42 protein-coding genes and 2 riboswitches (2 of these 44 only partly in view) are annotated in these 57,671 nt (G+C 60.9%); of the genes, 20 read left to right on the forward strand and 22 right to left on the reverse strand.

What is annotated here, in order from left to right; all coding sequences use genetic code 11:
- Positions 1 to 1,547, forward strand: partial view of a dermonecrotic toxin domain-containing protein gene (locus BSF44_RS01035; RefSeq protein ID WP_095941878.1) — the 3' portion only. Its footprint begins 2,341 nt before the window's first position; only the last 1,547 of its 3,888 coding nucleotides appear in the window; its start codon lies off the left edge, out of view; the stop codon is at positions 1,545 to 1,547.
- A gap of 51 nt (positions 1,548 to 1,598) precedes the next feature.
- Here the strand turns inward: BSF44_RS01035 and BSF44_RS01040 are convergent, their stop codons facing one another.
- Together BSF44_RS01040 and BSF44_RS01045 are read right to left on the reverse strand one after the other, a co-directional pair.
- On the reverse strand, positions 1,599 to 2,093 hold the full coding sequence (locus tag BSF44_RS01040; RefSeq protein WP_095941879.1) for a DUF934 domain-containing protein: 495 nt from the start codon (positions 2,091 to 2,093) through the stop codon (positions 1,599 to 1,601).
- Positions 2,077 to 3,735 (reverse strand): nitrite/sulfite reductase, encoded by a 1,659-nt coding sequence (locus BSF44_RS01045; RefSeq protein WP_095941880.1) that lies wholly within the window; start codon positions 3,733 to 3,735, stop codon positions 2,077 to 2,079. Before BSF44_RS01045 ends, BSF44_RS01040 begins: the two co-directional genes overlap by 17 nt.
- Before the next feature lie 522 nt (positions 3,736 to 4,257).
- On the opposite strand from BSF44_RS01045, the gene BSF44_RS01050 reads away from it, so the two are divergent.
- Positions 4,258 to 5,343, forward strand: coding sequence for an ABC transporter substrate-binding protein (locus BSF44_RS01050; RefSeq protein ID WP_095941881.1), 1,086 nt, complete (start codon positions 4,258 to 4,260; stop codon positions 5,341 to 5,343).
- Between the two features lie 6 nt (positions 5,344 to 5,349).
- Here BSF44_RS01050 and BSF44_RS01055 read toward each other — a convergent pair whose 3' ends face one another.
- On the reverse strand, positions 5,350 to 5,568 hold the full coding sequence (locus tag BSF44_RS01055) for a DUF2970 domain-containing protein (protein WP_095941882.1): 219 nt from the start codon (positions 5,566 to 5,568) through the stop codon (positions 5,350 to 5,352).
- Positions 5,569 to 5,735: 167 nt separating this feature from the next.
- Here BSF44_RS01055 and BSF44_RS01060 point away from each other — a divergent pair, with 167 nt between their 5' ends.
- The gene (locus BSF44_RS01060) at positions 5,736 to 12,398 is read left to right on the forward strand and encodes an NEL-type E3 ubiquitin ligase domain-containing protein (RefSeq protein ID WP_095941883.1); all 6,663 of its coding nucleotides are present in this window, start codon (positions 5,736 to 5,738) and stop codon (positions 12,396 to 12,398) included.
- 148 nt (positions 12,399 to 12,546) lie between these two features.
- On the opposite strand, the gene metH is transcribed toward BSF44_RS01060, so the two are convergent.
- Positions 12,547 to 16,257: a methionine synthase gene (metH, locus tag BSF44_RS01065; RefSeq protein WP_095941884.1), complete on the reverse strand. Its 3,711-nt coding sequence runs from the start codon at positions 16,255 to 16,257 to the stop codon at positions 12,547 to 12,549.
- Between the two features lie 156 nt (positions 16,258 to 16,413).
- On the opposite strand from metH, the gene BSF44_RS01070 reads away from it, so the two are divergent.
- On the forward strand, positions 16,414 to 18,711 hold the full coding sequence (locus BSF44_RS01070; RefSeq protein ID WP_095941885.1) for a fatty acid cis/trans isomerase: 2,298 nt from the start codon (positions 16,414 to 16,416) through the stop codon (positions 18,709 to 18,711).
- Positions 18,712 to 18,929: 218 nt separating this feature from the next.
- Positions 18,930 to 19,514: a Fe-S biogenesis protein NfuA gene (nfuA, locus tag BSF44_RS01075; protein WP_007912592.1), complete on the forward strand. Its 585-nt coding sequence runs from the start codon at positions 18,930 to 18,932 to the stop codon at positions 19,512 to 19,514.
- 169 nt (positions 19,515 to 19,683) lie between these two features.
- Here the strand turns inward: nfuA and cobM are convergent, their stop codons facing one another.
- The 4 genes from cobM to BSF44_RS01095 all read right to left on the reverse strand — a co-directional run bounded on the left by cobM (position 19,684) and on the right by BSF44_RS01095 (position 21,834).
- Entirely contained in the window at positions 19,684 to 20,430 is a 747-nt protein-coding gene (gene cobM / locus BSF44_RS01080; protein WP_095941886.1) for a precorrin-4 C(11)-methyltransferase, read from the reverse strand.
- 83 nt (positions 20,431 to 20,513) lie between these two features.
- Positions 20,514 to 20,927 carry a cobalamin biosynthesis protein gene (locus BSF44_RS01085; protein WP_095941887.1) on the reverse strand — a complete coding sequence of 138 codons (414 nt, stop codon included), beginning with the start codon at positions 20,925 to 20,927 and terminating at the stop codon, positions 20,514 to 20,516.
- Positions 20,924 to 21,631 (reverse strand): CbtA family protein, encoded by a 708-nt coding sequence (locus tag BSF44_RS01090; RefSeq protein ID WP_095941888.1) that lies wholly within the window; start codon positions 21,629 to 21,631, stop codon positions 20,924 to 20,926. The genes BSF44_RS01085 and BSF44_RS01090 overlap by 4 nt, the downstream gene beginning before the upstream one ends.
- A gap of 11 nt (positions 21,632 to 21,642) precedes the next feature.
- Positions 21,643 to 21,834, reverse strand: coding sequence for a CbtB-domain containing protein (locus tag BSF44_RS01095; protein ID WP_095941889.1), 192 nt, complete (start codon positions 21,832 to 21,834; stop codon positions 21,643 to 21,645).
- Between the two features lie 120 nt (positions 21,835 to 21,954).
- Positions 21,955 to 22,181: riboswitch (cobalamin riboswitch) on the reverse strand.
- A 177-nt stretch (positions 22,182 to 22,358) separates the two neighbouring features.
- Positions 22,359 to 22,572: riboswitch (cobalamin riboswitch) on the forward strand.
- Positions 22,573 to 22,674: 102 nt separating this feature from the next.
- On the opposite strand from BSF44_RS01095, the gene cobW reads away from it, so the two are divergent.
- From cobW to BSF44_RS01120, 5 genes are all read left to right on the forward strand, one after another.
- A complete protein-coding gene (gene cobW / locus BSF44_RS01100) occupies positions 22,675 to 23,745 on the forward strand; it encodes a cobalamin biosynthesis protein CobW (RefSeq protein WP_095941890.1) in 1,071 nt (356 codons plus the stop codon).
- A 3-nt stretch (positions 23,746 to 23,748) separates the two neighbouring features.
- Positions 23,749 to 27,576: a cobaltochelatase subunit CobN gene (gene cobN / locus BSF44_RS01105; RefSeq protein ID WP_095941891.1), complete on the forward strand. Its 3,828-nt coding sequence runs from the start codon at positions 23,749 to 23,751 to the stop codon at positions 27,574 to 27,576.
- A 160-nt stretch (positions 27,577 to 27,736) separates the two neighbouring features.
- Positions 27,737 to 28,744: an ATP-binding protein gene (locus BSF44_RS01110; protein WP_095941892.1), complete on the forward strand. Its 1,008-nt coding sequence runs from the start codon at positions 27,737 to 27,739 to the stop codon at positions 28,742 to 28,744.
- A 119-nt stretch (positions 28,745 to 28,863) separates the two neighbouring features.
- A complete protein-coding gene (locus tag BSF44_RS01115) occupies positions 28,864 to 29,409 on the forward strand; it encodes a VWA domain-containing protein (protein ID WP_371918205.1) in 546 nt (181 codons plus the stop codon).
- Positions 29,410 to 29,582: 173 nt separating this feature from the next.
- Positions 29,583 to 31,229 (forward strand): phospholipase D-like domain-containing protein, encoded by a 1,647-nt coding sequence (locus tag BSF44_RS01120; protein ID WP_095941894.1) that lies wholly within the window; start codon positions 29,583 to 29,585, stop codon positions 31,227 to 31,229.
- Between the two features lie 7 nt (positions 31,230 to 31,236).
- Here the strand turns inward: BSF44_RS01120 and BSF44_RS01125 are convergent, their stop codons facing one another.
- Positions 31,237 to 32,463: an NADH:flavin oxidoreductase/NADH oxidase family protein gene (locus BSF44_RS01125; protein WP_095941895.1), complete on the reverse strand. Its 1,227-nt coding sequence runs from the start codon at positions 32,461 to 32,463 to the stop codon at positions 31,237 to 31,239.
- A gap of 77 nt (positions 32,464 to 32,540) precedes the next feature.
- On the opposite strand from BSF44_RS01125, the gene BSF44_RS01130 reads away from it, so the two are divergent.
- Positions 32,541 to 32,945, forward strand: a complete 405-nt coding sequence (locus BSF44_RS01130) for a MerR family transcriptional regulator (protein ID WP_095941896.1) — start codon at positions 32,541 to 32,543, stop codon at positions 32,943 to 32,945.
- An 86-nt stretch (positions 32,946 to 33,031) separates the two neighbouring features.
- Here the strand turns inward: BSF44_RS01130 and BSF44_RS01135 are convergent, their stop codons facing one another.
- Positions 33,032 to 33,760, reverse strand: a complete 729-nt coding sequence (locus BSF44_RS01135; RefSeq protein WP_095941897.1) for a hypothetical protein — start codon at positions 33,758 to 33,760, stop codon at positions 33,032 to 33,034.
- A gap of 444 nt (positions 33,761 to 34,204) precedes the next feature.
- On the opposite strand from BSF44_RS01135, the gene BSF44_RS01140 reads away from it, so the two are divergent.
- The 8 genes from BSF44_RS01140 to BSF44_RS01175 all read left to right on the forward strand — a co-directional run bounded on the left by BSF44_RS01140 (position 34,205) and on the right by BSF44_RS01175 (position 40,879).
- The gene (locus tag BSF44_RS01140; protein WP_095941898.1) at positions 34,205 to 35,053 is read left to right on the forward strand and encodes a transporter substrate-binding domain-containing protein; all 849 of its coding nucleotides are present in this window, start codon (positions 34,205 to 34,207) and stop codon (positions 35,051 to 35,053) included.
- Positions 35,054 to 35,104: 51 nt separating this feature from the next.
- Entirely contained in the window at positions 35,105 to 35,767 is a 663-nt protein-coding gene (locus tag BSF44_RS01145) for an amino acid ABC transporter permease (protein WP_032829783.1), read from the forward strand.
- Between the two features lie 9 nt (positions 35,768 to 35,776).
- On the forward strand, positions 35,777 to 36,439 hold the full coding sequence (locus tag BSF44_RS01150; protein ID WP_046038470.1) for an amino acid ABC transporter permease: 663 nt from the start codon (positions 35,777 to 35,779) through the stop codon (positions 36,437 to 36,439).
- Entirely contained in the window at positions 36,436 to 37,230 is a 795-nt protein-coding gene (locus BSF44_RS01155) for an amino acid ABC transporter ATP-binding protein (protein ID WP_095941899.1), read from the forward strand. Before BSF44_RS01150 ends, BSF44_RS01155 begins: the two co-directional genes overlap by 4 nt.
- Positions 37,231 to 37,258: 28 nt before the next feature.
- The gene (locus tag BSF44_RS01160; RefSeq protein WP_095941900.1) at positions 37,259 to 37,648 is read left to right on the forward strand and encodes a RidA family protein; all 390 of its coding nucleotides are present in this window, start codon (positions 37,259 to 37,261) and stop codon (positions 37,646 to 37,648) included.
- Positions 37,649 to 37,792: 144 nt separating this feature from the next.
- Complete coding sequence (locus tag BSF44_RS01165) at positions 37,793 to 38,557, forward strand: IclR family transcriptional regulator (protein WP_095941901.1); 765 nt, start codon at positions 37,793 to 37,795, stop codon at positions 38,555 to 38,557.
- 39 nt (positions 38,558 to 38,596) lie between these two features.
- Complete coding sequence (locus BSF44_RS01170; RefSeq protein WP_095941902.1) at positions 38,597 to 39,814, forward strand: amino acid deaminase; 1,218 nt, start codon at positions 38,597 to 38,599, stop codon at positions 39,812 to 39,814.
- 132 nt (positions 39,815 to 39,946) lie between these two features.
- Complete coding sequence (locus tag BSF44_RS01175) at positions 39,947 to 40,879, forward strand: sugar kinase (RefSeq protein WP_095941903.1); 933 nt, start codon at positions 39,947 to 39,949, stop codon at positions 40,877 to 40,879.
- Positions 40,880 to 41,004: 125 nt separating this feature from the next.
- Here BSF44_RS01175 and BSF44_RS01180 read toward each other — a convergent pair whose 3' ends face one another.
- The 12 genes from BSF44_RS01180 to BSF44_RS01235 form a co-directional block, all read right to left on the reverse strand.
- The gene (locus BSF44_RS01180) at positions 41,005 to 41,280 is read right to left on the reverse strand and encodes a peptidylprolyl isomerase (protein WP_007898282.1); all 276 of its coding nucleotides are present in this window, start codon (positions 41,278 to 41,280) and stop codon (positions 41,005 to 41,007) included.
- A gap of 77 nt (positions 41,281 to 41,357) precedes the next feature.
- Positions 41,358 to 43,895 (reverse strand): PAS domain-containing sensor histidine kinase, encoded by a 2,538-nt coding sequence (locus BSF44_RS01185; RefSeq protein WP_095941904.1) that lies wholly within the window; start codon positions 43,893 to 43,895, stop codon positions 41,358 to 41,360.
- A gap of 191 nt (positions 43,896 to 44,086) precedes the next feature.
- On the reverse strand, positions 44,087 to 46,042 hold the full coding sequence (locus BSF44_RS01190; RefSeq protein ID WP_095941905.1) for an acetoacetate--CoA ligase: 1,956 nt from the start codon (positions 46,040 to 46,042) through the stop codon (positions 44,087 to 44,089).
- Between the two features lie 123 nt (positions 46,043 to 46,165).
- On the reverse strand, positions 46,166 to 46,939 hold the full coding sequence (locus BSF44_RS01195) for a 3-hydroxybutyrate dehydrogenase (protein WP_095941906.1): 774 nt from the start codon (positions 46,937 to 46,939) through the stop codon (positions 46,166 to 46,168).
- A 7-nt stretch (positions 46,940 to 46,946) separates the two neighbouring features.
- On the reverse strand, positions 46,947 to 48,338 hold the full coding sequence (locus BSF44_RS01200; protein ID WP_095941907.1) for a GntP family permease: 1,392 nt from the start codon (positions 48,336 to 48,338) through the stop codon (positions 46,947 to 46,949).
- A 285-nt stretch (positions 48,339 to 48,623) separates the two neighbouring features.
- Positions 48,624 to 50,039 carry a sigma-54-dependent Fis family transcriptional regulator gene (locus tag BSF44_RS01205; RefSeq protein ID WP_095941908.1) on the reverse strand — a complete coding sequence of 472 codons (1,416 nt, stop codon included), beginning with the start codon at positions 50,037 to 50,039 and terminating at the stop codon, positions 48,624 to 48,626.
- A 141-nt stretch (positions 50,040 to 50,180) separates the two neighbouring features.
- A complete protein-coding gene (locus BSF44_RS01210) occupies positions 50,181 to 51,758 on the reverse strand; it encodes an ABC transporter ATP-binding protein (protein ID WP_095941909.1) in 1,578 nt (525 codons plus the stop codon).
- Positions 51,759 to 51,785: 27 nt separating this feature from the next.
- Positions 51,786 to 52,808, reverse strand: a complete 1,023-nt coding sequence (locus BSF44_RS01215) for an ABC transporter permease (RefSeq protein WP_172435287.1) — start codon at positions 52,806 to 52,808, stop codon at positions 51,786 to 51,788.
- Complete coding sequence (locus BSF44_RS01220) at positions 52,808 to 53,869, reverse strand: microcin C ABC transporter permease YejB (RefSeq protein ID WP_095941911.1); 1,062 nt, start codon at positions 53,867 to 53,869, stop codon at positions 52,808 to 52,810. Before BSF44_RS01220 ends, BSF44_RS01215 begins: the two co-directional genes overlap by 1 nt.
- The gene (locus tag BSF44_RS01225) at positions 53,869 to 55,737 is read right to left on the reverse strand and encodes an extracellular solute-binding protein (protein ID WP_095941912.1); all 1,869 of its coding nucleotides are present in this window, start codon (positions 55,735 to 55,737) and stop codon (positions 53,869 to 53,871) included. Before BSF44_RS01225 ends, BSF44_RS01220 begins: the two co-directional genes overlap by 1 nt.
- 135 nt (positions 55,738 to 55,872) lie before the next feature.
- The gene (locus BSF44_RS01230; protein WP_008051985.1) at positions 55,873 to 56,154 is read right to left on the reverse strand and encodes a peptidylprolyl isomerase; all 282 of its coding nucleotides are present in this window, start codon (positions 56,152 to 56,154) and stop codon (positions 55,873 to 55,875) included.
- A 107-nt stretch (positions 56,155 to 56,261) separates the two neighbouring features.
- A complete protein-coding gene (locus BSF44_RS01235) occupies positions 56,262 to 57,143 on the reverse strand; it encodes a triacylglycerol lipase (RefSeq protein ID WP_095941924.1) in 882 nt (293 codons plus the stop codon).
- A gap of 335 nt (positions 57,144 to 57,478) precedes the next feature.
- On the opposite strand from BSF44_RS01235, the gene BSF44_RS01240 reads away from it, so the two are divergent.
- Positions 57,479 to 57,671, forward strand: the beginning of a protein-coding gene (locus tag BSF44_RS01240) for a hypothetical protein (RefSeq protein ID WP_095941913.1). It continues 872 nt past the right edge of the window; only the first 193 of its 1,065 coding nucleotides appear in the window; its start codon is at positions 57,479 to 57,481; its stop codon lies beyond the right edge, outside the window.

Below are 57,671 nucleotides of genomic sequence, written 5' to 3' on the forward strand. Positions count from 1 at the left end.
GTTTGCGTATTGGCGCGCATGCCTTGTCCCGCGCCGAACTGTTGCTCGGCCTGGATCGAATGGATTCGCGGCTGTCGTTCGAAGCCGGGGGATTGCGCGGCGGCGGGTTTCCAAACACGCCACCGGGCGCTGTGCTGGCTCACGAAATCATGCGCATGCAGGTCAGGGATCTGTATCCGGAATTCTCCAATGCCCAGGCGGACGAGTTACTCCTGACGGCGGGTGCCGGGGCCCTGGCGCTGTTGGATCGCCTGACGCTCGAGGTGCGGCAGTTGCATGCCGATCTGCGTCACTGGGTTGACCAGGCCGTGCTGGATGTCAATGACATGGACGTGGATTTTCTCGCGGTGGGCGATGATGACGCGGCGGGGATGAGTCCTCAGCAGGTGGCGGCGCACAATGCCGAACTGCTGCAAAACGTGATCGACTACGAGCGTGAAATGCGAACCGAACTGGGCGACGAACTGATGAGCATCTGGCAAAAGTGCCCGCCCCAGATCAATCGAGTCTTGTCCGGCGAGGTGTTGCTCGGTTACAGACTGGACCTGGGGTATCTGGACTACCACCGCTTGCCGACAATGAACGTTCGCTTCAATGAAGTCGTAGAGCTTTCGATGCCGCGCCTGCATATCGTCGAGCGGGAGAGCCTGAACGCTTTTCTCGATAGTTTCCCCAATCTGCACACACTTAACCTGAAAAGCGTCGATCTGCGTCGGTTCAATGCAGATGATGTGCTGGAGGCGGTATTGCCTCCACCTGTTCGGCAAATGACTCGACTCACAACGCTCAACCTGAGTTCCACCTTTCTTCGGCTTCAGGAGAACACGGCTTCGCAGTTTCGTGATCTGGTGAATTTGCAAACGCTGGATCTGAGTGAAAACCCGTTGACTGTCCCGCCCGTGGTATTGGGGATGAATGAGTTGCGTGTGTTGAACCTGAGAAACACCGGGATCAGCCATTGCCCGATTGGTGTCGCCGATCAGCCTTGTTTCACTTCCCTGGACTTGCAAGGCAACCGGATCAGCCGGATTCCCTACGCGATACTCAATCAGGCGGTCTCCCGGGACCGGGTGAAACTGTGGGGTAATCCACTGACGGATGAAGAGACGTTGCTGCGTCTGGTCGATCATCGTGAACGCACCGGCATCAATCTGTGGCTGAGCGAGCCGGGTGCCGATTATGGCAGTGCGACGCCCTGGCTGGAGGAGAGTGATGAAAGCGTTCGCGAAGCGCGGCAACAGATCTGGCAACGATTGGTCGCCCTGCCATCGGGCAGTGCGTTGCTCCGGGTCATGGATGGATTGAGCCTGACGGCGGATTTCCAGGTCGGCTACCGGTCGTTGCAGGCACGCGTATGGCGCTTGCTGCAGGAAGCGGATACGTCAGAAGAGTTATGGGGTTGGTTGCGTCAGTGTGTCGAAACGCGGAGGGGCGATGCGCAGAATCCGTTCCGGTTGTTCGTGGTGCTGGAGGATCGAGTACGGCTGTACCGCGATTGGGTCGCCATGGGGCGGCCAATGCCGCTGGCCGACTATCCGCTTTTTTAGCGGGGAGGGTGAAGCGCCTTGAACCCTTAGCCTGGGTCCAAGGCGTAACGGTCAGCGACGACGGAACAGCGGCAGCGGTTCGTCGGTAGCGGCCTGGTAGGTCACCGAGAAGTCCTTGAGGCCTTCAAGGGCTTCGTGCGGGTCTTTGTCGGCGCGAATGGCAAACGCGTCGAAACCACAGCGATGCATGTAGTACAACTGGTCACGCAGCACGTCGCCAATGGCCCGCAACTCGCCCTTGAAACCGTAACGGTCACGCAGCAGGCGGGCGTTGGAGTAGTTGCGGCCATCGGTGAATGCCGGGAAGTTCAGGGCAATGACCTGGAACTGCGCCACGTCTTCGCCGATTTCCTCGGCTTCTTCATCGGCGTCCAGCCAGATGCCCAGGCCGCCATCGCGGGCCAGGAGCATGCGGCTGTGTTCGCGCCACAGCTGCAACGGCACGATGAGGTCGTCGCAGTTGCTGATCTCATCGATGTTGAAGTCCTTGGGCAGCAGGTGCCAGGTCTCGTCGACGACCTCGTTGTTCTTAATGATTCGCTGCATAGACACGCTCCTTGAAGAGGTCGATACCAATACGCTGATAGGTGTCGATGAAGCGTTCGTCTTCGGTACGTTGTTCGATGTACACGTCGATCAGCTTTTCGATCACGTCAGGCATGGCTTCCTGGGCAAAGGACGGGCCGAGGATCTTGCCCAGGCTGGCGTCACGGCTGGCGCTGCCGCCGAGGGAAACCTGATAGAACTCTTCGCCTTTCTTGTCCACCCCCAGGATGCCGATGTGGCCGACGTGGTGGTGACCACAGGCGTTCATGCAACCGGAGATGTTCAGGTCCAGTTCGCCGATGTCGAACAGGTAGTCCAGGTCGTCGAAACGGCGCTGGATCGATTCGGCGATCGGGATCGACTTGGCGTTGGCCAGGGAGCAGAAGTCGCCGCCCGGGCAGCAGATGATGTCGGTCAGCAGGCCGATGTTCGGCGTGGCGAAGCCTTGCTCGCGCAATTCGCCCCACATGGCGAACAGCTTGTCCTGCTCGACGTCGGCCAGGATGATGTTCTGCTCGTGAGAGGTGCGCAGTTGACCGAAGCTGTAGCGGTCGGCCAGATCGGCCACGGCGTCGAGCTGTTTGTCGGTGATGTCGCCCGGTGCAACGCCGGTTGGCTTCAGGGACAAGGTCACGGCCACATAGCCCGGCTTCTTGTGGGCCAGGGTGTTGCGCACGCGCCAGCGGGCGAAGCCCGGGTGCTGCTGGTCGAGTTCGGCCAGGGCGGCGCTCTGATTGTCCAGGGCCTTGTAGTCCGGGTCGACGAAATGCTTGGCGACGCGCTGCACTTCGGCTTCGGTCAGCGTGGTCTGGCCACCGCGAAGGTGCTCCATTTCCGCATCGACTTTCTGTGCGAAGACTTCAGGCGTCAACGCCTTGACCAGAATCTTGATCCGCGCCTTGTACTTGTTGTCGCGACGGCCATAGCGGTTGTAGACCCGCAGGATGGCGTCGAGGTAGCTCAACAGGTCTTGCCACGGCAGGAATTCATTGATGAATGCACCCACCACCGGCGTACGGCCCAGGCCACCGCCGACCAGGACACGGAAGCCCAGTTCGCCCGCGGCGTTGTGCACCGGCTCAAGGCCGATGTCATGGACTTCGATGGCGGCGCGGTCGGAAGTCGAACCGTTGACGGCAATCTTGAATTTGCGCGGCAGGTAGGCGAATTCCGGGTGGAACGTGGTCCACTGGCGCACGATCTCGCACCATGGGCGCGGGTCGATCAGTTCGTCGGCGGCGACACCGGCAAACTGGTCGGTGGTGACGTTGCGCAGGCAGTTGCCGCTGGTCTGGATCGCGTGCATCTGCACGGTGGCCAGTTCAGCGAGAATGTCCGGAATGTCTTCCACGGCCGGCCAGTTGAACTGCACGTTCTGCCGGGTACTGATGTGGGCGTAGCCCTTGTCGTAGTCGCGGGCAATCCTGGCCATCATTCGCACCTGGCGCGAAGTCAGTTGGCCGTAAGGCACGGCGACTCGCAACATCGGCGCGAAACGCTGGATGTAAAGGCCATTTTGCAGGCGCAGGGGGCGGAATTCTTCTTCGCTCAGCTCGCCTGCCAGATAGCGTCGGGTCTGATCACGGAACTGCTTGACGCGGTCCTCGATGATCCGCTGATCGTATTCGTCGTATACGTACATATAAGTCCTGTTCTCAGGCTTGGGCCGGTCGGAAACAGCGGCGTATTTTGGCTTGCTGGCGTCCGATAAAACCTCGGCAATTCTGCGCGCACGGCCGCGCACTCCCTACGGAGCCGGGGCAAGATACCAGTTTGCAGTTATGCGTAAAAGTGATGTTTGAGCATATGTAAAGAACCAAATCGCCTAATGAGAATCGTTGTTGCAAAGACCCTGTTTGTGATGCGGGCAATCGTCGTCTTTACTCTGCTCGAGTCTTTATGCAATCACCGATAAAACCGACAAGAGGCGATGCAATGAGCAACCCAACCAAAGCACGGAAAAGCGATAGCACTGTTGATGCATGGGCCATTTTGTTCCTGATCATTCTGGTCGTGGGGACGGCTGTTTTCTGGGTCAGTCATCAGTAAGCGACCCCGTCCGGGCCCGGTTCCGACGATTGTCTGACAAAAACCGGAAAAATCGCCGTTTTGCGGATGTTCGCTGGCTATAATGCGCGGCGAATTTCCGGGGCTCGGACGACCAATGTTGAAGTTTCTGTGTGGCATATTACTGACACTGGGCATGGTGGTGGGACATTGTGCCCAGGCGGCGTCTGTGCTGTTCCTGAACCCGGGAACCCCCACGGAAGCGTTCTGGATGAGTTACTCGCAGTTCATGCAGGCCGCGGCGACCGACCTGGGGATGGATTTGCGCATCCAGTATTCCGACCGCATCTCTGAAAACACCATCGGCCAGGCTCGCGAAGCCCTTCAGGGCCACCATCGCCCCGACTACCTGGTCTTCGTCAACGAGCAATACATCGCCCCCGAAATCCTGCGGCTGGCCAAAGGCAGTGGCGTGAAGCTGTTCATGGTCAACAACGCCCTGACCCCGGATCAGATGAAGTTGATCGACGCCCGTCCAGACAAATATCCCGATTTGCTCGGCAGCCTGGTGCCCAACGACGAGGAGGGCGGCTACCTGATGCTCAAGGAGTTGATCCGCCAGCACGGCCCGGTGGCCCCCGGCCAGACCATCGAGTTGCTGGCTTTTTCCGGATTGAAGATCACCCCGTCCGCGCAATTTCGCGAGAAGGGCATGCGGCGTGCCTTGGCCGAGCACCCCGAGGTGCGTTTACGGCAACTGGTGTACGGCGGCTGGACCCGGCAGCGTGCCTATGAGCAGGCCAGGTTGCTGTTCAAGCGCTACCCGCAGACGTCGCTGGTCTGGGCCGCGAATGACGAAATGGTGTTCGGCGTGATGCAGGCGTATGTCGAAGCGGGAGGTGTGCCAGGCAAGGGCGCGCTGTTCGGCGCGATCAACAATTCACCCGCGGCGTTGCAGGCGCTGCTGGACCATCGCCTGAGTGTCTTGCTGGGCGGGCACTTCAGCCTCGGTGGCTGGGCGCTGGTGCAATTGCATGACTACGATGAAGGCGTGGACTTCAGCCAGTACGGTGGCCGTGATCGCCAGATCCCGTTGTTGCAACTGATCGATCGGACACAGGCCAGGCGACTGCTGGCGATGGGCACTGCGCAGGACTTCGGCGTGGATTTCCACAAACTCTCGGCCAAGGGGCGTCCCGCGTCCTGGCGTTACCCGTTCACCCTGCAGACCCTGATGCACTGAGTACCGTCAAACCCCGGCCAGAAGCAGTACCAGCTTGACGATGCCGAACAGCGTCAATGCAAACACCGCCGTGAACACAATCCCCAGAATCACGAAATGACTCGGCTTGCCGTGAGTGAAATCACGGGCCCGGTTCTTCCCGCTCTGCACCCCAAACGCCGCCGCCATGACACTGTGCAGCATTTGCCAGAAGGTCGGTGGCTTGTTGTTGCCCGGATCGTCCATAAAACCCTCGCCTGAAATTGGGTCCCCACAGCATAGCCAATCTGCCGATTCATGCCGTGGCTGCCTGAAACGCTTTGTCTCGCCTTTTCGAACTTGCGGTAACTATGTACCGCAGGTGTCCAGGCTCGGGGTGGTGTCCTGTCGCTCCATTTACCAGGAGAGACAGTATGAGCATTTCATCCCGCACTTCGTCCCCGACGTCGAAGGTGCAGTCGCCTATTGAAGGTTCAGTGTCGAAGCCGTTGCTGCCCGACAAAAGCAGTATGCACAGTGAATTGCTTGAACGCATGACCCCCGATTGGTTGATCGACGCCACGTCGCCAAGGCGCGCCGCGATCAAAGATAGCGCAACACGCCTGCCTGACTGGTACCGGCACGCATCCGGCGCGCAACAGCAGGCACTGAGGGAATGCTTCAACGCCAGTTTTATCTCGCAGACCCGGCTGGACCAGGCAATGTCCGCGCTGCACGACGCCGAAACATTCGCCGGGCCGATATTGACCAAGGCTCTCAAGGACAGGTTCTCGATCGACGTCGATGTCAACAAGACCTGGGTGTGCCTGCGGCGCCCCCTGGAGGTTGGCGTGCTCGAAGTCGAAATCACGTCTTTCGAGGTGTTGAAGCTGTCCTTGCTCCAGGCAGCATTGCACAACTTTGAGGCCTCGGAGTGTGAAGAAGGGGCCTTCCACCGTGATTCAGGCTTCGTCGTCGAAACGTCGACCCCCGGTACATTCCGGGATGTTGCGCTGGACATGACGGTCAGGCAGTTCTTGTCGCTGTGCAGAACCCTGGACATCGGAGCACAGTATCAAACCTGCGTGAACGGATTTTTCCAGCCAGCCGATACGCAGGCGCAAGCCAACCTGCGCGAGCAATTCATCGACAGCCAGAAAACCGCGATGAGGGCGGCTGCCGAGTTGGCGTTGTTGAAAAAGGACATCGAACCGCAAGACTATTCGATGATCCTTTCGGTCATTGGCGGGGAAGTCCATCCCCGGATGGGCGACAGACAGGTCTGGTTCCGCGACCTCATCTTGATGAAGCGCCGGATGACCGGCTGTGTGGTGTTCAGCATCAGCGAACAGTATCGCTACACCAGCGATTTCATCGTCTACATTCCCCATGATCCCGAACATCCGCTCAAGCGCTACACCTCGGCGCAGTTGCGTGACGAATTCAAGCGCCAGTTCACGGCCGGCAATTCACGGTCCGCAAGCGATGGCAAGCCGACCGCGCACCAGCGGTTTTTCAGTCAATTCGTGGCTTACGCCGACCGCCCTTACTACTTCAGCCAGTTCACCCGCAAGGCCGCGGATTCTCCGAGCGATCCGTTGCACTCCATCTGGGTCAAGGTCGCCCGGTACATTCCACCGGCCTCTACGTTCGTCGGTATCAAGGAACTGCCCCCTGAGACCCAGGGCAAGCGCGAACCGGTGGAAGATCCTTACCTGGACCCAATGGGCACGACGCGTAAAGACGTAGCCGGAATCTGGTCCGCCAACACCGATCTGTGGACTTATCTCTACGAGCAAAACCGCGCGAAGGTCATTGCCGATGCGCGCAGCCATGCCGTGCCCTCGGCTGACGTCGATGCAAAGGTGCGGGCAGAAAAGCTCAATCACCTGCTGGAAATCGGCATGCTGGGCTTGAACATGGTGTCGATGTTCGTGCCGGTGCTGGGTGAGATCATGCTGACGGTGATGGCCGGGCAATTGCTGTATGAATCGTTCGAAGGGGTTATCGAATGGAGCGAAGGTGATCGCGTTGCTGCCAAGGCGCATTTGGTCGATGTGGCAGAAAACCTGGCGCTGATGGCGGTAATGGCCGGGGGCGGCAAGGTACTGGGCAAGAGGGTGCGGGTTGCACCCGAGCCCATGATCGAAGGGCTGGACGCCATCAAGCGCCCCGATGGTGCGACACGGCTGTGGAAACCCGACCTGAAGGCCTATGAGTCCAGCGTTGTGTTGGACGATGAAATCGCCCCCAATGCCCTGGGACAGTTTCGTGCGAACCGCAGGACTTACATCCGCCATGCGGGCAAGGTGTATGAGATCACCTTTGATTCATCGGTGAGAAAGTGGCGCATCAAACACCCTTCCGATACCGGGGCCTGGCGACCGATTCTCGAACACAACGGCCACGGTGCCTGGCGCCATACGCTGGAGCGTCCTCTGAAGTGGGACCGACTGACCCTGTTGCGGCGCATGGGCCATGCGACCGAAGCCCTGACGGACGAACAACTGCTCACCATCGCCGATGCCAGCGGTATCAGTGACAATGCCCTGCGCAAGATGCACTTGGATCACCTGCCTCCACCTCCGGGGCTGGCCGATTTGTTGTCGGCGTTCGAGGCTGGCCCGGGGAGCACCGAGGCGGGCAAGGGGCCGGTGGCGATGTTGCAGCGTGCTTGCCCGGGGCTGAGTGAATCCGCTGCCCACAGGGTGTTGCTCGATGCCAATGCCGAGGAACTGGCGCGGTGGCAAGCGACGCGGCGGATCCCCTTGAACATGCTTGAAGAGGCCCGCTGGTATGCACGGCAAGGGCGCGTCAACCGTGCATTTGCCGGGTTGCCTCTGGAGCGCATGGCGTCGGCGGACAGCCGATGGCTTGCACTGCATTCCCTGGAAAAGCTGCCGGGCTGGTCCGACAGCGTGCGCCTGGAAGTGCGCGACGGCCACGTCGAGGGGCCGCTGATCGATGGCATTGGCAGTGAGACTGCCGACACGCGCAAATATGTGGTCAAGAAAGGGCCGGCTTACCAGGCGTTTGATGAGCGCGGTGAGGCGCTCAACGGCATTCCTCGAGATGGCGACAATTTTTACTCGTCGATCATGCATGCCTTGCCCGACGAGGCGCGCCAGGCGCTGGGCGTTCCCCACGTGGCTCAGGGCAGCCAGTTGCGCACGGCAATCATCGACCATGCCTTCGCCCATCGTGCCGAGCTGGCACAGAGCCTGGAGGCACGTACTGACAAGCATGCGACGTTCAAGCCGCCGGTTCGGGTCAACGAACGGTTGGTGGGGTACTACGCCAGCGGGCGCGGGCAAGGGATCAACCCTTCGCTGGCAACGCGGGTACGGGATGTCTATCCGGCGCTGACCGAACAGCAGGCCAACGGATTTGTCCTGGCGCAGTTGCGGGCGGGAAAAACCGACGCGCAGATTTACGGTTTGTTGCAGGCCCGCCTGCGCGAGTGGGAGGCGCTGGAAACGACGCTCGATCATTGGGTTGGCGAGCCATCGTCGGGCTCTGCCCTGGAGCGCATGTTGGGCGGCAAGGCCTCGGTCGCGCAGAGTCTCAAGGATAGCTGGCGCAACTCGCCGTTGGCCGCGGAGCACGCGCGCTTCACATTGCTTGACCTGACCTGTGATGAAGCGCTGCCTGCGTTGTCGGCGGATTTCTCCCATGTGCGTGATCTGTACGTCCGGGGCCGGTGCATCACCGACGCCAATGCCGATGCACTGCTGGGCAATTTCCCCAGGTTGAGAAAACTGCGGATCACCGCCACGGGTAATCAGTTCAGCAATGTGCCCGAGGTCATCGGCAGGATGCCGGAGCTCACCGACCTGAACCTGTATTCATCCGCTCCCTACGCCGCCGACATGCCGTCGAGGCTGGGTGCGCTGACCAGGCTTGAGTACCTCAATGTCCATTGTTCGGGGTTCGCGCCGATTGCGCTGGATGTCAGCCAATTGCGCAATCTGCGCCTGTTGGAAGTGCTTGCACCTTCGTTGTTTGAATGGCCCGCCGGGGTTCTCGATCTGCCGCGACTTGAGCGATTGAATCTCAAGGGCACCGGGATCAGAACCTTGCCCGACGGCATTTTCAGCGGACATGAAAAGCTCTGGTCCGGACTGTCGCTGGACTGGTCGAATTTCCTTCGTGAAAACTTCAGGCCGGCGTATGAGTACGCCAAACGGCAATCCCCACACCGTGTTGATCTCGAGACAATGGTCAGTGATTACAGCAAGGGTGAGTTGAGACGCCTTGGGGATGGCTCCAACGAGAATTACGAGGCGTTACTCACTCAGTTTGTCGAGCAGTGGCAGGACGCCGAGGCGAGGTACAGGGCGATCGAAGCCTTGAGTGAGCAACACCATGTACTCAACCGCAACCTCAACGACTGGTCCTATCGTGTGTTTAAGGTACCGACGGCGATCAACGAAATGACAGGTCGGACATTGGCGGCGAATTCCCTGAGAGCCTGCTGGCGCAACGGCGTTTTCAAGCGCTACGGCGCCACAGTCAATGCCTCGGTGCTCGACTTGCCCAATCTGGGGCTCAGTGATTTTCCCGAGCTGCCGGCCGGTGCTTTCCAAGAGGTGCGAACGTTGTATCTGAGGGGGAGTAAAGCGCCCGCAGCACAGATTCGCGGTTTCATCAGCGGGTTTTCCGGTCTTCAAGCACTCGACTTGCGTAGTTGCGGCCTGACTGAAATCCCCATCGGCCCCGGCGATCTCGGAAAATTGACTCAGCTGGATCTCTCCAGTAACGGGATTGTTGTCGATCCAGGGGTTCAGCAAGGTCTTGATGGGTTGCAGACGCTTGAGTATCTGGACCTGAGCAGCAACCCCCTGAACACCCTGGACCTCAGCGCAATGACTCACCTCAAGGCCTTGAACCTGCGCGCGACTGGGCTGAGGGAATGGCCGGCAGGTGCTCAGAGCTTGCCGGAGCTGACCTGGCTGGACTTGCGCGACAGCAGGATTTCCGAGCTGCCGGTGGCGGTGCTGGAAAACGAGGTGTTGCTCAAAACCAATCTCGGCGGTTCGCCATTGACCCCTCAGGCTGGCGCAATGCTCCGGACCGCCTGGCAGCGAACGGAATTGGCCAGGGGGCTGCCAGAGGGCACCCTGCAGCGGTTCGACATGGAACCGATACCGCTTGCTTTCCCTCCGCCCGAGAGTGGGTTTTCCATTGCGCAGCATTTGCTGGTGCTGCCTGAGGTTCCGGCGGGAGAGGGGGGCGAGGTTCTGACAAAACGCCTGCAACGTTTGAAGCCGACACTGGCCGATGACGAAGCCTTGCAAGCACTGGAACAGATGCGTGAGCGCGGGGCGACCGAGGTGCAAATCAGCGAGCGCCTTGCCGGTTGGGAACAAAGCTTCGAAGCGCTTATCCGTCAGTTGAATGGCTGGATCTTTACACGGGGAGTCCGCGGCACAGGCTGGACAACGTCCTCAAGCATTCGCAGGTTGGGCGCCTTGCGCATCCTCGAATGCTGGCGCGAAGGCCTGGCTGGCGTGGAGAGGGTAGCCGATGCCGTATTGGATCTGAGCGGCCTGCAACTGGGTGATCTCCCGGAGATGCCGACAACGTTCGAGCACGTCGGCAGGTTGAACCTGACCGGTGTAGTACTGACCCGGGCAGGCTCCGACGGGTTCCTCACCGCCTTTACCCGGCTCAAGACCCTGGAACTCAACGGCAATGGGCTGGAGGCCATACCCGAGCCGGTCCAGCACATGGGTACGCTCGAGCGCCTTGAACTGACTTCGAACCGGCTGAGTGATGCCGAACACCTGTACGCCTCGTTGAGCAATCTGGAACGTCTGAACCGTCTTGACCTGGGCTACAACGAACTGGACTCCTTCGATCTCGACATTTTCGAAGCGCTGGTGACACTCGATCTGCGCAATAACTATCTGACGCAATGGCCGGGGGGCGTGCTGGATGCGGCCCACCTCAGAGTCCTGAATCTGAGTGGTAACTACATCACATCGGTTCCGGCGCAGGTTCTGGATGGCAATCACAACGTCCTGATGATCGGCATCGACCTGAGTGACAACAACCTGGCGCTCGAGAGTCTCGAGCGCTTGAGGGCCTACCGAGACTCGGGAGCACGGGACACCGTGCTGGGGATCTCGCGGACTGAACTCGACGAGGCGCTGGATGATGCTCACGACCAAAGCGACAGCATCGAGTCGGATGAAGAGCTGCCTGAGGTTGAGCCTGATTCCGCGCAAAAGGCCCCTTGGTTAAGCAATTTGACCCCGGAGGAGTTGGCCGGTAAAAGCCGGATCTGGGATCAACTGGCGGCCGAGCCGGACAATGCCGCGTTCTTTCATTTGCTATCACGATTGCAGGACACCCAGGAGTTCCGGGTGGCCAATGCCGACTTGACGCGACGGGTTTGGACAGTGATGGAAGCCGCGGCCAGTAACAGCGAACTTCGGGAAGTCCTGTTCGCCAGTTCGGCTACCCATGGCACCTGTGTCGACGGGCGAATCCTCACGTTCAGCGGGCTGGAAAGCAAAGTGTTCACCCACAATGCCTTGCTCGACATGCCGCCTGGAGGCTTGAGTGTGAAGGGCCAGGCATTGCTGAAACTGTCCAGGCAGTTGTTTCGACTGGACAGGATCGATGATCTGGCGACCAAGGCCGCGGCGAATACCGGCGAGGATGAGGCCGAGGTGCGCCTGGGCTATCGAATCGGCCTGACTTCAGGCTGGGATGACGGTCTGACCTTGCCGGGGCAGCCGAAACACATGACCTATGCCTCTGGTGTCACGCGGCAACAACTGGTGGACGCGCGCGTGGAGGTCGGTAATGCGGAGCGGTCCGACGGGTTTTTCGAAGACTTGATCCAGCGCGACTATTGGGTGGATTACCTCAAGGAGAAATACCCTGAAGAGTTCAGGGCACTCGATGAGGCGCAGAGTCAGGCAGGGGAGGATGACGGTGCCGATAGCGCCGATGATGGTGCATTCCTGAACCTGCTGTTCGAACAGGCGGCGGCGCGCAACGCGAAGATGATCGAGTTGTCCCGCAAGGAGGTTTTGGAACAGGCGGGTGGGGAGCCGCAGCCAGGGACATCGGCCAGGAATAGCTAAATCAGCCGCTGGCTAACTAATGTAGGAGCGAGCCTGCTCGCGATAGCGGTCTATCAGTCAACATTAATGTTGAATGCTACTCCGTCATCGCGAGCAGGCTCGCACAAGGGATCTTTACCGACCACGATGTTGTGGTCGGCAAAGCAGTTTAGTTGTCGTAACCCAGGTTCGGCGCCAGCCAGCGCTCGGTCACGCTCAACTCCTGACCTTTACGCGAGGTGTAGCTCTGCACCTGGTCCTTGTCGACCTTGCCCACGGCAAAGTATTGCGCCTGCGGGTGGGCAAAGTACCAGCCGCTGACTGCCGCCGCCGGGAACATCGCGTAGTGCTCGGTGAGGAACACGCCGCTGCGGCCAGCGCGCATTTCCTGGGCCTCTGGATCAAGCAGGGCGAACAGTTGGGCTTTCTCGGTGTGATCCGGGCAAGCCGGGTAGCCCGGTGCCGGACGGATACCGCTGTACTGCTCCTTGATCAGTGCCTCGTTATCCAGCGCTTCATCCTTGGCATAACCCCAGTAGTCTTTACGCACCTGCTGGTGCAGCCACTCGGCGCAGGCCTCGGCCAGGCGGTCGGCCAGGGCCTTGACCATGATCGAGTTGTAATCGTCGCCGGCGTCCTGGTAGGCCTTGGCCACTTCTTCGGCGCCGATCCCCGCGGTGGTGATGAAACCACCCACGTAGTCGGTCACTTCACTGTCCTTGGGCGCGACAAAGTCGGCCAGGGAGAAGTTCGGCTTGCCGTCGGTCTTGATGATCTGCTGGCGCAGGTGATGCAGCTTGGCCATCGGCTTGCCGTCATCGCCATAGAGCTCGATGTCGTCGTCATGCACCTGGTTGGCCGGCCAGAAACCGAACACTGCGCGGGCGCTGATCAGCTTCTCGTCGATCAGTTTGGTCAGCATTTCCCGAGCGTCTTTATAGAGCGAGGTGGCGGCTTCACCGACCACTTCGTCCTGGAGGATGCGCGGGAACTTGCCGGCCAGATCCCAGGATATGAAAAACGGTGTCCAGTCGATGTACTCGGCCAGGACGTTGAGGTCGATGTTGTCCAGCACCCGGGTGCCGGTGAAGGTCGGCTTGACCGGTGTGTAGCTGGCCCAGTCGAATTGCGGCTTCTTGGCGATGGCCGCGCCATAGCTCAGGCGTTCGGTGCGGGCGCTGCGGTTGGCAGTGCGCTCGCGAACCTCGATGTAGTCCTGGCGGGTCTTCTCGACGAAACCGGCCTTGAGCTCCTTGGACAGCAACTGCGTCGCCACGCCCACGGCGCGGGAGGCGTCGGTGACGTAGATCACGGCATCGTTGCTGTACTTGGGCTCGATCTTCACCGCTGTGTGCGCCTTGGACGTGGTCGCACCACCGATCATCAACGGCAGGTGGAAGTCCTGTCGCTGCATTTCGCGGGCAACGTGGACCATCTCATCCAGCGACGGGGTGATCAGGCCGGACAGGCCAATGATGTCGCACTTCTGTTCTTTGGCCACTTGCAGGATTTTTTCCGCCGGCACCATCACGCCGAGGTCGACGATGTCATAGCCGTTGCAACCCAGCACCACGCCAACGATGTTCTTGCCGATGTCGTGCACGTCGCCTTTGACGGTCGCCATCAGGATCTTGCCCTTGGCCTCTGGCTTGTCGCCTTTTTCCAGTTCGATGAACGGGATCAGGTGCGCCACGGCCTGCTTCATCACGCGAGCGGATTTCACCACTTGCGGCAGGAACATTTTACCGGCGCCGAACAGGTCGCCAACGATGTTCATGCCGGCCATCAGCGGGCCTTCGATCACTTCGATCGGGCGGGCGAAGGACTGGCGCGACTCTTCGGTGTCTTCAACGATATGGGTGGTGATGCCTTTGACCAGCGCATGCTCCAGACGCTTGTTGACGTCCCAGTTGCGCCACTCTTCGGTCTCGGCTTCCTTGACGCTGCCGTCGCCCTTGTACTTGTCGGCGATGGCGAGGAGGGCGTCGGTGCCTTCCGGGGTGCGGTTGAGGATCACGTCTTCGACGGCGTCGCGCAGCTCCGCCGGGATCTGGTCGTAGATCTCCAGTTGCCCGGCGTTGACGATGCCCATGGTCAACCCGGCGCGGATCGCGTAGAGCAGGAACACCGAGTGAATCGCCTCGCGCACCGGGTTGTTGCCACGGAACGAGAACGACACGTTGGACACGCCACCGGAGGTCAGCGCATACGGCAGTTCGTCACGGATATAGGCACAGGCGTTGATGAAATCGACGGCGTAGTTGTTGTGTTCTTCGATACCGGTGGCGACGGCGAAGATGTTCGGGTCGAAGATGATGTCTTCCGGCGGGAAGTCCACTTCGTTGACCAGAATGTCGTAGGAGCGTTTGCAGATTTCCTTCTTGCGCGCTTCGGTGTCGGCCTGGCCGGCTTCGTCGAAGGCCATCACCACCACCGCAGCGCCATAGCGCTTGCACAGCTTGGCGTGATGGATGAACTGTTCAACGCCTTCCTTCATGCTGATCGAGTTGACGATGCCCTTGCCCTGGATGCACTTGAGGCCGGCTTCGATCACTTCCCACTTGGAGGAGTCGATCATGATCGGTACGCGGGAGATGTCCGGCTCGCCGGCAATCAGATTGAGGAAGGTCACCATGGCCTTCTTCGAATCGAGCATCCCTTCGTCCATGTTGATGTCGATCACCTGGGCACCGGCTTCGACCTGCTGCAGGGCGACTTCCAGGGCTTCGGTGTAGTTGTCTTCGCGGATCAGGCGGGCGAACTTGGCGGAACCGGTGATGTTGGTGCGCTCGCCGACATTGACGAACAGCGAGCTGCGATCGATGGTGAACGGCTCAAGGCCCGAGAGGCGGCAAGCCTTCGGGATGTCCGGAATCTCGCGCGGCGCATAACCGGCCACGGCCTTGGCGATGGCTTCGATGTGGCCCGGCGTGGTGCCGCAGCAGCCGCCGACGATGTTGAGGAAGCCGCTCTGGGCGAACTCTTCGATGACCTTGGCGGTTTCCGACGGCAGTTCGTCGTACTCACCGAATTCGTTCGGCAGGCCGGCGTTCGGGTGCGCGGAAACGTGGGTGCCTGCCTTGTTCGACAGTTCTTCGAGGTACGGGCGCAATTCGCGGGCGCCGAGAGCGCAGTTCAGGCCGACGGAAATCGGCTTGGCGTGGGCCACGGAGTTCCAGAACGCTTCGGTGGTCTGGCCCGACAGGGTGCGGCCCGAGGCATCGGTGATGGTGCCGGAAATCATGATCGGCAATTCAATGCCCAACTCCTCGAACACGCCTTGCACGGCGAAGATCGCGGCCTTGGCGTTGAGGGTGTCGAAAATGGTTTCGATCAGGATCAGGTCGGCGCCGCCTTCGATCAGGCCTTTGGTGGACTCGGTGTAGTTCTCCACCAGTTCATCGAAGGTCACGTTGCGGTAGCCGGGGTTGTTCACATCCGGGGACAACGAGCAGGTACGGCTGGTCGGGCCGAGCACGCCGGCGACGAAGCGCGGCTTGTCCGGGGTTTCGAGGGTCTTGGCGTCGGCAACCTTGCGCGCCAGGCGTGCGCCTTCTACGTTTAACTCATACGTCAGGCCTTGCATGCCGTAGTCAGCCAGGGAAATCCGGGTGGCGTTGAAGGTATTGGTTTCCAGAATGTCGGCACCGGCGTCCAGGTAGGCTTTTTCAATGCCGCCAATCACGTCCGGACGAGTCAGTACCAACAGGTCGTTGTTGCCTTTGACGTCGCTTGGCCAGTCAGCGAAGCGTTTGCCACGGTAATCCTGCTCTTCGAGCTTGTAGCTCTGGATCATCGTGCCCATACCGCCATCGAGAATCAGGATGCGCTCTTTGAGGGCGTGCTTGAGAGCTTGAAGGCGAACGCTGCGATCGGACATTTGGACTACTCGGTAAGACCATGACGAAGGGCCGGGATGATAGCAAACCTGTGCGCTTTTGGAGCATGACTCGAATTTGCATGAATATCGTTCATGTTGGTAAGGATGACAGACCGGTAGAATCGCGGCGTTTTTTCAGGATTCAGGACCAGGGACATGTCGTATCGCTTCGTCATCGGCACATTGCTGCTGTTTTCAAGCTGGGGCGCCGTGGCGCAAGGGCCGGCGATTTCCTCTGCCATTTCATACAGCCGCGACATTCAACCGATCTTCACTGAAAAGTGCGTGGCCTGCCACGCCTGCAACGACGCCGCCTGTCAGCTCAACCTGGGCAGCGGTGAGGGCGCGGCACGTGGTGCGACGAAAGTCCCGGTTTATGACGGTGACCGCACTAAAGCGGTGGCACCGACCCGACTGTTCTATGACGCCTCCGGCAAACAGGCCTGGCAGCAAAAGGGCTTCTATTCGGTGCTCGATGCCCAGGGCAGCCAGGCTGCACTGATGGCGCGGATGCTGGAGCTTGGCCACAGGACTCCGTTGCAACCCAACGCGAAACTGCCGGAGGACATCGTCCTGGGCCTGAATCGGGAAAACATGTGTGCCATGCCCGCAGAGTTCGACGGCTACGCCGCCAGGCATCCGAAGGAGGGCATGCCGCTGGCAGTGACCGGCCTGACCGACCTGCAGTACCAGACGCTGCAACGCTGGCTGGCGGCGGGCGCGCCGATTGATCAGCAGGCGCTGGCGCCCAGCGCCAGGGAAGCCTTGCAGGTGGTGCAATGGGAAAATCTGCTCAATTCGCCGGGCGCCCGGGAAAGTCTGGTGGGGCGCTGGCTGTACGAGCACTGGTTCCTCGCCCATCTCTACTTCAGGGACGGCGAGCCTGGGCATTTCTTCCAGTGGGTGCGTTCGCGCACCCCGACCGGCCAGCCGATCGACCTGATCAACACCCGTCGCCCCAACGATGATCCGGGCACGGAGTTCTACTATCGCTTGTGGCCGGTGCAGGGCGTGATCGTGCACAAGACCCACATCACCTATCCGCTGAGTCCAGCAAAGCTGGCGCGGGTCAAGAGCCTGTTCTACAGCGGCAACTGGCAGGTCGACGCGTTGCCGGGCTATGGACCGCAGAGCCGGGCCAACCCGTTTGCCACCTTCGAAGCGATTCCGGCCCAGGCGCGCTATCAGTTCATGCTCGATAATGCCGAGTACTTCGTGCGCACCTTTATCCGTGGGCCGGTGTGTCGTGGTCAGATCGCCACGGACGTGATCCGCGATAATTTCTGGGCGCTGTTCCAGGCGCCCGAGCACGACCTGTATGTCACCGATCCGAACTATCGCGGGCAAGCCACGCCGTTGCTGGCCATGCCGGGGCAGAACGATGATGTCGGCAGCGTCCTCAGCCTGTGGCACGACTACCGCGACAAGCGCAACGAATACGAAGCCTTGCGCCGGGACAGCTACGCCGATGAGCCGGCGCCGAGCTGGTCGACCCTGTGGGCCGGCAACGACAATGCGTTACTGAGCATCTTCCGCCATTTCGACAGCGCTTCGGTGACCAAAGGCCTGATCGGTGAGGTGCCGCAAACCATATGGCTGTTCGACTATCCGCTGCTGGAGCGCACCTACTATCAACTGGCGGTGAACTTCGATGTGTTCGGCAACCTGTCCCACCAGGCCCAGACGCGCCTGTATTTCGACCTGATCCGCAACGGTGCCGAGCAAAATTTCCTGCGCCTGATGCCCGCCGATTCCCGGGACGACTACCTGGATGACTGGTATCAAAATAGTGGCAAGTTCAAGATGTGGCTGGACTACGAGACCATCGATGACGATAAACCGACCGCGCTGAGTCTGAACCCGGCTGATCCCAAGCGTGACTTTGCCCATCAGTTGCTGGCCCGATACGGCGACCTTAATGCCAGGCCCGACCCGATCAACCGTTGCGATGGCGCTTACTGTTCGCGGCCGAACATCGACCCGGACCTGCAAAGTGCCGAGCAGGCGTTGAGCCGCCTGACTTCGCGTCCGGCCGCCGGGCTGAAGGTCATCGATCAGTTGCCGGAAGCCACCCTGCTGCGTATCGAAACCAGTAGCGGCAAGCGAGAGGTCTATAGCCTGCTACGCAATCGTGCGCACAGCAATGTGGCGTTTTTGCTCGGTGAGTCACTGCGCTACCAACCAGGTCTCGACACCCTGACGATTTTCCCGGGTGTGCTCAGCAGCTACCCGAACTTCATGTTCAACATCCCGGCCGGGCAAGTGCCGGCCTTTGTGGATGCGATGGAAAGCGCCAAGGACAGCGACAGCTTGGAGAAAATCGTCGAACGTTGGGGAATACGCCGCAGTCATGCGCAATTCTGGTTCTATTTCCATGACCTGAGCCGCTATATCCAGGAAAACGATCCGGTGGAAGAGGGCGTGCTGGACATGAACCGCTACGAGAACCTCTGATCCGCCACAAATCCCCTTGTAGGAGCGAGCTCGCTCGCGATGGTCTTAAGTGCTCCGCGTAAACCCGGGAGTGCGCGTTATCGTTGGCGACCATCGCGAGCGAGCTCGCTCCTACAGAAAACCAGGGGAATAGTCGGAATCTTTCCCGACAAAAATACTAGGACTTTGTCCGGCGCGTTGATTGGCGTAAACTGCGCCCAAGCCTGCGAGGAGTTTCCATGACCGCTATTACCATCACCGACGCCGCCCACGATTACCTGGCTGATCTGCTCTCCAAGCAGAACACCCCGGGCATCGGCATCCGCGTCTTCATCACCCAGCCTGGCACCCAGTACGCCGAAACCTGCATTGCCTACTGCAAGCCGGGCGAAGAAAAACCCGAAGACACCGCGCTGGGGCTCAAAAGCTTCACCGCGTACATCGACCACTTCAGCGAAGCCTTCCTGGACGATGCCGTAGTCGACTACGCCACCGACCGCATGGGCGGCCAGCTGACCATCAAGGCGCCAAACGCCAAGGTACCGATGGTCAACGCCGACAGCCCGGTCAACGAGCGCATCAACTACTACCTGCAAACCGAGATCAACCCGGGGCTGGCCAGCCACGGCGGTCAGGTCAGCCTGATCGATGTGGTCGAAGACGGCATCGCTGTCCTGCAGTTCGGTGGTGGTTGCCAGGGCTGCGGCCAGGCCGACGTGACGCTGAAGGAAGGCATCGAGCGCACTTTGCTCGAGCGCATCCCGGAGCTCAAAGGCGTTCGCGACGTGACCGACCACACGCAGAAAGAAAACGCCTACTACTAAGGTGTTCGCTGCGAAATGAAAAAACGGCGCCCCGTGAGCGCCGTTTTTTTACGGGTTGAATTCACTGACGCCTTCGCGAGCAGGCTCGCTCCCACAGTAGATCTTCAGTAACCAGGGATTTGTGCCCCGCACAGACCATTGTGGGAGCGAGCCTGCTCGCGAAGGGGGCTTATGGGCGATAGAGATGCGCATGCCCTGCGCGATACAACGATGACTCGCTGAATTGATCATTGCCCAGAACCCGACCCACCAGAATCAATGCCGTACGGCGAAAGCCCCTGGCTTCAACCTTCCCGGCAATATCCTCCAGCGTGCCCACCACCCAATCCTGATCCGGCCAGCTTGCGCGGTGCACCACCGCAATCGGGCAATCGGCGCCGTAATGAGGTAGCAGTTCCTCAACGATCTTCGCCAGGTGATTGACCCCCAAATGAATTGCCATGGTCGCGCCGTGCTGCGCCAGGCTGGAGAATTCCTCTCCCGGTGGCATGGCGGTCTTGTCGGCGTAGCGAGTCAGGATCACGCTCTGCGAAATGTCCGGCAGGGTCAGCTCCGCGCCCAGGAGCGCCGCGCAAGCGGCGGTGGCCGTCACGCCGGGTACGATTTCGAACGCAATGCCCAGCTCACGCAGATAGCGAATCTGCTCGCCAATGGCGCCATACAGGCTCGGATCGCCGGAGTGCACCCGGGCGACATCCTGGCCTTTGGCGTGGGCGCTCTTGATCAGGTCGATGATCTGTTCCAGATGCAGTTCGGCGCTGTTGACCACCTGTTCGGCACAGTGACCTTCCAGCACGGCGGCGGGCACCAGGGAGCCGGCATAAATGATCACCGGGCAGCTGCGAATCAGCCGCTGGCCCTTGACGGTAATCAGTTCGGGGTCGCCGGGACCTGCGCCAATGAAGTAGACGGTCATGGTCGGTTCCTGTGGGGAAATAGAGGCTGAACAGGGCTTCAGATGAAGAATGTTCATGATCAAAGGCGGGGATTATCGGTTTTTTACGCAGCGCCGGCCAATGCCAGTGTTGCCTGGGCGTATTTTTGTCGTGGAATCAGCAGTTTTGCCGGGGCCTGGGCCAGTTGTTCCGCCAGGGCCAGTGCGGCGCTTTCCGCCACGCCGTAGCAACCGGTGCGTTCAAACGCTATTTGCGATTGATGACTGAGTTGCGGTTCATAAGCGGCCAGTTGTTCACTGCTGAAATACATCAATTCCAGGCCAAGCTGCTGAGCCAGTTCGATTAACGCAGGTTCGTCGCGCTTCGAATCGATGCTGGCCAGTGCCTTGATTTCCTGACGCCCAATCTGGTGCGCCTCCAGCGCCTGATCGAGCAGCGCCAACAACGTGCTGACAGGGCAGCCTCGCTGGCAGCCCAGGCCGACCACCAGGGTCGGCGCTGTGCTGATATCGATCATGCGTGGTATTGACCATCGCTTTTGCGACGGAACAACCAGGCGCTGATCAGGCCCAGGGCCAGCCAGAACGCCACGTTGGTCAGTTGCGAAGCGATTTTGAACCGGGTTTCCAGCGCCTCTGGAGCGAGCATCGAATGCACTTCCGGTTGCGGTGCGCCAATCACATGGGGAACGGCGAGGATCGCTGCACCCAGGACTTTCATCAGCCAGTGACGGCTGAACACGATCAGTGCGATACCGACGGCGGTGGAGGCGGCGGTACCGACCCACCACAGTTGCCGTTGTGCCAGGTCGGCGGCGGCGGTGCCGGGCAGTTCAGGTGGCAGGCCGAAGGTCGGCGCGAGCACGAAGGTCGCGTAACCGGCCAGGCCCCAGAGCAGGCCTTGCGAGGTTCTGGTCGGCGCACGCAAGGTGTACAGGCCAGCGAGCATCAGGGCGAAACCGACGGCCACCACCAGGTTGCCGCCAGTGGTCGACAGCACGCGCTGCCAGCCGTCTTCCGGCTCCCAGGCTTGCGCATCGTGAGTGTGGGCAGCCGTCGCACCGTCGGCGTGTTCATGCATTTCAACAGCGGCCGGTTCGGATTTTTCGTAGGTCTCGGCCTGCAAAATCAGCGGGGCGACCCAGAAGCTTTGCAGCAGGGTCAACAACAGGGCGGCCAGCAGCCCTGTGAAACCTGCGGTTTGCGCAATACGCTTGATCATGTCGACAGCTCTCAATGGCACGGGAACGCGGAGCTGTGACGGGTATCATGGGCGGCGTTGTGCACCGCTTCGATGTGCGAGAAACCGGCGAAATACACAAGGCAGGCGCCCAGAATCGACGCGCAGACGGCGGCGGTCAGACGTTGGGTCAGGGTTGAGGTGGTGCTCGCGGCTGTGTGTTCGGCGCTGCTGATGATCGACATGGCGTTTCCCTCTGGTCTGTCAGCGGGGAATAAGAGCGCATGCAAAAACCCGCACGACCAGGCGCGCAGAGGTTCAAACAGCGCCCGCCCACCGCGGGTTTGTTGGTTCAGTGACCGTACTGGTCACTTTGTGTTGCGGGCCGGTCTCCGGGCTCACGAGGGGCAAAGGCTTTGGCCTGAACCTGAAAACATCACCTTCCCATGCCTTGCAGGCACAGTGGATCTGACGCTTCGCTCGCTTACCGTTGCGGGGGCAGCACCGGACTGACATGGCTTAAGAGTAAAGCACATGATTCACCGGTTTCCCGTTTCACCCTGTGAAGGGCACCCGTAACAAGGCGTGTAGGAGAGCATGGGCGGGGGTTGGGCGTCAATTGGCAAGGGTTCTCAACTCGAAACCGAGGTGACTTCATCGCGAGCAGGCTCGCTCCCACAAGGGACCGCATTCCAATGTGGGAGCGAGCCTGCTCGCGAAGGGGGCACCGCCGATTTCAAGTGAACATTGACCCGCCCCAAGACCATGCGTAGCCTTGCGCTTTCGAGGTTCTTCGGCGTTTGTCGAAGCTAAGAAGGGAACGCGGTCGATGCCGCGGCTGCCCCCGCAACTGTGAACGGTGATGTTCGTTGCCACGCCACTGCAGGCTCAAATCATGAGGCCGGCGGGAAGGCGCAGCGAATGCCAGGCTCAAGGCCGGCACACCGTCAGCCAGGAGACCTGCCTCGTCACAGATTCTCACTTTCAACCGGGCGGGGTGATCCGGTGGCGAACTCTTCAGGCACGCGCGTCCGTGTTGCCGGTCGTCGTCCCGTATGCCCGCCACTTAAGCCATAGGGCATCCGATGAAAACACTGGCCAAACTCCCCGTCACCATCGTCACCGGCTTTCTCGGCTCGGGTAAAACCACGCTGCTGCGGCACATGCTCGACAACGCCCAGGGTCGCCGCATCGCGGTGATCGTCAACGAATTTGGCGAGCTGGGCATCGACGGCGAAATCCTCAAGCAGTGCTCCATCGGTTGCACCGAAGAAGAAGCCAACGGCCGTGTCTATGAGCTGGCCAACGGCTGCCTGTGCTGCACCGTCCAGGAAGAATTCTTCCCGGTGATGCGCGAACTGGTGGCCCGTCGCGGCGATCTGGACCACATTCTCATCGAAACGTCCGGCCTGGCGCTGCCAAAGCCGCTGGTGCAGGCCTTCCAGTGGCCGGAAATCCGCAGTGCCTGTACGGTGGATGCGGTGATCACCGTGGTCGACAGCCCGGCCGTGGCCGCCGGCACCTTCGCCGCGTTCCCGGATCAGGTCGACGCCCAGCGCAAACTTGACCCGAACCTGGACCACGAATCGCCGTTGCACGAACTGTTCGCCGACCAACTGGCCAGTGCTGACCTGGTGATCCTCAACAAGGCTGACCTGATCACCCCGGCGGACCTGGCCCGCGTGCGCCTGGAAGTCGCCGAGGAATTGCCGCCAGCGGTGAAAATCATCGAAGCCAGCAGCGGTCGCCTGCCGCTGGACGTGCTGATCGGCCTGGGTGCCGGCTCCGAAGAACACATCGACGGCCGTCACAGCCACCACGACCATCATCACGATGGCGACGACGATCATGACGACCACGATCACGACGCCTTCGATTCGATCTCCATCGAACTGCCGCAAGCCGATGAAAGCCTGCTGCTGGACGCGCTGACCCAACTGGTGGTCCAGCACGGCATCCTGCGGGTCAAGGGTTTTGCGGCGATTCCGAACAAGCCGATGCGCCTGCTGATCCAGGGCGTGGGCACGCGTTTCGACAAGCATTTCGACCGCCAGTGGGGCGCCGAAGAAGCGCGAGTCACCCGCCTGGTGCTGATCGGCCAGCAACTGGACGCCACTGTTCTCGAAGCGCAATTGCGCGCCGCGCTCAGCGTGTAAGCCATGCACCTGCTCAGGACCCAGCCCGGCGGTTTCGTGTCGGATGACAATATCGCCGACCTTGGACAAACCCCCGCCGAGCTGGTGGTCCTGTGCAGCGGCGATTCCAGCCTGGCGCTGCTTGCCGAAGCGGCGCAACAGTTGCCCGACGATTACCCGAGCGTGCGCCTGGCCAACCCGATGCAGGTGCAAAACCATGCCTCGGTGGATTTGTACGTCGATGAAGTGCTGCGTCACGCCCGGGTGATCCTGATTTCGCTGCACGGCGGCATCGCCTATTGGCGTTATGGCATCGAGCGCCTGGTCGAGCTGTCGCAGCGCGGTGTGCAGGTGATTCTGGTGCCGGGCGATGATCGCCCGGACCCGGAACTCAGTGACCTGTGCACTGTCGGTGCCGAAGATCGCGACCGGCTCTGGCAGTTTCTGCGTCAGGGCGGTATGGGCAACGCCCTCGATTTCTTCCGCTGCCTGGCCAACCGCTGGCTGGCCCGTGATTACACCTGGGGCGAGCCGCAAACCCTGCCACGCACGGCGGTTTACCATCCGCACAAACATTCTGCCGCACTAAGCGACTGGCAGGCCGACTGGCAGGCCGGTCAACCGGTGGCGGCGGTGTTGTTTTACCGCTCGCATTTACAGGCGGCGAACACCGCGTTCATTGATGTTTTTTGCCAGCGTTTGCAGGCGGCGGGGTTGAATCCGTTGCCGATTGCCCTGGCCAGCCTGAAAGAGCCCGGTTGCCTTGGCGTGGTCGAGGACTGGCTGGACGAGGCCTGCGTCTCGGTAATTCTGAACACCACCGGCTTTGCCCAGTCCAGCCCGGAAGCACCGCATCTGCGGCCATTCCGCCGCAATATTCCGGTGATCCAGGCGATTTGCGCCCAAGACAACGAACCGGGCTGGCGCGCCAGCGAACAGGGGCTTGGCCCCCGAGACCTGGCGATGCATATCGCGTTGCCTGAGCTGGACGGGCGCATCATCAGCCGTCCGATCAGCTTCAAGGACCTAGCGTGGCGGAGTGAGCGTAGTCAGTCGGATGTAGTCTGCTACCGGCCACAACCGGAGCGCATGGACTTCGTTGCCGAACTGGCGCGGCGCTGGGTCGATCTGGCGCGGGTGCCCAATGCAGAAAAACGCATTGCCTTGATTCTCGCCAACTACCCGACCCGCGACGGTCGCATCGGCAATGGCGTCGGCCTCGATACCCCGGCAGCGGCGTTGAATATCCTGCGGGCGTTGCATGCCGACGGTTATCCATTACCGGCTGAGTTACCAGACAGCGGCACCGCGCTGATCCAGCAGTTACTGGGCGGCGTCAGCAACGACCTCGATACCCTCGACCTGCGTCCGTGCCAGCAAAGCCTGGGCATGGATGATTATCTGGCGATGTTCAACGCACTGCCCGAAGCCAACCGTGCGGCGGTGCTCGAACGTTGGGGCGCGCCGGAAAGCGACCCGATGTGCCGCAGCGGACGGATGATGATCGCCGGCCTGCGCTTGGGCCTGACCTTCGTCGGCATTCAACCGGCGAGGGGTTATCAGGTCGATCCGAGCGCGGTGTATCACGACCCGGACCTGGTGCCGCCCCACGGTTACCTGGCGTTCTACTTCTGGCTGCGCAACGCCTACGGCGCCCACGGTGTGATCCACGTCGGCAAGCACGGCAACCTCGAATGGCTGCCGGGCAAAGGCGTCGGGCTGTCGGAACATTGTTGGCCAGATGCTTTGCTCGGGCCGCTGCCGAACATCTATCCGTTCATCGTCAACGACCCGGGCGAGGGCGCCCAGGCCAAGCGGCGCACCCAGGCGGTGATCATCGATCATCTGATGCCACCTTTGACCCGCGCCGAAACCTACGGCCCGCTACGCAACCTCGAATTGTTGGCCGATGAATATTACGAAGCGCAGTTGCTGGACCCACGTCGTGCCCGAGAGTTGCAGCGCGACATCCTGCAGCTGGTGCGCGACACCCACATCGACCGTGAACTGCAACTGGACGAACGACTCGACAGCGATGCCGACGCAGCGATCTGGTTGCCGCGACTCGACACCTACCTGTGCGACTTGAAAGAGTCGCAGATCCGCGACGGCCTGCATGTGTTCGGCGAATCGCCCACCGGGCGTTTGCGTATCGACACCTTGCTGGCGTTGTTGCGCATTCCACGAGGCGATGGCCGGGGCGCGCAGTCGAGCCTGCTGCGGGCGCTGGCCAAGGCGTTCGGGTTGGGCTTCGACCCACTGGATTGCGCGCTGGCCGAGCCGTGGACGGGGCCGCGTCCCGAGCCGCTTTTGCTGGTCAGCGACGAGTCTTGGCGTACGGCGGGGGATACCCGCGAACGCCTGGAGCTGTTCGCCACACAACTGATCTCGCAGGCATTGGCCGACCCATGCAGGAGCGAGCCTGCTCGCGATGGAGTGTCAGCCACATTGATGCCAACCGACACTCCATCGCGAGCAGGCTCGCTCCTACACGAGGTGCAAGCCATCATCGACAACCTGCGCGAGGTGGTCGCCCCGCGTCTGGACGCCTGCGGTCCGGCGGAAATGCGCGGATTGCTCGATGCCCTGGGCGGTCGCTTCGTCCCGGCCGGTCCCAGCGGCGCGCCGAGTCGTGGTCGCCTGGACGTGCTGCCCACCGGTCGCAATTTCTATTCGGTGGACGTGCGCAACCTGCCGACCACCACGGCGTGGCGCATCGGGTTCCAGTCGGCCAACCTGATCCTCGAACGGCACCTGCAAGACCACGGCGATCATTTGCGCCAGCTCGGCCTGTCGGTGTGGGGCACCGCGACCATGCGCACTGGCGGTGATGACATCGCCCAAGCGATGGCGCTGATGGGCGTGCGTCCGGTCTGGGCCACCGGCAGCCAGCGGGTCGATGATTTCGAGATTCTGCCGTTGAGTTTGCTCGACCGTCCGCGGGTGGACGTGACTTTGCGCGTGTCCGGTTTCTTCCGGGATGCCTTTGCCAATCTGATTCGCTTGTTCGACGCGGCGGTGCAAGCGGTGGCCGACCTCGATGAGCCGGACGACCTCAACCCGCTGGCGGCCAAGGTACGCGCCGAGCGTGCAGCCTTGCTGCAGTCAGGGCTCGATGAAGAGGCTGCGCGACGTCAGGCCGGCTGGCGGATATTCGGAGCCAAGCCCGGTGCCTACGGCGCGGGCGTGCAGGGCGCCATCGACGGTCGCCTGTGGCAGAGCCGTGAGGACTTGGCGGAGGTCTACCTCAACTGGGGCGGCTACGCTTACGGCGGTTCCGACGAAGGCACCGCCGCCCGCGAACAGTTCAGCCAGCGCCTGAGCCAGGTGCAGGCGGTGCTGCAAAACCAGGATAACCGCGAGCACGATCTGCTCGACTCCAACGATTACTACCAGTTCCAGGGCGGCATGCTCGCGGCGGTGGAAAGCCTGAAGGGCGAGGCGGCGGCCAGCTATCATGGCGACCACAGTCAGCCGGACCTGCCGAAGATTCGCACCTTGAAGGAAGAGCTGAACCGGGTGATCCGCTCCCGGGCGGCCAATCCGAAGTGGCTCGAAGGCGTTAAGCGTCACGGCTACAAAGGCGCGTTCGAAATGGCGGCGACTGTCGACAACCTGTTCGCCTTCGACGCCACCACGCAGTTGATCGACGATCACCAGTACGCGTTGCTGGCCGATGCCTATTTGCTCGACCCGGACACCCGGGATTTTGTCCGCGAACACAATCCCCATGCCTTGCGCGACATGACCGAGCGCATGCTCGAGGCGCAACAGCGCGGGATGTGGAAGGAGCCCGGCGAGTACCGCGAGGCGCTGGAGAATTTGTTGCTGGATATAGAAGAAGACGGCTAATTACCGCAAATCCTGTAGGAGCGAGCTTGCTCGCGATGGACTTAAGGGCGACGCGTTTTTCCAGTAAACACGCGTCATCGTTAACGACCATCGCGAGCAAGCTCGCTCCTAGAGAGATTGGGGTGCCTGTGAGATCACCGACCATGACCGAGATAAAACAATGACCGACATCCCGCATTTCCCGCTCTCCGCCGTGGTCGGCGCCGACGATTTGAAACTGGCCCTGTACCTGACCGCCATCGACCCGAAAATCGGTGGCGTACTGATCGAAGGCCCGCGTGGCATGGCCAAATCGACCCTGGCCCGTGGCCTGGCGGACCTGCTGGCCAGCGGTCAGTTCGTCACCTTGCCGCTGGGCGCCACCGAGGAGCGGCTGGTCGGCACCCTCGATCTCGACGCGGCGCTGGGCGAAGGTCGCGCACAGTTTTCCCCCGGCGTACTGGCCAAGGCTGACGGAGGCGTGCTCTACGTCGACGAAGTCAATCTGTTGCCCGATCACCTCGTTGACCTGCTGCTCGATGTGGCCGCCAGCGGCACCAATCTGGTGGAACGTGACGGTATTTCCCATAGGCATTCGGCGAAGTTCGTGCTGATTGGCACCATGAACCCGGAAGAGGGTGAACTGCGTCCGCAATTGCTGGATCGTTTCGGCTTGAACGTCGCCCTCGGTGGCCACACCGCGCCGACCGAGCGCGGCCAGATCATCCGCCGTCGCCTGGATTTCGACAGCGATCCGCAAGGTTTCTGCGCCGAATGGGAATCCGCGCAGGCGTCTCTGCGCGAACGTTGCCAGAACGCACGCAACGCACTGGCAAAGATTCCTCTCGATGACCAGGCGCTGGCACACATCACTGAGCGCTGCTTTGCCGCCGGCGTCGATGGCTTGCGCGCCGACCTGGTCTGGCTGCGTGCCGCCCGGGCACACGCCGCCTGGCGCGGGGCGCATACCATCGCCGAGGACGATATCGACGCCGTTGCCGAGTTCGCCTTGCGCCATCGTCGTCGCGAGCATTCACCACCGGCACCTCAGCCATCCCAGGCTGCGCAACCCGCTGCACCGCAGAACGCCAATCCGAGCGAAGGTCAGGGCCAGTGGGGCGAGTTGCCTGCCCAGGCGCTCTCGGTCGGCGCACGACGTGAAGTGCCGAGCTGGCCAAAAAAGCCCTAGGCATTCGCCTTCGCTGCGACGCGGGGGCGAATGCCAGACCCCGTGCCGGGCGGCTGGACCACGGCAAACAGGGCAAGCGACACGCAGCCCCCGGCGGCTCCGTCAACTGGCCTGGCACATTGCTCAATGGTCGGCCCCGTCAGCGTGCTGATCTTTTGTATCAACTGCGCACCCGTTCGCCCCATGAACTGTGGCTGGTGATTGTCGATGCGTCGGCTTCAACCCGCCGTCATCAGGCGTTGAGTGATGCCAAAGGCTTGCTGGCGCAGCTGTTCGATGATGCCTACCGCCAGCGTGCGCGACTGGCGTTGCTGACCGCCAGCGGCTCGGTGCCCGAGTGGCAGGTGCAAGGGTTGAAGGCTTCCAACGGTTTGCGCCATTGGCTCGATGGGCTCGGCGCAGGCGGCGGAACGCCGTTGCTGGCGGCGCTGGGTGAGGCGAGGCACTGGCTGGCCGCGCGGCAAAAGCGTTTTCCGGCGGAACAGCAAAGATTTTTATTGGTGACCGATGGGCGGCTGAAGGACTGGTCCATGCTGCCGGCAATCGAATGTCCAGGGCTGGTGATCGACATCGAACGCGGGCCGATTCACCTTGGCCGGGCAAAGGTGTTGGCAGCGCAGTTGCAGGTTGATTATCGACACATCGATGAGCTGATTTCAGGTTGAGTTTTGTGCTGACAGTGCCGGCCCCATCGCGAGCAGGCTCGCTCCCACAGGAGAATGCATTCCAATGTGGGAGCGAGCCTGCTCGCGATGGCATCCCTCGGGTATTGGATAATTACGGTTACCCGCATCGCTGCCCTATGCTGCTGTAAGCAAGCCATCCACAGGAGTGACCCATGCGCGTTCTAACCCGCAATGATCAGGACGATTTTCGTGTCAAAGCCTACGCCGGCACCAATGGCGTGCTGTTGGCCATGGACCTGGCCGAATCCCGTCGCATTGGCCTGTTGGGTTTTGCCATTGAAAAACAGCAGGGCAGCAAACCCTGGATGTTTCTGTTCAATAGCCTGACATTCCCGGACAAGGACCATACCTTCCCCCGGTTCCACGCCACGCCCAGCGATATTGCGCCGTTACAGAAATTCCGTTGGGCCGATTACGCGGTCAATCCGGGGATGACGATCCACTATCGGGTCTATCCGGTCTACGGCAGCCACAATGCGCCACAACTGGGTGAGTGCCTGGCGGTAACGGTCACCTCCGACGATGGCCATCCTGGCAACCAAAGCGTCAACTTCAACCGCGCAGTAGCCGCCAGTCAGGCGTTCGAGCGCAAGTTTCCCGATCTCGATGCACTCATTGGCAAAAAGCACAAGCTGCCCATCGAAGCCTGGCCCGATGCCCCGCGTAGATGGTTGGAGAACGGTTTGCTCGGGCGCTTGTTGGGGTTTATCGCGCGTGCTGTCGATGGCCAGTGGGCGCTGGATATCGCCATCTATGAGTACCAGTTGCAGGTGATTGTCGACGCAGTGGAGGCTGCGCTGGAACGCGGCGTGAAAGTTCGCGTCCTTTATCACGCGCAACCGGGCGAAGACACTACCGCCTTCAACGAGGTCAGTCTGAAAAATATCCCCCAGGCGAACAAACGCGGGCGGGTCACCCACAATATCTTTCACAACAAGTTCATGGTCTTGAGTCGGCTTGACGCAGCGGGGCAGCATCAGCCCGAAGCGGTACTCTGCGGCAGCACCAACTTCACCCCCAACGGCGTTTACCGTCAGGCCAACGTGGTGCATGTGCTGGACGATACGCGGCTCAGTACCCTTTATCTGCAAACCTTCGAGCAGGTCTGGAGCACGCCGGCAGATGTCGGCGCCACGCGGCAATGGATCACGCAGCACAACCCGATGGATCCGACGCAGGCCCTTTTCGCCGGGTTCTCGCCGCGCTCGGGCGGGGGGGATCTGGATGAATTCGTCTCGATCATCAATGCCGCGAAAAAGGACGTGCTGTTCGTCACTGCGTTCGCCTTGCCCGACGCTATCCTCAACGCCTTGCTCGGCTTGCCCCATGACGACATCCTGCGCTATGGCCTGCAAAATACCACCAGCGAAATCACCGGGTTTCACGCCGACCGCACCGCTGAATTCACCACCGTTGCCCTGCTCGACAAAGGGCTGGAAGGCTGGCTCCAGGAAAGCAGGGAGGGTCAGAAGGGTAATATCCTGGTGCACACCAAAGCCATCGTCACTGACTTCACCAGTGATGCGCCGACGATCATCAGCGGTAGCCACAACCTCAGCGCCGCAGCCAGCAACGGCAATGACGAAAACTATCTGATCATTCGCGGCGATACCGATCTGGCAGACCGTTATGGCCTGGAGTTGTTGCGGTTCTACGAGCATTACCGCTTTCGCTATTTCGCGAAAAAGCTTGCGCTCAAGCAGGTCCAGCCGTTGGCGACGGATAACAGCTGGACTGATGACTATTACCGCGAGGGGAATCTACGGATGTTGTCGCGACTGCGGTTTACCGGCCAATAGCGATCCATCATTGCGCGCTCATGGCCCGGCGATACTGACGCGTGCGTTTGGCGATGTATAACTGATCAATAATCAGCGCCAACAACGCCGAAACCCTGGGTCGGGTTTTGCGCCCACGGCTCAAGCGATGCAGCTGGAACTTGACCACCGCCATGCTCGCCAGCGCCGCCAGGGGCTTGCGCTTCCAGCGGATCGGCGGCAGTTGCGGATGACTGTCCCGGCCTTCGCGCCAGTGCTTGACCAGGTGCGGTTCCACGGCCAGTGCGGTGCCGATGCCAGCCATGGCAATGCCGCTGTCGAGCACCTGTTCGACGATTGCCAAACGGCGGATCCCGCCGGTCACCATCACCGGCATCCGCGCCACGCTGGCCAGTTCACCGGCCATTTCCAGAAAGTACGCCTCCCGTGCCAGGGTCCGGCCGTCGCGCGCTTCGCCTTGCATGGCCGGTGCTTCGTAACTGCCACCGGAGAGCTCCAGCAGGTCGATCGCTTGTTCGTTGAGCCACTGGATCACTTGCCGTGCATCATCGGCATCGAAACCACCGCGCTGGAAGTCCGCTGAATTGAGCTTCACCGACACACAAAATTGCGGCGACACCGCCTGGCGAACCGCCTCGACAACGGACAACAGCAGACGCGCGCGATTTTCCAGGGCGCCACCCCATTGATCGGTGCGCCGATTGGTGAGTGGCGAAAGGAACTGGCTGATCAGGTAACCGTGGGCGGCGTGGATCTGCACCCCGGTAAAACCGGCTTTCTCGGCCAGTGCGGCGCTGGCGGCGAAGCGTCGGATCACCTCCTGGATGTCGTCCTCGGTCATGGGCTTGGGTTCGGCGAACATCTTCGAAAACTGGCCGAGATCCAACGCGACCGCCGATGGCGCCAAGGCTTGCTGGCCGAGGTTGGCCATGGTCTGGCGGCCAGGATGGTTGAGCTGCACCCAGAAGTGCGCACCGCCGGCCCGGCCGACACTGGCCCACTGGCGGAAACGATCCAGGTGGCGCTCGTCTTCCAGGGCTACACCGCCGGGGCCGGTCATGGCGCGGCGGTCGATCATCACATTGCCGGTCAGCAACAAGCCGGCTTCACCCTCGGCCCAGGCCTGATACAGGCGCAACAGCGCCTGGTCGGGCACCTGATCGGTGTTGGCGAGGTTCTCTTCCATCGCGGCTTTGGCAATGCGATTGCCGATGGTCTGGCCGTTGGGCAAATTCAAGGTTTGGAAGGGGGACATGCTTGACTCCTCAAAGTGATGAGCAGAGGCTAAGCTTAAAGTTAACTTTAATGTCAAGCAGGTAAAATGAGGCCGCAATGAAAATTGGCGAATTGGCGCAGTTGAGCGGGTTGACCGCATCACGCATCCGTTTTTACGAGTCTCAGGGCTTGATCCGGCAGGTCGAGCGTTCTTCCAACGGTTATCGGCGTTACTCGCAACAGGCGCTGCAAACCCTGCAACTCATCCAATGCGCACAACAAGCCGGTTTCAGCCTGGAGGAACTCAAGCAGTTGCTGCCGGACACTGTGACGGGCGCGTTCAAGCACGACGAGTTGATGGCCGGCCTGCATCGCAAGATCGAGCAGATCGACGAGATGCAACGGCACCTGGCCCATAGCAAGGCGCAGTTGCTGGGCTGGATCGACACCATACAGGCCAAGCCCGAAGGTATGAGTTGCGATGAAAATGCCGAGCGGGTGATGACGACATTCAAACACTAGGTCGGGCAGGGACACGGGAACCGGATTGCGCATCAGCGTAGCGGCCCCACGTGCGTCCGACTGTGAACACATTGTTCGCAGGACTTTTACTGTTGAACGGGCAAAACAGTTTGTTTGACTGGATAGGCAAAAGACTCGGTGTTATCGATAGTCGCATAAACGGTCTGCTCATCTCCTGGCTTTATGGGAGCAGGAACGTTAGGAAAAGAACTGATGTATCGGTCTTCACTCCAGCGCGTTGTATATAAACCCATGAGATACGGGAGCAAGGTAGCCCCGGTATAAAATTCCCCAGGTGAAACAGAAAAAATGGTGGTGATGGAGGTTTTGATTGGAAAAAAGATCGCACTTGGATAAGTGCCACATAACGGATAGTTTGGATCGTTACGGGAGCATGTTGACGGTGGCTCCTGCCCGACGACCAATTTGGTGGGCGGTGAGCTGATACCGTTTACAAACACCGAAAATGAAATGCCCTTTCCCGGCAGGTTTTGCAGATTCAATTGAGACATCGTGAAGTCGCCGTTAGACAGCGTGGATACCTGCTTCAAGATGACGCCATCACTGGTTACCGCCGTTACCATGAAAGGACCTGCAAACGTGGTTCCAACGATAGTCCCCGAAATGGATGTGGCACTTTTTGAAAGTGGTGTCGTGACACAAACTTCAGGGCCATTCTGGCCGATGAACTTTCCATTGACCAAGCTGCTGCATTCTTCGCTGACCGTGGAAACAGTCGCGTCGGGATCAACGTTGCAAGCTGTCAAACCCATTCCCAGCGTCGCGCAAAAAAATAAAGTTTTCGCCGTATTCATGTTCGATTCCCTTTGGTGTCGACAGTCAGATACGCCGCCAGTATTTCCTCGCCTACTCCGAAGCGTCTACTGTCATAGTTGACAGTAGTGATCAGTTTGTCCGGGTTTAAACAGATGTTTTTCAATGGGCACACAGCGCTCGGCTACTGATGAGAAAGGCTATGTGCCGAGGGTGGGATAGATCATTTTTTGATTGTCTTGAATTGGTTCATTGCGCACTCGGTTGTGAACCAGATACCCGCCCTTTGTAGCCAACGGTAGCGGTCAGGGTTCCGTGCGTTTGGTAACATTTTTTCCTGTTTGCACGCATCCCTCTGATTCAAAACAAATTTCATTCCCCCTCACATTCCCTTCACATCCTGTGGCACACTTTCTGCTGTCTATTCCGTTGTTACATACTATGTTCCGGTATAGCGGAATAAACATTACCCTGGAGTGCTTGCCATGCATCGCCGACCTACCTTGTTCAAAACGTGTGTTTTTCTGTTCGCGGCTTCTGCCGCTGCCATGGGCGTGGCCCAGGCAGCGGACAGCAAGCTCGATAGCGTTCTGGCCCGTGGCAAACTGATTGTCGGCACCGGCAGTACCAACGCGCCGTGGCACTTCCAGGGCGCGGACGGCAAGTTGCAGGGGTTCGATATCGATATCGGGCACATGATCGCCAAGGGTTTGTTCAACGATCCGACCAAGGTTGAGTACGTGGTGCAGTCGTCCGATGCGCGGATTCCCAACCTGCTGACCGACAAGGTCGACATCAGTTGCCAGTTCATCACCGTGACGGCCAGCCGCGCCCAGCAAGTGGCGTTCACTCTGCCGTACTACCGCGAAGGTGTCGGCCTGCTGCTGCCGGCGAACAGCAAGTACAAGGAAATCGACGACATGAGAGCCGCCGGTGACAGTCTCACCGTGGCGGTGCTGCAAAACGTCTATGCCGAAGAACTGGTGCACCAGGCGCTGCCCAAGGCCAAGGTCGATCAGTACGACAGCGTGGACCTGATGTACCAGGCCGTGAACTCCGGTCGCGCCGATGCCGCCGCCACCGACCAGTCTTCGGTGAAGTACCTGATGGTGCAGAACCCTGGCCGTTATCGCAGCCCGGCCTACGCCTGGAGCCCGCAGACCTATGCCTGCGCGGTCAAGCGCGGCGATCAGGACTGGCTGAACTTCGTCAATACCACCCTGCATGAGGCCATGACCGGTGTTGAGTTCCCGACTTACGCGGCGTCGTTCAAACAGTGGTTCGGCGTAGAGCTACCGACCCCGGCCATCGGCTTCCCCGTCGAATTCAAATGATCCCGTGAGAGCGGGGCGATTTGAGTCGCCTCGCTCAAGGTACTGCTGACCATGAACTATCAGTTGAACTTTGCCGCCGTGTGGCGCGATTTCGACACCTTGCTGGCGGGGCTCGGCATGGGCCTTGAACTGGCCCTGGTGTCGATCGCCATCGGCTGCGTGATCGGCCTGATGATGGCGTTTGCTTTGCTGTCGAAGCACCGCGCATTGCGGGTGCTGGCGTCGGTGTATGTCACGGTGATCCGTAACACGCCGATCCTGGTGTTGATCCTGTTGATCTACTTTGCGTTGCCGAGCCTGGGGATCCGGCTGGACAAGATCCCCTCGTTCATCATCACCCTGTCGCTGTATGCCGGGGCGTACCTGACCGAAGTGTTCCGTGGTGGTCTGCTAAGCATTCCCAAGGGCCTGCGTGAAGCCGGGTTGGCCATTGGCCTGGGTGAGTGGCAGGTCAAGGCCTACGTCACCGTGCCGGTGATGCTGCGCAATGTGTTGCCGGCGCTGTCGAACAATTTCATTTCGCTGTTCAAGGACACCTCGTTGGCGGCCGCGATTGCCGTACCGGAGCTGACCTATTACGCGCGCAAGATCAATGTCGAGAGCTACCGGGTGATCGAAACCTGGCTGGTGACCACGGCGCTGTATGTGGCGGCCTGTTACCTCATTGCCATGATGCTGCGTTACCTCGAACAGCGTCTGGCGATTCGCCGATAGGAGGCCCCCATGTACGAATCCCCCAGTTGGTTGCATGAGTTGTGGGTGGCGCGGGAAGTGCTGTGGCAAGGCTTCCTGACCAGTGTCCAGGTGTCGGTGCTGGCGATTTTGCTCGGCACGCTCGTTGGTGTCGTCACCGGTCTGGTGCTGACCTACGGCAAATTCTGGATGCGCGCGCCGTTTCGTTTTTATGTCGATGTGATTCGCGGTACGCCCGTGTTCGTGCTGGTGCTGGCGTGCTTTTACATGGCGCCGGCACTCGGCTGGCAGATCAGCGCCTTCCAGGCCGGTGCGCTGGGTTTGACGCTGTTCTGCGGCTCCCACGTCGCCGAGATCGTGCGCGGTGCGTTGCAGGCATTGCCGCGCGGGCAGATGGAGGCGAGCAAGGCCATCGGCCTGACGTTCTACCAGGCGCTCGGTTACGTGCTGTTGCCCCAGGCGTTGCGGCAGATCCTGCCGACCTGGGTCAACTCGTCCACCGAGATCGTCAAGGCCTCGACCCTGTTGTCGGTGATCGGCGTGGCGGAGCTGCTACTGAGTACCCAGCAGATCATTGCCCGGACGTTCATGACCCTGGAGTTTTACCTGTTCGCCGGTTTCCTGTTCTTCGTCATCAACTACGGCATCGAGTTACTCGGCCGACACATTGAAAAGCGGGTGGCTTTGCCATGACTCAGACTCAAACCCATGCACAAAACGGCCAGCCGCTGCTGGACATTCGCGGCCTGCATAAGCGTTACGACCAGCTCGAAGTGCTCAAGGGCGTCGACCTGAGCATGCAGCGCGGCAACGTGGTGACGTTGATCGGCTCCAGCGGTTCGGGCAAGACTACGCTGCTGCGCTGCGTGAACATGCTTGAAGAGTTCCAGGGCGGGCAGATCCTGCTTGACGGTGAATCCATCGGTTATGACGAGGTCAACGGCAAACGCATTCGCCACGCGGAAAAAGTCATTGCCCGCCATCGTGCCATGACCGGCATGGCGTTCCAGCAGTTCAACCTGTTTCCGCACCTGAGCGCATTGCAGAACGTCACCCTGGGCCTGCTCAAGGTCAAGAAGCTGCACAAGGACGAGGCCGTGGCCCTGGCCGAGAAATGGCTGGAGCGCGTTGGCCTGCTGGAGCGGCGCGATCACTTTCCCGGTCAGTTGTCTGGCGGTCAGCAGCAGCGCGTGGCGATCGCCCGGGCGATTGCGATGAACCCGAGCCTGATGCTGTTCGACGAAGTGACCTCGGCGCTGGACCCGGAACTGGTGGGCGAAGTGTTGAGCGTGATCAAGGGCCTGGCCGAAGACGGCATGACCATGCTGCTCGTGACCCACGAAATGCGCTTTGCCTTCGAGGTTTCGGACAAGATCGTATTCATGAATCAGGGGCGTATCGAAGAGCAGGGGCCGCCCAAGGACCTGTTCGAACGCCCGCAGTCGCCACGATTGGCGGAATTTCTCAAAAGTACCCGTTTTTAACCTTCAATTTCAATCAGGAGAAACACTCATGAGCATTACTCGTTACGGCACCGGCAGCACCGCCGCAGGCGGGCAGCCTCGCCCTTTCGCCCGCGCCGTTGAAGCCGATGGCTGGCTGCACGTGTCCGGGCAGGTGCCGGCGGTGGACGGCGAGATCATTACTGGCGGCATTGTCGAACAGACCCGCCAGACCATGAAGAACCTGATCGCCATTCTCGAAGAGGCCGGTTATGGCCTGGAAGACGTGGTGCGTGCTGGCGTATGGCTGGAGGATCCGCGGGATTTCACCAGTTTCAACAAGGTCTTTTCCGAGTACTTCAAACCCGAGCACGCCCCGGCGCGGGCCTGTGTGCAGGCGAACATGATGGTCGACTGCAAGGTCGAGATCGACTGTATTGCCTACAAGAAAAAGGCCTGAACCGAGGTGGCTTCATCGCCAGCAGGCTGGCTCCCACATTTGGAATGCGTTTCCCTGTGGGAGCCAGCCTGCTGGCGATGGCGGCCTAACAGTCGCCGCCGCACTCTGGGTAAACTCCCGGCATTACGAATGGGAACCACTGAAATGACCGAAGACACCATCAAGCGCCGGGCGCGCGGTCTGGACCGGGCGTTCGATATCCTCGATTTCCTCAAGGAGATCGGCCAGCCCCTGCGCCCGAACGACATCGCCAACGGCATCGGCAGCCCAAAATCCACGGTCTACGAACTGGTGGCCTCGCTGCTGGAACGACGGATCCTGGAGCCGGTGGGCAAGGACGGTCATGTCTACCTCGGTCGTCAGTTGTACTTTCTCGGGCAGGCACACCTGCGCCATTTCGACCTGACTCGCGAGGCCGATCACGCCTTGCAGGACATCGTCAGCCAGACCCATGAAACGGCGCAGATGTGCCTGCTCAACGGGCGAAAGTACACCGTTGCGCTGATGAAGGAGGGGGAGCGGCACTTCCGTATTTCCTCGGACATCGGCGAAAACGCGCCCATCCCCTGGACCGCATCCGGGCGCCTGCTGCTGGCGCACCTGAGCGACCAGGCAATCGTCGACCTGATCGACCACGACGACTTCATCCTGCCCGACGGCGAACGCTTGCCTCTGGAGCAGTTTCTCAAGGAAATCCGCCAGGCCGGTATCGATGGCTTCTTTTCCTTCGATAGCGTCGCCGACACCTTTACCCATTGCTTCGCCGCGCCGGTCAAAGACCCCAACGGCGTGGCCATCGCGACCCTGTGCATCGTCGCCCCACGGGCGGATGCGAAGAAAAACTACAACGACTATCGCCAGGTGCTGATCGAAAGCGCCAACAGCCTGGCCCGTCGCATCAACGAGTAACAGCGGCTGCCTGCGGCCGCGTGAACGAGGAGTTCGACCATGTCTTCTGCCCCCCATACTGCCAACGTCGATAAAGGCGCTGCCCCGATCGGTGCCAGCCTGGTGCGTGACGTCAGCCTGCCCGCGCTGGTACTGCACCGCGAGGCGCTGGAACACAACATTCGCTGGATGCAGGCGTTCGTCAGCGATAGTGGCGCGGAACTGGCGCCCCATGGCAAGACCAGCATGACCCCGGCGTTGTTCCGCCGCCAACTGGACGCCGGTGCCTGGGGCATCACCCTGGCCAGCGCCACGCAAACTCGCGCGGCCTACGCCCATGGCGTGCGCCGGGTGCTGATGGCCAACCAGTTGGTCGGCACGCCGAACATGGCGCTGATTGCCGACCTGCTGGCCGACCCGACGTTCGACTTCTATTGCATGGTCGACCACCCGGACAACGTCGCCGACCTCGGCGCCTATTTCGCCTCACGCGGCGTACGCTTGAACGTGATGATCGAATACGGCGTGGTCGGTGGTCGTTGCGGTTGCCGCAGCGAGCAGGAAGTGCTCGATCTGGCCAAGGCCATCGCCGCGCAACCGGCCCTGGCCCTGACCGGGATCGAGGGCTACGAAGGCGTGATCCATGGTGATCACGCCGTGACCGGCATTCGCGATTTCGCCGCGTCACTGGTGCGTCTGGCGGTGCAGTTGCAGGACAGCGGAGCCTTCGCCATTGCCAAGCCGATCATCACCGCGTCGGGGTCGGCCTGGTATGACCTGATTGCCGAGTCCTTCGAGGCACAGAACGCCGCCGGGCGTTTCCTCAGCGTACTGCGTCCGGGCAGTTATGTGGCTCACGACCATGGCATCTACAAGGAAGCGCAGTGCTGCGTGCTCGACCGTCGCAGTGACCTGCACGAAGGCCTGCGTCCGGCGCTGGAAGTATGGGCGCACGTGCAGTCTTTGCCGGAGCCGGGGTTTGCGGTGATTGCCCTGGGCAAACGCGACGTGGCCTACGACGCTGGTTTGCCGGTGCCATTGCTGCGTTACAAGGCAGGCGCCGTGCCGGCCAAAGGCGATGATGTGAGCGCCTGCAAAGTGACCGCAGTGATGGACCAACATGCGTTCATGACTGTGGCGCCGGGGGTTGATCTGCGGGTGGGCGACATCATTTCGTTCGGTACTTCGCACCCGTGCCTGACGTTTGACAAGTGGCGTGTCGGCTGCCTGGTGGATGAGCAACTGAATGTCATCGAGACCATGGAAACCTGTTTCTAAGGGTTTGAGACCGAGTTGCGGCCATCGCGAGCAAGCTCGCTCCCACAGGGGAATGCATCCCAATGTGGGAGCGAGCCTGCTCGCGATAGCGGCGGCCCAGACAACAAAGAAACACCAGAGACCCCCACAACAATGAACACCATCAACACCCTGGGCCCCAACATTCCACGCATCGCCCTGATCGGCGAATGCATGATCGAGTTGCAGCATCGCGCCGACGGCAGCCTGCAACAGAGCTTCGGCGGCGACACCTTGAATACGGCCGTGTACCTGTCCCGGGAGCTGGGAGAGGATGGTTCCGTGGACTACGTCACTGCACTGGGCGATGACAGTTTCAGCGACGCGATGTGCCAGAACTGGGCGGCCGAAAATATCGGGCTCGGCATGGTCCAGCGTCTGCCCGGACGGCTGCCGGGTTTGTATTGCATCCAGACTGACGCCGCCGGTGAGCGCCGCTTTCTGTACTGGCGCAACGAGGCGGCGGTACGCGATTGCTTCACCACCCCGGCCGCCGCGCCGATTCTCGCCGCGCTGCCGGATTACGATGTGTTGTATTTCAGCGGCATCACCCTGGCGGTACTCGGCGTGCAAGGTCGGGAAAAACTGCTGGAAACCCTGATCGAAGCCCGTCAGCGCGATGCGCGGATCGTGTTCGACAACAACTACCGGCCGCGGCTGTGGGCATCGCTCGAGGATGCCCGGGCGGCATATCGCAATGTGCTGCCACATGTCGACCTGGCATTGCTGACGGTGGATGACGAACAGGCGTTGTTTGGTTATGCCGATTGTGAGGCGGTGTTTGCCGCGTACGAGCAGATCGGCACGCCGGAAGTGGTGCTCAAGCGCGGCGCCCAAGCGTGCCTGATTCGTTGTGATGGCGAGTCATTCGAGGTGCCGGCGCAGAAGGTCGAGCGGGTGATCGACACCACGGCGGCGGGGGATTCGTTCAGCGCGGCGTACCTGGCTTCGCGGCTCAAGGGCGGTAGCCCTGAAGACGCCGCCGAGGCCGGGCATCGGTTGGCGAGCCGGGTGATTCAGGTGCCGGGGGCGTTGATTCCAAGGTGAGCGGTGAATGGCCGTTGGCTGCGCCATCGGATCGCGAGCAAGCTCGCTCCCACATTTGATTTGTGCACGGCGCAGATCCCCTGTGGGAGCGAGCTTGCTCGCGATGGCGCACTAAAGCCAACCGATCAATCCCGGTAAAACACCTGTACCAGGTGATACCCGAACTTGCTCTTGATCGGCCCATGCACCACCCGCAGCGGTTTCTTGAAGATCACCGCATCGATCACGCCAACCATCTGCCCCGGCCGCACTTCACCAAGATCGCCGCCGCGCTTGCCTGATGGGCAGGTCGAATATTTCTTGGCCAGCACATCGAACGCTTCACCCTTGGCGATGCGTTGTTTGAGCTGCTCGGCTTCTTCCGAGGTTTTCACCAGAATATGGCGGGCTTGAGCTTTCATCGGCGGTACCTTGCAACGGTGGTGGCTATGTGGGCGGCTATGTGGGTGCCAGCGGGGGCGCGCGATTATGCCTCAACTCAGTCCGGTTGACTGATCATCGTGCGAATCTTGTTGGCCAGCAGGTCTATGGAAAACGGCTTGGCCACCATGTCCATGCCCTCTTCGAGAAAACCCTGGCGTTCGGCCGCGATCTCGGCGTAACCGGTCATGAACAACACCTTCAGTTCGGGACGGTGCTGGCGGGCGATTTCCGCCAGTTGGCGGCCGTTCATGCCCGGCAGCCCGACGTCGGTCACCAGCAGGTCCACCCGCAGGTCCGACTCCAGCAGCGGCAGGGCGCCCTTGGCATCTTCGGCTTCATGGGCGCGGTAACCGAGTTCCTTGAGCAGGTCCAGCACCAGCATGCGCACGGCCGCATCGTCCTCGACCAGCATCACGGTTTCGCCGGCAATCGCCGCCGGTGCCTCGCCGGCGACGGGCGACAGGACTTTTTCCGGCTCGCTCGAATGCAGGCGCGGCAGGTACACGCGCACGCTGGTGCCCCGTCCGGGCAGGCTGAACAGGCTGACGTGGCCCCCCGTTTGCTGGGCAAAACCGTAAATCATCGACAAGCCCAAACCGGTGCCCTGGCCGATGGGTTTGGTGGTGAAGAACGGGTCGAATGCCTTGGACAGCACCGTGGGCGTCATGCCGGTGCCGTTGTCGCTGACGGCAATCATCACATAGTCACCGGCCTTGACCGGTTCCAGGGTGGTGATGTCGCTACCGTCGAGGTACACATTGGCGGTTTCGATCTGCAGCTCGCCTCCATCGGGCATGGCGTCCCGGGCATTGATCACCAGGTTGAGCAAGGCGTTTTCCAACTGGCTGACATCGGTGCTGACCCGCCAGATGTCCTCGGCCAGTTGCAGTTTGAGTTCGATGTGGTCGCCCTTGGTACGCCTGAACAAGTCTTCGAGCGAATGAATCAACTCGTTGGGGTTCAGCGGCTTGCGGTTGAGCGACTGGCGCCGGGAGAACGCCAGCAAGCGATGGGTGAGGGCGGCGGCACGGTTGGCCGAAGACACGGCCGCCTCGGTGAACCTGCCTATCTCGTCGGTGCGGCCGTCGGCAATGTAGCGTTGCATCAGGTCGAGGCTGCCGATGATGCCGGTGAGCATGTTGTTGAAGTCATGGGCGATGCCGCCGGTAAGCTGGCCGACCGCATCCATTTTCTGTGCATGACGCAGGGCGTCTTCGGCACGTTCGCGCTCAAACATCTCGTTTTGCAGACGCTCGTTGGCCTCAGCCAGTTGGCGGGTGCGGGCGGCAACCCGCTCTTCAAGGGTTTCGTTGAGAATGCGCAGGGCTTCTTCGGTCTTTTTGCGCTCGGTTTCGTCGATCACGAAGATGTAGAAACCGTTCACCGCGCCATCCGCGCCGTGGCGTGGCAGGTAATTCATCAAGGCCTGGCGGATGCTGCCGTCGCGGTGTGGTGTGCTGATGCTGAAACAGCAGGGCCGGCCGGACAGTGCCTCAATGATGTACGGGGCGCGCAGCGCATAGGCTTCTTCGCCAATCACTTCAAGAATGGTTCGCCCGTAAAGCTCTTGCGGCGTCAGCCCGTACCAGTCGAGGTACGCCGCATTGTTCAGACGAAAGCGTTCTTCGCGGTCGACGTAGCTGATCAGGACCGGCATGGCGTTGATGATCAGTTGCAGCTCGGTCTGGCTCTGGCGCAGGGCCTGTTCGGTGTGTTTGCGCTCGGTCAGGTCCAAAGCGGCGCCGAGGAAGCGCATCGGCCGGCCGTGGTGGTCCTTGTAGCAGCGACCGCGGGCAAACACCCAGCGCATCTGGCCGTCGGTCTGCAACAGGCGATATTCCTCGGCGTATTCGGTGCCGTGGGTGATGCAATGCTTGATGCTGCGGGCGATCAGGGCGCGGTCTTCGGGGTGTACGCCGTGCAGGTATTCACTGATCGGCAACTGACTGGCCATGACCGGGTCGATGCCGTGCAACTGGGCAAAATGCGCATCGGCGATGAAGCGGTCCTCGCTGATGTTCCAGTCCCAGGTGCCGACCGCATCGGTGGCGGCGAGGGCCAGTTGCAGGCGTTCCTCGGTTTCGCGCTGGGCCTTGAGGCTGGCCGCCGAGCGTTGTTCGAGTTCCAGGGCGATGCGCCGGCGTTCATTGGTTTCGATGGCGGTGACCAGAATCCCGGCCACCTCTGCGCCTTCATCGCGGATCGGGCTGTAGGTCAGGTCGAGCCAGACGTCAGATTCCCGTCCCCCGCGCTGCAGCGTAAAGCGTTGCTCGCTGTAGGTTCGCACCTGACCTTGCAGGACGGCGCTGTAGATCGGGTCGGTAAAGTCTTGCAACTCTGGCCAGATCAGGTGCGTCGGTTGACCAAAGGCGTGTGGATGCTTGCTTCCGGCGAGCAGGGCGAAGCCGTCGTTGTAGATCTGCGTCAGCTGTGGGCCCCATAGCAGCAGCATCGGCATCGGTGAGTGAATGACGATGTCCACGGCGGTTCGCAGGCTTTGTGGCCAAGTGCTGGCAGCGCCCAGCGGGCTGCTTGCCCAGTCGATTCGGGCGATCAAGGCCTGGGCATCGCTGGCGGTGGGTGTTGCGTTCATCCGGGAGTCCTGCACATGAGTCGCTTTGGCTGACGTCTATTCTTGCACAGGTGGCAGGCGCAGGTTGATTCAGAGGTCTGAGCGGTAAATGTGGGAGCGAGCCTGCTCGCGAAGAGGGCGATCCACTCAAAGTCAATGTCGCCTGACGCTACGCCATCGCGAGCAGGCTCGCTCCCACAGGTAATCTCATTTCAATCCATCAGTTCGGGCCGGTCGCGAAATTGCTCCAGCGCCTCGGGATTGGCCAGCGCATCAGTGTTCTTCACTTTCTGTCCATGCACCACATTGCGCACCGCCAGCTCAACGACCTTGCCGCTGATGGTCCGGGGAATGTCCGTGACTGCAACAATTTTCGCCGGCACATGACGCGGCGTGGTGTTGGCGCGAATCACCTGGCGGATCTGCTGTTGCAGGGCTTCGTCCAGTTCGAGCCCGTCGCGCAAGCGTACGAACAGCACCACCCGTACGTCGTCCTGCCACTGCTGACCGATGGCCACGCTGTCGAGCACCTGGGGGACTTTCTCCACCTGACGATAGATTTCCGCCGTGCCGATGCGCACGCCGCCGGGGTTGAGCACGGCATCCGAGCGACCGTGGATCATCATCCCGCCATGGGGCAGTTGTTCGGCGTAGTCACCCTGGGCCCAGACGCCGGGGAACAGGCTGAAATAGGATTGGCGCAGTTTCTCGCCATCGAGGTCGTTCCACAGACCAATGGGCATCGCCGGGAAATGACGGGTACAAACCAGTTCGCCTTTTTCGCCGATCACCGGCTGGCCCTCGTCGTTCCACACTTCGACGGCCATACCCAGGCTCTTGCCCATGATTTCGCCGCGCCGCACGGGCGACATCGGGTTGCCGTTGACGAAGCACGAGACGATGTCGGTGCCACCGGACATCGAGGCCAGGCACACGTCAGCCTTGAAGTCGCGATAGACGTAGTCGTAACTGTGGGGCGACAGTGCCGAACCGGTGCAGAGCAACGTCTTGAGGCTGCTCAGGTCATGACTGTCACGGGGTTTGATACCGCTGCTTTCCAGGGTCGCGAGGTATTTGGGGCTGGTGCCGAAGACGCTGATGCGTTCGTCGTCGATCAGGTCGATCAAACGTTGCGGCTCGGGGTGGAACGGTGAGCCGTCGTACAGCACCACGGAGCTGCCTGTCGCCAGCGCCGATACCAGCCAGTTCCACATCATCCAGCCGCAGGTGGTGTAGTAGAACAGCCGTTCACCGGGGCCGAGATCACCATGCAGGCCGTGCTCCTTGACGTGTTGCAGCAACACGCCGCCGGTACTGTGGATGATGCATTTGGGCACACCGGTGGTGCCGCTGGAGTAGAGGATGTACAGCGGATGGGCGAAGGGTACGGGGACGAAATCCGGTTCGCCGCCGGGTTCGTAGAACTCGTCCCACAGCGTCACGTTGGCCTGGGTGCGGAATTCTTCGATGTGTGCGTGTGGACGTGCGTAAGGCACGACGATCAGCTGTTGCAGCGAAGGCAGGCGCTCAAGGATCTCGTTGACCTTGGCGGTCTGGTCGATCTTCTTGCCGGCATAGTGGTAGCCGGCGCAGGTCACCAGCACTTTCGGTTCGATCTGGCCGAAACGGTCAACCACCCCTTGGGTGCCGAAGTCCGGTGAGGAGCAGGACCAGATGGCGCCAAGGCTGGTGGTGGCGAGCATGGCCACCAGGGTTTGCCAGGTGTTGGGCATGCACGCGGCGACCCGGTCACCCACACCGACGCCGGCCGCTATCAGACCGTTTTGAAAGCCGGCAACATGTTCCGCGAGTTCGGCCCAGGTCAAATGTTCACGCTGACCGTTTTCGCCAACGGCTACCACGGCGATAGCATCATCGCGACGCTGTAGCAGGTGCTCGGCAAAGTTCAGTGTTGCGCCGGGGAACCACTGGGCGCTGGGCATCCGTGGGCCTTCGAGCAGCACGGCGTCGGGTTGCTCGTGGAAGCGGATGTCGAAGAAGTCGACGATGGCCTGCCAGAAGTCCGGGCGTTGGTCGATGGACCATTGGTGCAGGGCAGGGTAGTCGTCGATCTTGAGGTGGTGTCGCTGATTGATGAAGCGCCGGAAGGCCTCCATGCGGGTCTTGCCAATGCGTTTGGCGTCGGGTTGCCAGAGGATGTCGGACATGGTTTGCCTCTTTTTGTTGGCGAGTGCTGTGCACTCGATCGCGAGCAGGCTCGCTCCCACAAGGAGATGCGATCCCCTGTGGGAGCCTGCTCGCGAAGAACGATAACGCGGTCTGGCAGATGATTACTGCGCCAACCAACCACCATCAACATTCCACGCCGCGCCGCGTACCTGGCTGCCGGCTTCGCTGCACAAAAACAATACCAGTTCACCCAGTTGCGGCGGTGTCACGAACTCCAGTGATGGCTGCTTTTCAGCCAGCAGATCATGCTGCGCCTGCTGCGGGTCAACTCCACTGGCGGCACGATCATCAATCTGCTTTTGCACCAGCGGCGTCAATACCCAGCCAGGGCAGATAGCGTTGCAGGTGACCTGGGTGGTCGCGGTTTCCAGCGCGACCACTTTGGTCAGGCCGATCACCCCGTGCTTGGCGGCGACATAGGCTGACTTGCCCACCGAGCCCACCAGGCCATGCACCGAGGCAATGTTGATCACCCGGCCCCAGCCCTTGGCACGCATGCCCGGCAGGCTCAAGCGGGTGCTGTGGAACACCGACGACAGGTTGATGGCGATGATCGAATCCCAGCGCTCCACCGGGAACTCATCCACCGCCGCCACGTGTTGAATGCCGGCGTTGTTGACCAGGATGTCGACGCCGCCGAACTCGCGCTCGGCGTAGGCGATCATGTCGGCAATCTGTGCCGGATCACTGACATCGGCCGGGTGATGGCCGACCTTGCCACCAAACTGTTCGACTTCGGCAATCACCTTGGAGGCATCGCCGAAACCATTGAGGATCAGGTTGGCTCCAGCCTTGGCCAGGCTGAGGGCGATCCCCAGGCCGATGCCGCTGGTGGAACCGGTGACCAGTGCGGTCTTGCCCGAAAGAGTCGTCATGAATACCTCACACAATGCCAGTGGCGTAGAAAGTGCCGATCACCACGAAAACCGCCAGGGTCTTGATCAGCGTAATACAGAAAATGTCTTTGTAAGCTTCGCGGTGGGTCAGGCCGGTGACCGCCAGCAGGGTAATCACCGCGCCGTTGTGCGGCAGGGTGTCCATGCCGCCGCTGGCCATCGCGGCGACCCGGTGCAGCACTTCCAGGGGAATGTTCGCCGCATGGGCGGCGCTGATGAACTGCTCGGACATCGCCGCCAGCGCGATGCTCATGCCGCCCGAGGCGGAGCCGGTGATGCCGGCCAGCAGGGTTACGGTAATCGCTTCGTTGACCAGTGGGTTGGGAATGCTCTTGAGCCAGTCGGCCAGTACCAGAAAGCCCGGCAAGGACGCAATCACGGCACCGAAACCATATTCCGAGGCGGTGTTCATCGCCGCCAGCAGCGCACCGCTGACCGCGCTTTTACTGCCTTCGGCCAGCTTGCGGCTGATCGCCTTGTAGCCGAACGCCAGGACCATGAGGATACCGACCAGCAAGGCTGCCTGGACCGCCCAGATCGCCGTGAGTTTGGCAATGTCCGTGGTCACCGGCGCGGCCATGCCCGGCAGCGCGAGGCTGTGGGTCTTGCCGTACACCTGTGGAATCCAGTGGGTGAACAGCAGGTTCATGATGCCCACCGCCAGCAGTGGCGAGAGCGCCAGCCACGGGTTGGGCAGCTTGAGGTCGGCGGCGGTTTCCGGTTCGTTGCGCAGGTCCGAACCATAACCTTCACCGGCACGCTGGGCCTTGTTGCGCTGGCGCTGCAGAAACAGCATGCCGGCGCAGAACACGAAGATCGTGCCGATCACCCCCAGCCACGGCGCCGCCCAGGCGGTGGTGTTGAAGAAAGTGCTGGGGATGATGTTCTGGATTTGTGGCGTGCCGGGCAGGGCGTCCATGGTGAACGAGAAGGCGCCCAGGGCAATGGTCGCCGGGATCAGCCGTTTGGGGATGTTGCTCTGGCGGAACATTTCTGCGGCAAACGGATAGACCGCGAACACCACCACAAATAACGAGACGCCGCCGTAGGTCAGCAGGGCGCAGACCAGCACGATCACCAGCATCGCCTGGCGGGTGCCGAGCAGGCGAATCGCCGCCGCGACGATGGAGCGCGAGAAACCGGACAGTTCGATCAGCTTGCCGAACACCGCGCCGAGCAGGAACACCGGGAAATACAGTTTGATGAAACCGACCATTTTTTCCATGAACACCCCAGTGAAAGCGGGGGCGACGGCAGACGGGTCGGTCAGCAGGACAGCGCCGAGGGCGGCAATCGGGGCAAAGAGGATAACGCTGTAGCCACGGTAGGCAGCCAGCATCAGCAGCGCGAGGGCTGCCAAGGCAATGATCACACTCATGGTGTGTCTCCTGGGTTGTTATTTTTGTTGGGTGAAACTTTGTAGGAGAGGCGTATAGCGAGTTTTGTGCCATCTTGTTAAGTTATTGAAATATAAGGATATAGTTGATTGTTGTGGGCTGGGCTTGAATGCTTTGTCTCTAATCTGAGATTTCTGGCGCTAGTGCTGGCCTCATCGCGAGCAGGCTCGCTCCCACAGTTGACCGAGTTGATCGGTAGAGCGCCATCTCCTGTGGGAGCGAGCCTGCTCGCGAAGGTCTGTCTAACAATGGAGATGCATGTCTCTTTAGGGAGACTCTGCGATCCCCAACGCCGCCATCTTCTTGTACAACGTCGACCGCCCAAGCCCCAGCCGCGCCGCCGCATCAACCACCTTGCCTCCGCATTGCACGAGGGTCGCTTCGATCAGCTGCCGGTCAAACCGCTCCCGCGCTGCGCTGAATGTCTCATGGGCAAGCGGTTCGATGGTCAAGGGTGCCTGGCGTTCCACCGGTGTGAATGTACCAATCGCCGCGCGGATATCCGCTGTCGTCAGGCGCAAGTCATCGCTGAGCAGCGCGGCCCGCTCCAGCACGTTGCGCAGTTCCCGGATGTTTCCCGGCCAGGCGTGTTGGCCCAACAGTTCCAGGGCTTCGTGGTGCAGTTCATGCTGGCTGCGCAGTTCTTCGAGAATGGCTTCGCTGAGCGCCGGCACGTCATCGAGGCGGTCGCGCAGGGGCGGGACCTGGATCGGCAGCACGTTGAGCCGGTAGTACAAGTCGGCGCGGAATTCGCCGCGTTTGATGGCCGCTTCCAGGTCCGTAGAGGTCGCGGCGATCACCCGTACATCGCTCTGGATCACTTCGTTGGAGCCCACCGGTTCGAATTCCTTTTCCTGCAACACTCGCAGCAGTTTGCTCTGCAGGGGCAGCGGCATGTCGCCGATTTCGTCGAGGAACAGTGTGCCGCCCTGGGCGATCTGCAATTTGCCGGCGCGGCCCTTGCGGTCGGCACCGGTAAACGCGCCCGGGGCGGTGCCGAAGAATTCGGCCTCCAGCAACGATTCGGGAATCGCCGCGCTGTTGATGCTCACAAACGCCTTGTGCGCGCGGGGCGAGGCATTGTGGATCGCCTGGGCCAGCAGTTCCTTACCGGTGCCGGTTTCGCCGAGCAGCAACACCGGCGATTCGGTGCTCGCACTGCGCCGGGCGCGGCGCTTGACTTCCAGGCTGGCGGCGCTGGTGCCGATGAAGTGGGCGAAGTTGTATTTGGTCTGCCGCGCCCGCAGCAGCGAGCGGGTGGAGGCCAGTTCTTCCTGCATGCTCATGTAGCGCTTGAGCATCGGCGACAGGCTGCGCAACTCGTCGAACAGGGCGAATCCGATGGCGCCGATGACTACGCCAGCATCGTCGTGAATCGGCAGGCGCATGACCACCAGCGGCTCTTTGGGGGTGTCCTGCATATCCAGCAGAATCGGCCGGCCGGTGCGCACCACTTCACGCAGCAGGCTGCCGGGGATCACGCTTTCACAGGGCTTGCCGATCGCGACTTCGGCCGATGGCAGGCCGAAGCGTCGGGCGTATCGCTCATTCATCCAGACGATGTTGGCATCGCGGTCGACAATCACCGTGCCTTCACTCGATTGCTCGATGATTTCGAACAACGAACGGATCGCCAGCAGGCGAACGCGCTGGTAGTCCTTGAGGCTTTCGGTGGTGTTCATCGGTACATGATCCTGGTTGTGTATTGCCTGTGCCGGCCTTTTCGCGAGCAGGCTCGCTCCTACAGTTGATCTGCGTCGTTCACAAATCCCCTGTGGGAGCGAGCCTGCTCGCGATGGCTGCGATGCGGTCTAACGACCAGATTATGCCTGCCCCAACATCGCCGCCGCCAACAGCTCCTTGGTGTACGGATGCTGTGGTGAGTCAAACACCTCATGGCTGGCGCCGCGCTCCACCACTTTGCCGTCCTTGATCACGATCATGTCGTGGGCCAGGGCGCGCACCACAGCCAGGTCATGGCTGATGAACAGATAGGTCAAACCGTATTTTTCCTGAAGCTGGCGGAGCAGGGCGACCACTTGTTTCTGCACCGTGCGGTCCAGCGCCGAGGTTGGTTCGTCCAGCAGGATCAGCGCCGGCTTGAGCACCAGCGCCCGGGCGATGGCGATGCGTTGACGCTGGCCACCGGAGAACTCGTGGGGATAGCGATGACGACTTTGCGGGTCAAGGCCGACTTCGCTCAGTGCCCGGATCACTTCGGCATTGCACTCTTCAGTGCTCAACTGGCTGTGCACTTCCAGGCCTTCGCTGATGATCTGCGCGACCGACATTCGCGGGCTGAGGCTGCCGAAGGGGTCCTGGAACACCACCTGCATCTTCTTGCGCCACGGCCGTAGCTGTTTTTGCGTCAGGCCATCCAGCGCCTGGCCTTGAAAGCGGATGCCGCCTTCGGAGTCGAGCAAGCGCAGAATCGCCTGACCCAGGGTGGACTTGCCCGAACCGGACTCGCCGACGATGCCAAGGGTCTTGCCGCGCTGAATGTTCAGGCTGATGCCATCCACGGCCCGCAACCAGGTCTTGCGCTGAAACAGGCCGCCACCGACGGGAAACCGCACCTGCAGGTTGTCCACCTCCAGTACGTTTTCGCGCTCGTCCCGGGGTAAGGCTTCGCCCTCGGGTTCGGCGTGCAGCAATACGCAGCTGTAAGGGTGTTTGGGTTCGGTGAACAGTGTTTCGCAAGGCGCCTGCTCGACGATTTCCCCAGCCTTCATCACGCACACCCGCTGAGCGATGCTGCGCACCAGATTGAGGTCATGGCTGATCAGCAGCAGCGACATGCCCAGCCGCTGTTGCAGGGATTTGAGCAGCAGCAGGATCTTGCGCTGCACCGTCACATCCAGTGCGGTGGTCGGTTCGTCGGCAATCAGCAGTTCCGGTTCGCACGCCAGGGCCATGGCGATCATCACCCGCTGGCGCTGCCCGCCGGACAATTGATGAGGATAGGCCTTGAGACGTTCCTCGGGTTTCTGGATGCCCACCAGGTGCAGCAATTCGAGGATCCGCGCTTGCGCCGCTTTGCCCGCCAGGCCTTTGTGCACCAGCAAGGTTTCGCCGATCTGTTTTTCAATGCTGTGCAGCGGGTTGAGGGAGGTCATCGGCTCCTGGAAGATCATCGCGATGCGATTGCCGCGCAGTTGTCGCAACTTGCCGGTATCGGCGCCCACCAGTTCCTGACCGCGATAGCGGATGCTGCCCGTCGTCTCGGACTCGGTTTGCGGCAGCAATTGCAGGATCGAGTGGGCCGTCACCGACTTGCCCGAGCCCGACTCACCCACCAGCGCCAGGCATTCGCCGGGGCGGATGTCCAGGCACAGATTGCGCACCACGGTCTGGCCGCTGAAGGCCACGCTGAGGTCACGGATTTCGATCAGGTTGATCATTTCAACATTCCGAATCAAGAACGCGGGTCAAGACCGCGGATCAAAAGCGTCGCGTAGCGCTTCGCCAATGAACACCAGTAAAGAAAGAATCAGCGCCAGGGTGAAAAACGCCGTCAGGCCCAGCCACGGCGCTTGCAGGTTCTGCTTGCCCTGGCCGATCAGTTCGCCCAGTGAAGCGCTGCCCGCAGGCATGCCGAAACCGAGGAAGTCCAGCGCCGTCAGGGTGGAAATCGCCCCGGTCAGAATGAACGGCAAGTAGCTCAAGGTCGCGTTCATGGCGTTGGGCAGAATGTGCCGCACGATCACCTTGCGGTCGGTCAGGCCCAGCGCGCGGGCGGCCTTGACGTATTCCAGGTTGCGCCCGCGCAGGAACTCGGCGCGCACCACGTCCACCAGGGCCAGCCAGGTAAACAGCGCCATGATCCCCAGCAGCCACCAGAAATTCGGCTCGACGAAGCCCGACAGGATGATCAGCAGGTACAGCACCGGCAACCCGGACCACACCTCCAGCAGACGCTGGCCGAGCAAGTCCACCCAGCCGCCGTAATAGCCTTGCAGAGCCCCGGCCGCGATGCCGATCAGGGCACTGACAAAGGTCAGCATCAAGGCAAACAGGATCGACACCCGGGCACCGAAGATCACCCGGGCCAGAACGTCCCGCGCCTGGTCGTCGGTGCCCAGCCAATTGACGCCAGAGGGCGGGCTGGGGGCGGGCGTGTTCAGGTCGTAGTTGGGTGTGTCGTCACTGAACGGAATCGGTGGAAACAGCAACCAGCCGCCATCCTTCTTGATCAGTTTCTGCACGTAGTCGCTGCGGTAGTCGGCCTGGAACGGCAGGTGCCCGCCGAAGGCCTGTTCGGTGTAGCGCTTGAAGACCGGGAAGTACCACTGGCCCTGATAGCTGACCATCAGCGGCTTGTCGTTGGCGATCAACTCGCCGCCCAGGGTCAATGCGAACAGACCGATAAACAGCCACAGCGACCACCAGCCCCGACGGTTTTTCTTGAAGCGTTCGAAGCGGCGACGCGCCAGCGGTGAAAGCTTGAGCATCAGGCGTTCCTCGCGGCGAAGTCGATACGCGGGTCGACCAGGGTGTAGCAGAGGTCGCCGACCAGTTTTATCAGAAGGCCGAACAGGGTGAAGATGAACAGCGAGCCGAACACCACCGGATAGTCCCGGGATACCGCCGCTTCGTAGCTCATGCGGCCCAGGCCGTCGAGGGAGAAGATCACCTCGATCAGCAGGGAGCCGGCAAAAAACACACTGATGAACGCCTGGGGAATGCCCGACACCACCAGTAGCATGGCGTTGCGGAACACGTGTCCGTAGAGCACCCGTCGTTCACTCAAGCCCTTGGCCCGGGCAGTGACCACGTACTGGCGGGTGATTTCATTGAGGAACGAGTTCTTGGTCAGGATGGTCAGTGTGGCGAATCCGCCGATCACCAGCGAGGTCACAGGCAACACCAGATGCCAGAAGTAGTCGGCCACCTTGCCAAGGGTCGACAGCGATTCGAAGTTGTCCGAGACCAACCCGCGAACCGGAAACCAGTTCAGCGAAGTGCCGCCGGCAAAGACCACGATCAGGAACATCGCAAACAGGAACGCCGGCATGGCATAGCCGATGATGATCGCGGTACTGCTCCAGATGTCGAAATGGCTGCCATGGTGCACGGCCTTGCGGATGCCCAGGGGAATCGACACGAGGTAGGTGATCAGCGTCGCCCAGAGCCCGAGGGATAGGGTCACGGGCATTTTTTCGAGGATCAGGTCGGTGACGGTGGCGCCGCGGAAGAAGCTCTTGCCGAAGTCCAGGCGCGCGTAGCTGGTGAGCATCAGCCAGAGGCGTTCGTGTGCCGGTTTGTCGAAGCCGTACTGTTTTTCAATGTCCTTGATCAGCTGCGGATCGAGCCCGCGGCTGGAGCGGGACTTGCCGCTCATGGAGTCGCCGGAACCGCCGCCAACCGCGGCGCCGCCAATGCCTTGCAGGTGCGCGATGGCCTGTTCCACCGGCCCGCCCGGCGCGGCCTGGACGATGACAAAGTTGACCAGGAGAATGATCACCAGGGTCGGAATGATCAACAGCAGACGCCGCAATATGTAAGCCCGCATCAGTGCGGCCCTCCGGGTTTGCCACGGCTGATACGCTCGGCCGTCATCTGTTGGTTGGTCAATGGCGTGGTGCTCATTTCCCACCAGCTTTCGATGGCTTCGTCATTGCTCGCCTGTACGTTCGGGATACCGAAGCGGTTCCACCACACCGTCGAGGTGCCCGGTGGGTAATAGTTGGGAATCCAGTAGTAATTCCATTGCAGTACCCGGTCCAGGGCATGGGCGTAGTGCAACATGTCAGCCTGAGTATTGGCGCGGATCAGCCCGGTGATCAGGGTGTCCACCGCCGGGTTCTTCAACACCATGTAGTTGTTGGAGCCTGGGTCGGTAGCCGCCGCCGAGCCGAAATAATTGACCAGTTCACCTCCTGGAGAGGTGGTGACCGGGTAGCCGGTGACGATCATGTCGTAGTCGCGGCTCATCAGGCGATTGACGTACTGGGACGAGTCGATACGACGGATGTTCAGCTCGATGCCGATCTGTTTCAACGTGCGTTTATAGGGCAACAGCAGGCGGTCCATGCCGTTCTGGCTGACCAGGAAGGTGAAGCTCAGCGGCTCGCCGGCGGCATTGACCAGTTGGTCGCCATCGGGTTTCCAGCCGGCCTGTTCGAGCAAGTCCAGGGCTTGCAGTTGCTTGTCGCGAATCACGCCGCTGCCGTCGGTCTTCGGCGCTTCGAACACCTGGGTGAAGACTTCATCGGGAATCTGCCCGCGCAACGGTTCGAGAATCGCCAGCTCACCGGCATCCGGCAGTTGTCGGGCGGCGAGGTCGGTATTGGAAAAGAAGCTCTGTTGGCGGATGTACATGTCGCGCATCATCTGCCGGTTGCTCCATTCGAAGTCCCACAGCATCGCCAGCGCCTGGCGCACGCGACGGTCCTGGAACATGGGTTTTTGCAGGTTGAAGACAAACCCCTGGGATGGCTGCGGCGCCTCGGTGGCGAGGTGGGCCTTTTGCAGGCGCCCGTCGCTCAGGGCAGGGCTGTCGTAGCCGATGGAATAGCCGGTGGCGGAAAATTCGCGATTGTAGTCATAGGCGCCCCCGCGCAGGACCTGGCGCGCCACGTCGGTATCGCCGAAGTACTCGATGCTGAAATGATCGAAGTTGTACAGGCCACGGCTGACCGGCAGGTCCTTGCCCCACCAGTCGGGATTGCGCTCGAAGGTGATGCTGCGCCCCGAATCGATCTTGCCGACCTTATAGGGGCCGCTGCCCAACGGCGCTTCATAACCACCGCCACCGGCGAAATCGCGGCTCTTCCACCAGTGTTCGGGAAACACGGGCAGGGTCGCGATATCCAGGGGCAGGGTGCGGTTTTCGTTGTTCTTGAAATCAAAACGCACGGTCAGTGGCGATTCCACGTCGACGCTTTTGACGTCGGCGAACTGGGTGCGGTAGCGCAGGCTGCCCTGGGTCATCAGCAGGTCGAAGGTGTATCGCACGTCTTGGGCGGTAATGGGTTTACCATCGGCAAAACGTGCCTTGGGGTTGAGGTAAAAGCGCAGGGACAGGCCGTCCTCGGAGCGCTCCATCTTCTCCGCCACCAGGCCGTACACGGTGTAAGGCTCGTCCAGGGAGCGTTGGGCCAGCGGTGAATAGAGCAAGCCGTCGATCTGTGTAACGCCGATGCCTTTGTCGATGTAAGGCAAGACATGGTCGAACTGACCGATTTCGATCGCCGAGCGTCGCATCGTGCCGCCCTTGGGGGCCTGCGGGTTGGTGTAGGCGAAATGACTGAAGCCGGCAGGGTATTTCGCCGGTTCGCCGTATACGGTCATTGACGGTTGCGGTGCCGCATGCACACCCGGGGTACCCATCAGCAGGGCCACGGCCGTGAACAGCAAGGTAGGGAAAGCCAGTCGCATTGTCAGCCTTAGAGCCGGGTGGTCGTTAACGACAATTTGTACGCTAGCGGCGCGTCCCTCGCCAGCCGTATTGCGCATCACAAACACAACGGCCCACCAATAGGCGGGCCGTCGTGTGAATAGCTCAGGCGTCAATCAGTCCTGACGGCTGGTCACTTCCAGCAGGTGGAAACCGAACTGGGTCTTGACCGGGCCCTGGACCACGTTGAGCGGTGCGCTGAAGACCACGGTGTCGAATTCCTTGACCATCTGGCCCGGACCGAACGAACCCAGGTCACCGCCCTGGCGGCTGGATGGGCAAGTGGAGTTTGCCTTGGCAACTTCGGCGAAATCGGCGCCAGCCTCGATTTGGGCCTTGAGTTCGTTGCACTTGGCTTCGGAGGCAACAAGGATGTGACGGGCAGTGGCTTTAGCCATGGGAAAATACTCCTTTCAATACTCGATAAAGTGCTGAGCCTACCGGATTCAGTGAGCTATTTCTCCTCAAAGTTCCGTTCCGCGCGGGATCCACGGCAGGCGGGACCTCAAAGGCCGGCGTCCTTCAGGCGTCTGGCATGCTGGACATACAGTTCAACCGGGTCGACACCTGTGCGCAACTGACCGGCCGGCTGGCCAATGGTGTCCAGATGATCCAGCGCATAGTCGGACCGGATAACCGTGCCCAGGTGGGAACTGAAACGACCGACCAAACCGTCGTTCTGCTCGCTTTCCGTGACGAAATAACCGGAAAGGGCCCGGCAGAAGGCGTTGAGCGGATCGAGCGCATAGAGCCCTTCTTCGAGAACATTCGGCAACAGCACGCCGCTCCACGAGTAGTAACGAACACCGTTGACCTGTTCGCAGCCCTTGCCACCCCAGGTGGTGGGCAGTCCTTGCGGGTATTTGTCGTTGAATGCGCGTACGCCTTCGGTGGTCAGCGCATTGAGGGCGGCAATGGCGCTGCGCGGTTGATACTGATGGTCGCTTAATGTCGCGAGGAAGTCGGCGAACAGGGTCACCACCGTCTCGGCCACATGTTCCGGCAGGTCGCCCGGTGTCAATGCCTTGCGCAGGAAATCGGCCAGTTCCGAACCATGGTTCGGCCCGCTGACGGAGGTGACCGACGCCACGCTGTGTGGCGCAATCGCTGCGGCATAACGTGCGGTCAGTGCGCCCTGGCTATGGCCTATGAGGTTGACTTTGCGTGCACCGGTTCCCTCCAGTACCCGCTCGATCTGTGCGAGCAATTGGTCTCCGCGTACCTCGTTGTCATGGACGGCCGACAAGTGGGGGACGAACACCCTCGCTCCGGCGTTCCTCAGCGCCTGCCTGATGTCGTGAAAGAGCTCGAATTTGCCGATTCTTTCGAAGCCGAAAAGGCCGTGGACCAGCAGGATTGGATAACAGGTGCTTGCATTCCTTTGCATGTTCATACCTTTACGCAGAAGTTCATTGGGACTGCATGGCGCTTCACTCTAAAACACTCGAGGTTGGCACGATGTATGAAAAGTCCGCCGAAACTTGCGGAAAACGGAATAGAACAAGTGCGAATGCTCAAGGGTGGCTGAAGCCTTGGTCGGAATAGTTTGAGGACTTTTCGCGCCAATCAGGTTGCTACTGATCAAAGACCTACTTTGCATGTATCGACTTTCCGAGCGGACCAGAGTGAGAGGCCGACATCGCGACTGTTTGCCATGGGGTTAAATAACCGTCCGGAGCCGGCCAACTGACCGGTGTTTATTCCAGGGAATGGAGCGAATGAATGACTGTTTATGAACCCGACACCTCGAATCTCGCGCAGCAACCATTACCACCTCCCATGCTTGAGCAGGCGCAAAATGGCGTTCTGAACCCCTCTGACATAAAAGCCGTCATCAGGGTCCGGCCATATCCCGGCATGACCTGCGGCGACAAACTGCTATTGAATTGGGCGGGGCTGGATGCCGATGGCTTCG

Origin of the sequence: Pseudomonas sp. ACN8, assembly GCF_002303925.1 — a bacterium.
GTDB lineage: Bacteria > Pseudomonadota > Gammaproteobacteria > Pseudomonadales > Pseudomonadaceae > Aquipseudomonas.

Excerpts from the sequence above, each read along its gene's own strand:
- cobM (WP_095941886.1), bottom strand. The coding sequence starts at position 20,430 with ATGACCGTCTACTTCATTGGCGCAGGTCCCGGCGACCCCGAACTGATT.
- BSF44_RS01170 (WP_095941902.1), top strand. The coding sequence starts at position 38,597 with ATGTCTTCTGCCCCCCATACTGCCAACGTCGATAAAGGCGCTGCCCCG.
- BSF44_RS01185 (WP_095941904.1), bottom strand. The coding sequence starts at position 43,895 with ATGAACGCAACACCCACCGCCAGCGATGCCCAGGCCTTGATCGCCCGA.
- BSF44_RS01175 (WP_095941903.1), top strand. The coding sequence starts at position 39,947 with ATGAACACCATCAACACCCTGGGCCCCAACATTCCACGCATCGCCCTG.
- BSF44_RS01225 (WP_095941912.1), bottom strand. The coding sequence starts at position 55,737 with ATGCGACTGGCTTTCCCTACCTTGCTGTTCACGGCCGTGGCCCTGCTG.
- BSF44_RS01110 (WP_095941892.1), top strand. The coding sequence starts at position 27,737 with ATGACCGACATCCCGCATTTCCCGCTCTCCGCCGTGGTCGGCGCCGAC.
- BSF44_RS01085 (WP_095941887.1), bottom strand. The coding sequence starts at position 20,927 with ATGATCGATATCAGCACAGCGCCGACCCTGGTGGTCGGCCTGGGCTGC.
- BSF44_RS01135 (WP_095941897.1), bottom strand. The coding sequence starts at position 33,760 with ATGAATACGGCGAAAACTTTATTTTTTTGCGCGACGCTGGGAATGGGT.
- BSF44_RS01190 (WP_095941905.1), bottom strand. The coding sequence starts at position 46,042 with ATGTCCGACATCCTCTGGCAACCCGACGCCAAACGCATTGGCAAGACC.
- BSF44_RS01150 (WP_046038470.1), top strand. The coding sequence starts at position 35,777 with ATGTACGAATCCCCCAGTTGGTTGCATGAGTTGTGGGTGGCGCGGGAA.
- BSF44_RS01155 (WP_095941899.1), top strand. The coding sequence starts at position 36,436 with ATGACTCAGACTCAAACCCATGCACAAAACGGCCAGCCGCTGCTGGAC.
- BSF44_RS01130 (WP_095941896.1), top strand. The coding sequence starts at position 32,541 with ATGAAAATTGGCGAATTGGCGCAGTTGAGCGGGTTGACCGCATCACGC.
- nfuA (WP_007912592.1), top strand. The coding sequence starts at position 18,930 with ATGACCGCTATTACCATCACCGACGCCGCCCACGATTACCTGGCTGAT.
- BSF44_RS01180 (WP_007898282.1), bottom strand. The coding sequence starts at position 41,280 with ATGAAAGCTCAAGCCCGCCATATTCTGGTGAAAACCTCGGAAGAAGCC.
- BSF44_RS01200 (WP_095941907.1), bottom strand. The coding sequence starts at position 48,338 with ATGAGTGTGATCATTGCCTTGGCAGCCCTCGCGCTGCTGATGCTGGCT.
- BSF44_RS01165 (WP_095941901.1), top strand. The coding sequence starts at position 37,793 with ATGACCGAAGACACCATCAAGCGCCGGGCGCGCGGTCTGGACCGGGCG.
- BSF44_RS01230 (WP_008051985.1), bottom strand. The coding sequence starts at position 56,154 with ATGGCTAAAGCCACTGCCCGTCACATCCTTGTTGCCTCCGAAGCCAAG.
- BSF44_RS01090 (WP_095941888.1), bottom strand. The coding sequence starts at position 21,631 with ATGATCAAGCGTATTGCGCAAACCGCAGGTTTCACAGGGCTGCTGGCC.
- BSF44_RS01140 (WP_095941898.1), top strand. The coding sequence starts at position 34,205 with ATGCATCGCCGACCTACCTTGTTCAAAACGTGTGTTTTTCTGTTCGCG.
- BSF44_RS01120 (WP_095941894.1), top strand. The coding sequence starts at position 29,583 with ATGCGCGTTCTAACCCGCAATGATCAGGACGATTTTCGTGTCAAAGCC.
- BSF44_RS01095 (WP_095941889.1), bottom strand. The coding sequence starts at position 21,834 with ATGTCGATCATCAGCAGCGCCGAACACACAGCCGCGAGCACCACCTCA.
- cobN (WP_095941891.1), top strand. The coding sequence starts at position 23,749 with ATGCACCTGCTCAGGACCCAGCCCGGCGGTTTCGTGTCGGATGACAAT.
- BSF44_RS01055 (WP_095941882.1), bottom strand. The coding sequence starts at position 5,568 with ATGGACGATCCGGGCAACAACAAGCCACCGACCTTCTGGCAAATGCTG.
- BSF44_RS01145 (WP_032829783.1), top strand. The coding sequence starts at position 35,105 with ATGAACTATCAGTTGAACTTTGCCGCCGTGTGGCGCGATTTCGACACC.
- BSF44_RS01040 (WP_095941879.1), bottom strand. The coding sequence starts at position 2,093 with ATGCAGCGAATCATTAAGAACAACGAGGTCGTCGACGAGACCTGGCAC.
- metH (WP_095941884.1), bottom strand. The coding sequence starts at position 16,257 with ATGTCCGATCGCAGCGTTCGCCTTCAAGCTCTCAAGCACGCCCTCAAA.
- BSF44_RS01160 (WP_095941900.1), top strand. The coding sequence starts at position 37,259 with ATGAGCATTACTCGTTACGGCACCGGCAGCACCGCCGCAGGCGGGCAG.
- BSF44_RS01235 (WP_095941924.1), bottom strand. The coding sequence starts at position 57,143 with ATGCAAAGGAATGCAAGCACCTGTTATCCAATCCTGCTGGTCCACGGC.
- BSF44_RS01050 (WP_095941881.1), top strand. The coding sequence starts at position 4,258 with ATGTTGAAGTTTCTGTGTGGCATATTACTGACACTGGGCATGGTGGTG.
- BSF44_RS01195 (WP_095941906.1), bottom strand. The coding sequence starts at position 46,939 with ATGACGACTCTTTCGGGCAAGACCGCACTGGTCACCGGTTCCACCAGC.
- cobW (WP_095941890.1), top strand. The coding sequence starts at position 22,675 with ATGAAAACACTGGCCAAACTCCCCGTCACCATCGTCACCGGCTTTCTC.
- BSF44_RS01060 (WP_095941883.1), top strand. The coding sequence starts at position 5,736 with ATGAGCATTTCATCCCGCACTTCGTCCCCGACGTCGAAGGTGCAGTCG.
- BSF44_RS01215 (WP_172435287.1), bottom strand. The coding sequence starts at position 52,808 with ATGCTCAAGCTTTCACCGCTGGCGCGTCGCCGCTTCGAACGCTTCAAG.
- BSF44_RS01220 (WP_095941911.1), bottom strand. The coding sequence starts at position 53,869 with ATGCGGGCTTACATATTGCGGCGTCTGCTGTTGATCATTCCGACCCTG.
- BSF44_RS01125 (WP_095941895.1), bottom strand. The coding sequence starts at position 32,463 with ATGTCCCCCTTCCAAACCTTGAATTTGCCCAACGGCCAGACCATCGGC.
- BSF44_RS01070 (WP_095941885.1), top strand. The coding sequence starts at position 16,414 with ATGTCGTATCGCTTCGTCATCGGCACATTGCTGCTGTTTTCAAGCTGG.
- BSF44_RS01045 (WP_095941880.1), bottom strand. The coding sequence starts at position 3,735 with ATGTACGTATACGACGAATACGATCAGCGGATCATCGAGGACCGCGTC.
- BSF44_RS01205 (WP_095941908.1), bottom strand. The coding sequence starts at position 50,039 with ATGAACACCACCGAAAGCCTCAAGGACTACCAGCGCGTTCGCCTGCTG.
- BSF44_RS01210 (WP_095941909.1), bottom strand. The coding sequence starts at position 51,758 with ATGATCAACCTGATCGAAATCCGTGACCTCAGCGTGGCCTTCAGCGGC.